The organism is Phycobacter azelaicus (assembly GCF_014884385.1).
GTDB classification, from domain to species: Bacteria; Pseudomonadota; Alphaproteobacteria; order Rhodobacterales; family Rhodobacteraceae; genus Phycobacter; species Phycobacter azelaicus.
In genome coordinates this window covers 2,457,394-2,512,918 of record NZ_WKFH01000003.1, presented here as the reverse complement: position 1 = coordinate 2,512,918, position 55,525 = coordinate 2,457,394, and the positions used below count along the sequence as shown (strand labels likewise).

At 59.6% G+C, this 55,525-nt stretch carries 58 protein-coding genes, 1 tRNA gene and 1 riboswitch (1 of these 60 cut by a window edge); of the genes, 25 read left to right on the top strand and 34 right to left on the bottom strand.

Going from position 1 to position 55,525, the window contains the following annotated elements; all coding sequences use genetic code 11:
- Positions 1-153: 153 nt before the first annotated feature.
- The 9 genes from INS80_RS13160 (at position 154) to INS80_RS13120 (ending at position 6,039) form a co-directional block, all read left to right on the top strand.
- The gene (locus tag INS80_RS13160; protein ID WP_192966074.1) at positions 154-789 is read left to right on the top strand and encodes a carboxymuconolactone decarboxylase family protein; all 636 of its coding nucleotides are present in this window, start codon (positions 154-156) and stop codon (positions 787-789) included.
- A gap of 63 nt (positions 790-852) precedes the next feature.
- Entirely contained in the window at positions 853-1,383 is a 531-nt protein-coding gene (locus INS80_RS13155; RefSeq protein WP_192966073.1) for a hypothetical protein, read from the top strand.
- Positions 1,384-1,470: 87 nt separating this feature from the next.
- Positions 1,471-1,953: a DUF2798 domain-containing protein gene (locus INS80_RS13150; protein ID WP_192966072.1), complete on the top strand. Its 483-nt coding sequence runs from the start codon at positions 1,471-1,473 to the stop codon at positions 1,951-1,953.
- A gap of 96 nt (positions 1,954-2,049) precedes the next feature.
- Entirely contained in the window at positions 2,050-2,850 is an 801-nt protein-coding gene (locus tag INS80_RS13145) for an SDR family NAD(P)-dependent oxidoreductase (RefSeq protein ID WP_192966071.1), read from the top strand.
- Between the two features lie 20 nt (positions 2,851-2,870).
- Entirely contained in the window at positions 2,871-3,422 is a 552-nt protein-coding gene (locus tag INS80_RS13140) for an NnrU family protein (RefSeq protein ID WP_192966070.1), read from the top strand.
- A 36-nt stretch (positions 3,423-3,458) separates the two neighbouring features.
- Positions 3,459-4,028: a carboxymuconolactone decarboxylase family protein gene (locus tag INS80_RS13135; RefSeq protein WP_192966069.1), complete on the top strand. Its 570-nt coding sequence runs from the start codon at positions 3,459-3,461 to the stop codon at positions 4,026-4,028.
- A gap of 53 nt (positions 4,029-4,081) precedes the next feature.
- Positions 4,082-4,774 carry a hypothetical protein gene (locus INS80_RS13130; protein ID WP_192966068.1) on the top strand — a complete coding sequence of 231 codons (693 nt, stop codon included), beginning with the start codon at positions 4,082-4,084 and terminating at the stop codon, positions 4,772-4,774.
- Positions 4,771-5,433, top strand: a complete 663-nt coding sequence (locus INS80_RS13125; RefSeq protein ID WP_192966067.1) for a DsbA family oxidoreductase — start codon at positions 4,771-4,773, stop codon at positions 5,431-5,433. Before INS80_RS13130 ends, INS80_RS13125 begins: the two co-directional genes overlap by 4 nt.
- A 3-nt stretch (positions 5,434-5,436) precedes the next feature.
- Complete coding sequence (locus INS80_RS13120) at positions 5,437-6,039, top strand: TetR/AcrR family transcriptional regulator (protein ID WP_192966066.1); 603 nt, start codon at positions 5,437-5,439, stop codon at positions 6,037-6,039.
- 217 nt (positions 6,040-6,256) lie between these two features.
- Here INS80_RS13120 and INS80_RS13115 read toward each other — a convergent pair whose 3' ends face one another.
- Positions 6,257-6,457, bottom strand: coding sequence for a hypothetical protein (locus tag INS80_RS13115; RefSeq protein WP_058260737.1), 201 nt, complete (start codon positions 6,455-6,457; stop codon positions 6,257-6,259).
- A gap of 2 nt (positions 6,458-6,459) precedes the next feature.
- Positions 6,460-6,672 carry a helix-turn-helix domain-containing protein gene (locus INS80_RS13110; protein WP_192966065.1) on the bottom strand — a complete coding sequence of 71 codons (213 nt, stop codon included), beginning with the start codon at positions 6,670-6,672 and terminating at the stop codon, positions 6,460-6,462.
- 383 nt (positions 6,673-7,055) lie between these two features.
- On the opposite strand from INS80_RS13110, the gene INS80_RS19340 reads away from it, so the two are divergent.
- Positions 7,056-7,472 carry a hypothetical protein gene (locus tag INS80_RS19340; RefSeq protein ID WP_226892620.1) on the top strand — a complete coding sequence of 139 codons (417 nt, stop codon included), beginning with the start codon at positions 7,056-7,058 and terminating at the stop codon, positions 7,470-7,472.
- Positions 7,473-7,474: 2 nt separating this feature from the next.
- On the opposite strand, the gene INS80_RS13100 is transcribed toward INS80_RS19340, so the two are convergent.
- The gene (locus INS80_RS13100) at positions 7,475-7,780 is read right to left on the bottom strand and encodes a hypothetical protein (RefSeq protein ID WP_050673817.1); all 306 of its coding nucleotides are present in this window, start codon (positions 7,778-7,780) and stop codon (positions 7,475-7,477) included.
- A 642-nt stretch (positions 7,781-8,422) separates the two neighbouring features.
- Here INS80_RS13100 and INS80_RS13095 point away from each other — a divergent pair.
- Complete coding sequence (locus INS80_RS13095; RefSeq protein ID WP_369411406.1) at positions 8,423-9,328, top strand: tyrosine-type recombinase/integrase; 906 nt, start codon at positions 8,423-8,425, stop codon at positions 9,326-9,328.
- Between the two features lie 62 nt (positions 9,329-9,390).
- Here INS80_RS13095 and INS80_RS13090 read toward each other — a convergent pair.
- The 13 genes from INS80_RS13090 to metZ form a co-directional block, all read right to left on the bottom strand.
- Positions 9,391-9,464 (bottom strand) — tRNA-Cys (locus tag INS80_RS13090).
- A gap of 128 nt (positions 9,465-9,592) precedes the next feature.
- The gene (locus INS80_RS13085; RefSeq protein ID WP_192966063.1) at positions 9,593-11,206 is read right to left on the bottom strand and encodes an AMP-binding protein; all 1,614 of its coding nucleotides are present in this window, start codon (positions 11,204-11,206) and stop codon (positions 9,593-9,595) included.
- Positions 11,207-11,208: 2 nt separating this feature from the next.
- On the bottom strand, positions 11,209-12,369 hold the full coding sequence (locus INS80_RS13080) for an acyl-CoA dehydrogenase family protein (protein WP_192966062.1): 1,161 nt from the start codon (positions 12,367-12,369) through the stop codon (positions 11,209-11,211).
- An 82-nt stretch (positions 12,370-12,451) separates the two neighbouring features.
- Positions 12,452-13,255, bottom strand: a complete 804-nt coding sequence (locus INS80_RS13075; protein ID WP_192966061.1) for an enoyl-CoA hydratase family protein — start codon at positions 13,253-13,255, stop codon at positions 12,452-12,454.
- Positions 13,255-13,707 carry a MarR family winged helix-turn-helix transcriptional regulator gene (locus tag INS80_RS13070; protein WP_192966060.1) on the bottom strand — a complete coding sequence of 151 codons (453 nt, stop codon included), beginning with the start codon at positions 13,705-13,707 and terminating at the stop codon, positions 13,255-13,257. The genes INS80_RS13075 and INS80_RS13070 overlap by 1 nt, the downstream gene beginning before the upstream one ends.
- A 3-nt stretch (positions 13,708-13,710) precedes the next feature.
- A complete protein-coding gene (locus INS80_RS13065) occupies positions 13,711-14,466 on the bottom strand; it encodes an SDR family NAD(P)-dependent oxidoreductase (protein ID WP_192966059.1) in 756 nt (251 codons plus the stop codon).
- Positions 14,463-16,757, bottom strand: a complete 2,295-nt coding sequence (locus INS80_RS13060) for a bifunctional salicylyl-CoA 5-hydroxylase/oxidoreductase (protein ID WP_192966058.1) — start codon at positions 16,755-16,757, stop codon at positions 14,463-14,465. Before INS80_RS13060 ends, INS80_RS13065 begins: the two co-directional genes overlap by 4 nt.
- A 707-nt stretch (positions 16,758-17,464) precedes the next feature.
- Positions 17,465-19,705, bottom strand: coding sequence for a phosphoenolpyruvate--protein phosphotransferase (gene ptsP, locus INS80_RS13055; protein WP_192966057.1), 2,241 nt, complete (start codon positions 19,703-19,705; stop codon positions 17,465-17,467).
- A 44-nt stretch (positions 19,706-19,749) separates the two neighbouring features.
- Positions 19,750-20,988 carry an aspartate kinase gene (locus INS80_RS13050; RefSeq protein WP_192966056.1) on the bottom strand — a complete coding sequence of 413 codons (1,239 nt, stop codon included), beginning with the start codon at positions 20,986-20,988 and terminating at the stop codon, positions 19,750-19,752.
- 167 nt (positions 20,989-21,155) lie between these two features.
- Positions 21,156-22,604: a TrkH family potassium uptake protein gene (locus INS80_RS13045; RefSeq protein ID WP_192966055.1), complete on the bottom strand. Its 1,449-nt coding sequence runs from the start codon at positions 22,602-22,604 to the stop codon at positions 21,156-21,158.
- 68 nt (positions 22,605-22,672) lie between these two features.
- Complete coding sequence (locus INS80_RS13040) at positions 22,673-23,335, bottom strand: hypothetical protein (protein WP_192966054.1); 663 nt, start codon at positions 23,333-23,335, stop codon at positions 22,673-22,675.
- Positions 23,336-23,547: 212 nt separating this feature from the next.
- Entirely contained in the window at positions 23,548-24,651 is a 1,104-nt protein-coding gene (folE2, locus tag INS80_RS13035) for a GTP cyclohydrolase FolE2 (RefSeq protein WP_192966053.1), read from the bottom strand.
- Between the two features lie 176 nt (positions 24,652-24,827).
- Entirely contained in the window at positions 24,828-26,024 is a 1,197-nt protein-coding gene (gene metZ / locus INS80_RS13030) for an O-succinylhomoserine sulfhydrylase (protein ID WP_192966052.1), read from the bottom strand.
- Between the two features lie 58 nt (positions 26,025-26,082).
- Positions 26,083-26,161: riboswitch (SAM riboswitch) on the bottom strand.
- Between the two features lie 192 nt (positions 26,162-26,353).
- On the opposite strand from metZ, the gene INS80_RS13025 reads away from it, so the two are divergent.
- Complete coding sequence (locus INS80_RS13025) at positions 26,354-27,043, top strand: glutathione S-transferase N-terminal domain-containing protein (RefSeq protein ID WP_192966051.1); 690 nt, start codon at positions 26,354-26,356, stop codon at positions 27,041-27,043.
- Between the two features lie 93 nt (positions 27,044-27,136).
- Here the strand turns inward: INS80_RS13025 and INS80_RS13020 are convergent, their stop codons facing one another.
- The 4 genes from INS80_RS13020 to INS80_RS13005 all read right to left on the bottom strand — a co-directional run bounded on the left by INS80_RS13020 (position 27,137) and on the right by INS80_RS13005 (position 30,579).
- Positions 27,137-27,748: an inner membrane-spanning protein YciB gene (locus INS80_RS13020; protein WP_192966050.1), complete on the bottom strand. Its 612-nt coding sequence runs from the start codon at positions 27,746-27,748 to the stop codon at positions 27,137-27,139.
- A 32-nt stretch (positions 27,749-27,780) separates the two neighbouring features.
- On the bottom strand, positions 27,781-28,683 hold the full coding sequence (locus INS80_RS13015) for an EamA family transporter (protein WP_192966049.1): 903 nt from the start codon (positions 28,681-28,683) through the stop codon (positions 27,781-27,783).
- A gap of 40 nt (positions 28,684-28,723) precedes the next feature.
- Positions 28,724-29,857, bottom strand: a complete 1,134-nt coding sequence (gene ftsY / locus INS80_RS13010; RefSeq protein WP_192966048.1) for a signal recognition particle-docking protein FtsY — start codon at positions 29,855-29,857, stop codon at positions 28,724-28,726.
- A 77-nt stretch (positions 29,858-29,934) separates the two neighbouring features.
- A complete protein-coding gene (locus tag INS80_RS13005; RefSeq protein ID WP_192966047.1) occupies positions 29,935-30,579 on the bottom strand; it encodes a lysoplasmalogenase in 645 nt (214 codons plus the stop codon).
- Between the two features lie 181 nt (positions 30,580-30,760).
- On the opposite strand from INS80_RS13005, the gene INS80_RS13000 reads away from it, so the two are divergent.
- Positions 30,761-31,165, top strand: a complete 405-nt coding sequence (locus tag INS80_RS13000) for a hypothetical protein (RefSeq protein WP_192966046.1) — start codon at positions 30,761-30,763, stop codon at positions 31,163-31,165.
- Between the two features lie 25 nt (positions 31,166-31,190).
- Here INS80_RS13000 and xseA read toward each other — a convergent pair whose 3' ends face one another.
- Positions 31,191-32,714, bottom strand: a complete 1,524-nt coding sequence (gene xseA, locus INS80_RS12995; protein WP_192966045.1) for an exodeoxyribonuclease VII large subunit — start codon at positions 32,712-32,714, stop codon at positions 31,191-31,193.
- 164 nt (positions 32,715-32,878) lie between these two features.
- Here xseA and purD point away from each other — a divergent pair, with 164 nt between their 5' ends.
- The 3 genes from purD to INS80_RS12980 all read left to right on the top strand — a co-directional run bounded on the left by purD (position 32,879) and on the right by INS80_RS12980 (position 35,332).
- Positions 32,879-34,144 carry a phosphoribosylamine--glycine ligase gene (gene purD, locus INS80_RS12990; RefSeq protein ID WP_192966044.1) on the top strand — a complete coding sequence of 422 codons (1,266 nt, stop codon included), beginning with the start codon at positions 32,879-32,881 and terminating at the stop codon, positions 34,142-34,144.
- Between the two features lie 112 nt (positions 34,145-34,256).
- Positions 34,257-34,874, top strand: a complete 618-nt coding sequence (locus INS80_RS12985; RefSeq protein WP_192966043.1) for a LuxR C-terminal-related transcriptional regulator — start codon at positions 34,257-34,259, stop codon at positions 34,872-34,874.
- Positions 34,871-35,332: a GNAT family N-acetyltransferase gene (locus INS80_RS12980; protein ID WP_192966042.1), complete on the top strand. Its 462-nt coding sequence runs from the start codon at positions 34,871-34,873 to the stop codon at positions 35,330-35,332. Before INS80_RS12985 ends, INS80_RS12980 begins: the two co-directional genes overlap by 4 nt.
- Before the next feature lie 113 nt (positions 35,333-35,445).
- Here INS80_RS12980 and INS80_RS12975 read toward each other — a convergent pair whose 3' ends face one another.
- Complete coding sequence (locus INS80_RS12975; protein WP_192966041.1) at positions 35,446-36,279, bottom strand: VCBS repeat-containing protein; 834 nt, start codon at positions 36,277-36,279, stop codon at positions 35,446-35,448.
- The gene (locus INS80_RS12970) at positions 36,279-36,602 is read right to left on the bottom strand and encodes a 2Fe-2S iron-sulfur cluster-binding protein (protein ID WP_192966040.1); all 324 of its coding nucleotides are present in this window, start codon (positions 36,600-36,602) and stop codon (positions 36,279-36,281) included. The genes INS80_RS12975 and INS80_RS12970 overlap by 1 nt, the downstream gene beginning before the upstream one ends.
- Before the next feature lie 150 nt (positions 36,603-36,752).
- Between INS80_RS12970 and INS80_RS12965 the strand changes: the two genes are divergently transcribed.
- The 3 genes from INS80_RS12965 (at position 36,753) to INS80_RS12955 (ending at position 38,544) form a co-directional block, all read left to right on the top strand.
- Positions 36,753-37,145: an OB-fold nucleic acid binding domain-containing protein gene (locus INS80_RS12965; protein ID WP_439650942.1), complete on the top strand. Its 393-nt coding sequence runs from the start codon at positions 36,753-36,755 to the stop codon at positions 37,143-37,145.
- Positions 37,146-37,196: 51 nt separating this feature from the next.
- Positions 37,197-37,718: a peptidoglycan-binding domain-containing protein gene (locus INS80_RS12960; RefSeq protein WP_192966038.1), complete on the top strand. Its 522-nt coding sequence runs from the start codon at positions 37,197-37,199 to the stop codon at positions 37,716-37,718.
- A gap of 157 nt (positions 37,719-37,875) precedes the next feature.
- On the top strand, positions 37,876-38,544 hold the full coding sequence (locus INS80_RS12955) for a Crp/Fnr family transcriptional regulator (protein WP_192966037.1): 669 nt from the start codon (positions 37,876-37,878) through the stop codon (positions 38,542-38,544).
- Positions 38,545-38,802: 258 nt separating this feature from the next.
- Here INS80_RS12955 and INS80_RS12950 read toward each other — a convergent pair whose 3' ends face one another.
- The 5 genes from INS80_RS12950 to rpiA all read right to left on the bottom strand — a co-directional run bounded on the left by INS80_RS12950 (position 38,803) and on the right by rpiA (position 44,847).
- On the bottom strand, positions 38,803-40,233 hold the full coding sequence (locus INS80_RS12950; RefSeq protein WP_226892619.1) for a Do family serine endopeptidase: 1,431 nt from the start codon (positions 40,231-40,233) through the stop codon (positions 38,803-38,805).
- A gap of 346 nt (positions 40,234-40,579) precedes the next feature.
- Positions 40,580-41,461 carry a protease modulator HflC gene (gene hflC, locus INS80_RS12945; RefSeq protein WP_192966035.1) on the bottom strand — a complete coding sequence of 294 codons (882 nt, stop codon included), beginning with the start codon at positions 41,459-41,461 and terminating at the stop codon, positions 40,580-40,582.
- Positions 41,461-42,609: an FtsH protease activity modulator HflK gene (gene hflK, locus INS80_RS12940; RefSeq protein WP_192966034.1), complete on the bottom strand. Its 1,149-nt coding sequence runs from the start codon at positions 42,607-42,609 to the stop codon at positions 41,461-41,463. Before hflK ends, hflC begins: the two co-directional genes overlap by 1 nt.
- Positions 42,610-42,687: 78 nt before the next feature.
- Positions 42,688-44,043, bottom strand: a complete 1,356-nt coding sequence (gor, locus tag INS80_RS12935; protein ID WP_192966033.1) for a glutathione-disulfide reductase — start codon at positions 44,041-44,043, stop codon at positions 42,688-42,690.
- Between the two features lie 15 nt (positions 44,044-44,058).
- Positions 44,059-44,847, bottom strand: a complete 789-nt coding sequence (gene rpiA / locus INS80_RS12930; RefSeq protein WP_192966032.1) for a ribose-5-phosphate isomerase RpiA — start codon at positions 44,845-44,847, stop codon at positions 44,059-44,061.
- A gap of 222 nt (positions 44,848-45,069) precedes the next feature.
- Between rpiA and INS80_RS12925 the strand changes: the two genes are divergently transcribed.
- The 3 genes from INS80_RS12925 to INS80_RS12915 are packed head-to-tail and all read left to right on the top strand — an operon-like array spanning position 45,070 to position 48,133.
- Entirely contained in the window at positions 45,070-45,777 is a 708-nt protein-coding gene (locus tag INS80_RS12925; RefSeq protein WP_192966031.1) for a glutathione S-transferase family protein, read from the top strand.
- Complete coding sequence (locus INS80_RS12920; RefSeq protein WP_192966030.1) at positions 45,778-47,151, top strand: L-serine ammonia-lyase; 1,374 nt, start codon at positions 45,778-45,780, stop codon at positions 47,149-47,151. It begins immediately after the preceding gene.
- A gap of 55 nt (positions 47,152-47,206) precedes the next feature.
- Positions 47,207-48,133 carry a DMT family transporter gene (locus INS80_RS12915; RefSeq protein ID WP_192966029.1) on the top strand — a complete coding sequence of 309 codons (927 nt, stop codon included), beginning with the start codon at positions 47,207-47,209 and terminating at the stop codon, positions 48,131-48,133.
- Here the strand turns inward: INS80_RS12915 and INS80_RS12910 are convergent.
- The gene (locus tag INS80_RS12910) at positions 48,111-48,770 is read right to left on the bottom strand and encodes a thiamine diphosphokinase (protein WP_192966028.1); all 660 of its coding nucleotides are present in this window, start codon (positions 48,768-48,770) and stop codon (positions 48,111-48,113) included. The two genes, INS80_RS12915 and INS80_RS12910, sit on opposite strands and share 23 nt — an antisense overlap.
- A 140-nt stretch (positions 48,771-48,910) precedes the next feature.
- Between INS80_RS12910 and INS80_RS12905 the strand changes: the two genes are divergently transcribed.
- Positions 48,911-50,986 carry a chemotaxis protein CheA gene (locus tag INS80_RS12905; RefSeq protein ID WP_192966027.1) on the top strand — a complete coding sequence of 692 codons (2,076 nt, stop codon included), beginning with the start codon at positions 48,911-48,913 and terminating at the stop codon, positions 50,984-50,986.
- A gap of 104 nt (positions 50,987-51,090) precedes the next feature.
- Here INS80_RS12905 and INS80_RS12900 read toward each other — a convergent pair whose 3' ends face one another.
- From INS80_RS12900 to nthA, 5 genes are all read right to left on the bottom strand, one after another.
- A complete protein-coding gene (locus INS80_RS12900) occupies positions 51,091-51,336 on the bottom strand; it encodes a DUF2842 domain-containing protein (protein WP_192966026.1) in 246 nt (81 codons plus the stop codon).
- Positions 51,336-52,649: an adenylosuccinate synthase gene (locus tag INS80_RS12895; RefSeq protein ID WP_192966025.1), complete on the bottom strand. Its 1,314-nt coding sequence runs from the start codon at positions 52,647-52,649 to the stop codon at positions 51,336-51,338. The genes INS80_RS12900 and INS80_RS12895 overlap by 1 nt, the downstream gene beginning before the upstream one ends.
- Positions 52,650-52,762: 113 nt before the next feature.
- Positions 52,763-53,098: a nitrile hydratase accessory protein gene (locus INS80_RS12890; RefSeq protein WP_192966024.1), complete on the bottom strand. Its 336-nt coding sequence runs from the start codon at positions 53,096-53,098 to the stop codon at positions 52,763-52,765.
- 8 nt (positions 53,099-53,106) lie between these two features.
- Complete coding sequence (gene nthB, locus INS80_RS12885; RefSeq protein WP_192966023.1) at positions 53,107-53,784, bottom strand: nitrile hydratase subunit beta; 678 nt, start codon at positions 53,782-53,784, stop codon at positions 53,107-53,109.
- Complete coding sequence (gene nthA / locus INS80_RS12880; protein ID WP_192966022.1) at positions 53,781-54,404, bottom strand: nitrile hydratase subunit alpha; 624 nt, start codon at positions 54,402-54,404, stop codon at positions 53,781-53,783. The genes nthB and nthA overlap by 4 nt, the downstream gene beginning before the upstream one ends.
- Positions 54,405-54,634: 230 nt before the next feature.
- Here nthA and secG point away from each other — a divergent pair, with 230 nt between their 5' ends.
- Complete coding sequence (gene secG, locus INS80_RS12875; RefSeq protein ID WP_192966021.1) at positions 54,635-55,003, top strand: preprotein translocase subunit SecG; 369 nt, start codon at positions 54,635-54,637, stop codon at positions 55,001-55,003.
- Between the two features lie 160 nt (positions 55,004-55,163).
- Positions 55,164-55,525, top strand: partial view of a CTP synthase gene (gene pyrG / locus INS80_RS12870; protein ID WP_192966020.1) — the beginning only. Its footprint extends 1,282 nt past the window's final position; the window shows 362 of its 1,644 coding nt (coding positions 1-362); its start codon is at positions 55,164-55,166; the stop codon falls past the right edge of the window.

Here is a 55,525-nt window from a genome sequence, read left to right as displayed (position 1 = left end):
GTTTGCATCTCTCGACCTTAAATCAAGTGAAATCAAAGGCTAACGCGATTCAGAACGTTCTCCGCAAAAACAGTCTTGAACGGTCGGTATAAACTACCATATAAGATTAAACCGAACGGTACAAACCCAAGCGCCGATGTTAGGAGCCACCCCATGACCAACTTCACCACCCACACCGTTGAAACTGCCCCCGAAGGCTCGAAGCCGATCCTTGAAATGGCGACCCAGAAATACGGCTACACGCCCAACCTGCTGGCCAACATGGCCGAGGCGCCGGCGATGATTGAGGCCTATGTGACCCTCAGCCAGATTTTCCAGAAAACGAAACTGTCCGAGACCGAGCGCCAGGTCATCCTGCTGACCATCAGCCGCCTGAACGAATGCACCTATTGCATGGCCGCCCACACGACCATCGCCCAGATGGCCAAGGTCGATATCGACGTGATCGAGGCCCTGCGCACCGGCAAGCCGCTGAAAGACCCCAAGCTCGAGGCGCTGCGCAGCTTTGCCACCGTCGTCAATGACACCCGCGGCTATCCGTCTGAGGCGCAGATCGAGGGCTTCCTGGCGGCGGGCTACACGCGCCAGACCATGCTGGAAGTAATCGTCGGGATCAGCCTCAAGGTTCTGTCGAACTACACCAATCACCTGGCGGGGACGGAACCCGATGAGGGATTCAAACCCAACGCCTGGTCGCCCGACATGAGCGACGAAGAGCACGATGCGCACCGCCAATACGCCATCCAGCACTACCTGTCCGTCGACTTCTGGCGCGGCCGGGCGGCGTAACGCACAGATTTCTGGCGTCCAATCCGAATTGGACGCCTCCCCCTTCATCACAGGAACCGTACAATGGAACAGATCATCCGCGAACTTGTCCTCATTGGCATCGTATTGGCCGTCACCCTGGGAGCATGGCTTGTCATCCGCCGTTCGGGGGGCACACCAACGCAAAACGCCGAGCGCGTGCTGTCGGGCGTGATGGGATCCTTCCTGCTACTGGGCGGTGTGGCCAAATTCTTCATGCCGTTCTCCAACATGTTCGCCCAGCAGATCGCGCTGAGCGAACTGCCCTTCCCGAAACTGTCAGCTTTTGCCGGGCAAGCCGGTGAAATCTCTGTCGGCCTTATCCTGTTGGGTTTCTTTATCCTGGGCCGCCGACTGCACGGACCGGTTGCAGATGCGGTTTTCTACCTGACCAACCTTGTGATCGTCGTGATCATGCTGGTGGCGGTCTATGTCCACCTGCGCCCGAATGTCCCGGCTGAGGTGCTGCCGTTCCAGTCCAAGCCGCCGGTTGTCACCCTGATCGTTATGGGACTGGCCATGTTGAACGCCTGGCTGCGCCGCCGCAACACCACATCGATCGCGGCCTGGGCCTGAAGCGCCAATCGCAGTCCGAAACCCGACACCTCCCAAACTGGCCGGGCTTTTGCCCGGCCTTCGTTTCCCAAACATGCGAGAACCAAAATGACCGACAGCACGTACACCACCGCACCCGGAACCAAACGTTCCACCCCGACCAAGATCGCCATCGCCCTTTCCGTCATGGCTCCGGTCGCGTCGATCCTGACCGGGGTCATGACATGGGCCAACACCGGGTTTGGCAACGCATTCCTTGCCGATTGGGGCATCTCGTTCCTGAAAGCCCTCTTTGTTCTGATGCCCTTTGCCCTGATCGTAATGGGCCTTCTGGCCCGGGTAATCGAGGCAGCCCTGCCGAAACTCTCGCCTCTGGGTCAAAACATTGTGCTTGGCGTCATCATGGCCTTTGTCATGCAATCCCTGATGGCGGTGATCACCGCCGGAACCACCGCCGGGTTTGGCGACACCCAAATCTTCGCGGGCCTCTGGTGGAACGCACTTGTGACATCCTTCCCTGTTGGCCTCGTTATGGCGCTGGTCATGACCACTCTGATCCGGCCACGTCTGATCGCCATTTTGCGCAGCTGATCTCACATTTGAGTGATTGCTCAATAATCATGTTGAGCAATCACTCAAGAAAATTTATTCATCCTCCAACGCCACACGAATAAAGGATTCGAAACGATGGCCACACCGTTCAAAGAAAAATACGGAGACTGGGCTCTGATCACCGGGGGAACCTCGGGCATTGGAGCCGAACTGGCCGACCAGGTCGCAGCCAAGGGGCTGAACGTGGTCGTCGTGGCCCGCAAGGAGGCCGAGTTGAAAGCCAAGGTTGCTGACCTGCAGTCCAGGCACGGTATTCAGGCCAAGTACATCGTGGCAGACTTGGCCACCGATGAAGGCATTGCAGCCGTCAAATCCGTGGACAAGGAAATCGGCCTGCTGATCCCTGGCGCGGGCATGGAGGTCAATGGCGCCTTCGAAAAGACAGATGCCGCGAAAGAGGCACAGTCCCTGCGTATCAATGTGCTGTCCACATTTGAACTGACCCACCACTTCAGCCGAAACATGGTCGCGCGCGGCAAAGGCGGCATCCTGTTGGTCTCGTCGATGGCGGGGCACGCAGCATTCCCTTATTTCGCCAACTACTCTGGCGCCAAGGGTTATGTCCTGAACCTGGGCGCAGCACTGCACGGTGAACTGGGGCCAAAGGGTGTTGACGTGTCCGTCCTTTCGCCCGGCCTGACGAATACGCCCATGGTTGCCGACAATGGCGTGGACTGGTCGAAAATGCCGCTCAAGGGCATGGAACCGGCTGACGTTGCGGCCGCAGGTCTGAACGCGCTTGGACGTCGTTTTGCCGTTGTGCCCGGCCGCCGAAACAGTCTGATGATCCGCATGATGGGTCTGACCCCGGCCAAACTCGCCATCCGCATGAGCGAGAAGATGGTCCGCATGGGCATCAATCCCGCCAAAATCTAACCCTCACTCGGAACATACCAATGAGCTGGATCCTTCTTATCTTTGGCATCGCCCTCTGGTGGGCCGCGCATCTGTTCAAACGCATCGCCCCCAACACCCGGGCCGCCCTGGGCACAACCGGGTGGCGGCTGGTGGCCGTCGCGGTACTGATCTCGGTCGCGCTGATGACCCTCGGCTTTCGCGCAACGCCATTCGTCCATGTCTGGAGCCCACCTGCCTACCTGACCCATGCAAACAACCTGCTGGTTCTGGTCGCGATCTTCTTCTTCACTCCGGCGGCCAAGCGCGGCGTGATTCTGAATGGGGTGCGTCATCCCATGCTGACCGGCTTCGCGCTCTGGGCTGTCGCCCATTTGCTGGTCAATGGCGACCTGGCTTCGATCCTGCTGTTCGGTGGCCTGCTGCTTTGGGTGCCGGTTTCCAAACTTGCAACCAATCGGGCCGAAGGCCCCTGGGTTGCCCGCCCTCGCGGCACCATCATCTGGGACGGCGCCTTCTTGCTGGCCAGCGTGATCGCCCTGTGGGTGGTCGGCCAGATCCACACCTGGCTGGGCTACAGCCCGTTCGGCTGACCCTGTCTCAACTCTCCATGAACGAAAGGAAATCCCATGGCTGACTTTACCATCCACACCATCGAAACCGCGCCCGAGGCTGGCAAGCCGCTGCTGGAAACCTCGCTGAAGAACAACGGCCGCATTCCCGGCCTGCACGGCACGATGGCCGACGCTCCGCCGCTTCTGGCTGCCTATAATTTTGCCCATCAGCAGTTCCTGGCCACCAGCCTGACGGATGAGGAAAAGACCGTGGTCTGGCAGGCCGTCAACGTCGAGCAGAACTGCCATTATTGCGTGCCCGCCCACACCGGCATCGCCAAGATGATGAAGGTCGACGACGCCATCACCGAAGCCCTGCGCAACGAAACTCCGCTGCCCACAGCCAAACTTGAAGCGCTGCGTGATTTCACCCTGCTGGTCGTCCGCAATCGCGGTTTCGTGGATGATGCCGACACCCAAGCCTTCCTCGACGCGGGCTTCGAGCCCCGCAACATCCTGGAAGTGATCCTGGGCGTGTCTCAGAAGGTGATGTCGAACTACACCAACCACTTTGCGCATACCCCGATCGATCAAGTGTTCCAGAAATTCGCTTGGGAAAAGAAAACCGCAGCCTCGGCTGAGTAACCACAATGTTGGGGCGGTGCATGCTGCCCCAACCGCTCACAGGAGACTTATGAATGTACACTGTTAATAAAGTGGGCGGAATTGCACTTGTACTCGGTGGGTTGCTGAACATTCTTCGTATGGCGCCGATTTACCTAAGCGAAGGCGTTACGATCTGGAACTTCCCGCCGCATGATCTTGCCGGGACTCTGATGGTGGCCGGCGGATCTGGTTGGATTCTGTCCCACATTATGGCGATTATCTCTGTACCACTCATGCTGGTTGGTGGTTTTGCTTTGCTGGAAGACTTGTCCGCCAAAGGGTATCGCGGTCTCGGATTTGCAACGCTTTCATTCCTTTCAGCCGGGTCTGTTCTATATCTCGTTGCCGCAGTAGCGGATGGGCTTGTGCTTCCGTATGCATCAGAGGCGTTCACCGAACAGCTTTCACAAGGTTCCGAAGCAGCTGCGCTAATAATTGAACTAATCCACTTGGCCGCGACCAACTATGGGGGCACAATGGCGATGTTTTTCATTTTGACTTCCGGGCTCATGGGCTTGACCCTTCTGCGGGCCTATGACCAAAGATTTATCGGGTACCTCGGGGTTGCGTTAGCTACTCTAGGGGTTGCCGGGTATATTTCCGGCACGTTGACTTTCAGTGTGTCAAAGAGCTTTTGGACTGTCGGCCCCTTGTTATTCTCGAGTTTTGCCTACCTGGCCGCAACTGGCTGGGTGCTTCATCTACAAAAACAGAAAGCGACATGAACAAGGCTGCAAAAAAACCAGATGTCCTCCGTATCGACATCGTCTCGGACGTCATGTGCCCTTGGTGCGTGATCGGATATCGTCAGTTAGCGCGGGCCTTGGAAGACACCGGTACAGCCCATGAGCTTCACTGGCACCCGTTTGAGCTGAACCCGCAGATGCCGCCCGAGGGGCAGAACCTGCGCGAACATATCATCGAAAAATACGGCTCCACGCCTGAGCAGTCAGAACAGTCGCGCCACCAGATGACTGCGATTGGCGAGGATCTGGGCTTCCCGTTCCGTTTTGCCGATGACATGCGGATGCACAACACGTTCAACGCGCATCAGTTGCTGCACTGGGCCCGCCAACAGGGGCGGGTGCATGACGTGAAACAGGCGCTGTTCGCGGCTCATTTCACCGACCAGCGCAACCTGTCCGAGATCTCTGTTCTGGCCGATGTCGCGAACGAGATCGGCCTGGATCGGGCTGAGGCCTTGGCCGTTCTGCAAGATCAGCGCCACGCGGAAGAGGTCCGCGCCCATGAAGCGTTCTGGCTCAAACAGGGTATTCAAGGTGTCCCCGCCGTGGTCTTTGACAGCCAACACCTTGTCACCGGCGCACAAGGGGTGGAAAACTACACCAACATCCTGAGCCAACTTGCCAAAATGAAGGACTGATCCATGGCCCGCACCGCCAGCTATGACCGGGACGCCGCCCTTGAGGCCGCCATGACCCTATTCTGGCGCAAGGGCTATCACGCGACGTCGCTGAAGGATCTTGAGGCTGCCCTGAAGCTGAAGCCGGGCAGCATCTATGCCGCCTTTGACAGCAAAGAGAACCTCTACCTGCTGTCGCTACAGCGGTATTTCGAACGTTCCCGCCAGGGGTTCCGCGATCACATGGCAAGGGCTGCATCCCCGCTTGCTGGGCTGGCCAGGCATTTTCGATCATACGCCGACCTCGCCCCGGAAGACGCCTCGCGTCAGGCATGCATGCTCACCAAGACGCTTGTGGATACAAAGACGACGGACCCGAAGATCGCTGAGGCGACTCAGATCTACCTCGACCAGATGCGGGAAGAATTTGCGACTGCCTTCACAGAGGCCCGTGAGGCGGGAGAGCTGCCATCAAATGCCGACCCGGATCGTCTTGCTCGGCGCTTTCAAGCAAACGTCACCGCCCTGCGGGTTGAACTGCACCGGGGATCGTTAAATAGCGCTATCCATGAACTGACGGAAGACATGGCTCAAGAGATCGAAAGTCTGCGCTCCAAGGGGCAGTGATCTACGTTTGACCATCGAGCTAGCCTGCTATAGCCGCTGAAACTAAGCAACTGGAAAGCTCGGTTACGTTTGTGGGAGGCATATACCGGACATTCATGAAGGGATTGCCCAATGATCGTTCCGGGCCGTCCGCGCGACTTTGCAAAGTCCGTTCTCTGCGCATTGTTGTCATTGGGGCATCTCGCAGCATCGATCAAAATTGGGCTCTTTCCGGCCGTTAGCTGCGTTTTCCACCAATGTCTGGTTCAGTGGTAAGCTCTGAGTTGTGTTGCGCTATAGGCTCGCCGTCATTGTGCAACGCAGCCTGCGTCTCGCCGTTGTCCCAGCGATACAGAAGGCCGATTTCTTCACCTGTTTTGATGCATGAAATACGGCCGATGGCTTCGGCCGTTGTGCGAACACTCGTAATTTCGGGCAATATCAGCCCCTCTTGTTTAATAACTCTTGTGGGTCGATTTCGAGAGCAAGTGCGATCCGCTCCAGAACATCGATTGATGCTGAATTTTTGGCGAGTTCGATCTCGCTGATATAGCTGCGATCTACATCCGCAGCCAAAGCTAGCTGTTCTTGGCTCAATCCTCTGGAATTTCTTAGATTCCGGACATTTAACCCTACTCGTTCCCGTACTTTCATGGCCTCTATTCGGCCAGATCACAAGAACCGCTCTACGGAATATATTCCACAAAACGCGCGCGAGCATCACAAACACTATGCTCGCATATGGTGTAAAGGTCGGGATTTCAGGTAGCTTAACAATAATGCAGTAATGTAGTCGAAAGGCATTTATTGATATGTGGTCCAGACTTATCAGAAATTGGAGCGCTGGAGCTGTCGTGGCTCTGCTCTCAGCTGTGGCTCCGCAGGCGGCTAAGGCCTATCAGGTTGACTGCGCCATTCTGCTTTGCCTGGCTGGTGGGTGGCCCGCGTCAGCAGAATGTGCCCATGCCCGTGCCGTGTTTATCCGTCGGATCACGCCCTGGCCGATTGAGCCGCCGTTGCAAATCTGGCGTTGTCCGATGGGTGTTTCTGAGCGTGTGCCTTTGCAAAGCACGGCCCCGAAAATCTGGGAGGCCAGCAACCAATCAGGTCAGCAGCTCGCACAAGTCATTCTGGCACAGGTAGTCGAAGGTGGTGCCGATATCGACATCAGTGGTCTGGAATTCGATTTCGTACGCTCGATTCGTGTCTGGGATGTTCGGCACTACAGCCATCGCGAACGCGGTCGCGACGATGATTGTTCTGAGAGTTACAACATGCGCCTCGGGACCTATGGCACGCAGGGCGAATTCGGCTGGCAAAGCACGACACCAGCGGCCGCCCCGCAATGGGTTCTGCCGTCACGGCGCTGTTCATCATCGAATTGGCGACGAGGAGTTGGCGTGGAATGGGAAGATCACGAGGGCAACCACGGATATGAGTGGGTGGCCTACTAGGGTTATTCGCCGATGTCTTTCATGCGTTCCGCGATATCGCCCGCAATGCGTTCATATAGCGCGGCTTGTTTGTCCCTTGGCGTCCCAGGCTTTGGGTTTCTTCGACGGATGCGTTTGGCGAGCCAGAACAGCATACGGGCCGCTGGATCGGATGTCGCATCCGGTTCTGCGGCCGGATACTTCTCCTCTAGGGCGACGACGATTTCCTGAGACAGGCTGCGCCGGTTCAGTGTGGCATGCGTTTCCAGACGCTTCTTGAGCGCGGCAGGAAGCAAGAGTTTGAATTGGACCAAGGCTTCTTCTTTCATGATTGCATGATGGACAATATTTGTCCTCAATGATATGGACATTTTATGTCCTTTTGTTGAGGTGTAAATATGAAGACAACCCAGTTCAAACTTAACCTTCCAGCGGACGTGAAAGCCTGGCTCGAAGAGGAGGCTGTGCGCAACTTACGCTCACAGGGCGCTCAGGTGGTGTCTTGTTTGCGGGCAGCCATGTCGCGGCAAGAAGCCGTGGGTGAGAGGGCTGAAAAATGAGCCCAAGCCATATTCAGCTGATTCCGACCCCAGAGCTTGCGCTTCTCTTCGGCTACAGTGAGCCGAGCGCGTCCTTCTATGACTTCTGCCGTAGGACGGGTATCGCTCCGGTGCCAGGGCGGCGCGGGTGGTATGACCCGAAACTCATTCGCGCGCGATTGGATGCTGTTCAGGGCATCAGCGCGGCAGAACGCGAGGCCACTTCGCAACCGAGCCTCGTTGCACAGCGGAGAGCGCGCCGTGCCCAGAAGTAACCTTCCCAAGGGCGTCCACCGTGTCCGGCGCAAAGTTGTGTCTGGTGTTCGCTACCATTTCTATGCCTGGCGGGGCGGCCCCAAATTTTGGGAGGGGACGGACCCGAACCCCAAAGAGCCCGAATTCTTCCATGCGTTTTCACAGTGCGGTACGCCCGTGAGCCCGGCTGAATATCTGACGACTCACTTGGTCGACGATTTTCTGTCCAGCGCGTCCTTGCCCAAGGCTGAGCGTTCAAAGGCTGATATCCGCAAATGGCTGGAGCTGTTTCGCGAAGAATTCGGTGCAGATCCTGTCGCGATGTTCGAAGAACGCGCCTCGCGGGGCGAGGTCAATAATTGGCGCAAGAAGTGGCTCCATTCGCCCAAGCAGCACGACATGGCGGGCACCCATGCGACACGCGTTCTGAATTGGGCGGTGGAAGAGGGAAAGCTGAAAGAGCATCACTGTCACAAGCTCAAGAAGCTCTACCAATCGAACCGGACTGAGATCATTTGGACGAGTGGCGACATAGCGCAGTTCAATAAGCACGCGCCGAAATGGGTGCAGAGGATCCTGACCGCAGGATGCGAAACCGGCTTGCGAGCGGCCGATCTGGTTCAGGTTAAAATGGACCAATTCGAAGACACGCCGCACGGCAAGCGCCTTCGCTTCAGGACCAGTAAGCGCGGCCAGATCGCATATATCCCGGCCACATCGGCACTTGAGAAACTGATCGCAGAGACGCCGGAGGGCCAAGATGTGCTGCTGGTATCAGAGCTTGGCAGGCCTTTGACGGCCCGTTGGGCATCGAACCAGATCACCAAGTGGCGGCGCGAAGCTCAGATCCCCCCTTGGATCGATGGCAGGGAGAAGACTCTGTCTGATACGCGCGGGACGGCGGCGACAAGATTGCTAAATGCCGATCTGTCTCTGCGCCAGATTGCGGTGCTGATGGGGTGGTCGGTTCGCTACGCGGCGCAGGTTATCGAGCATTATGCGCAGGTTAGCCCGGACGAAAGCGATGCGGTTCTGCGCAAGCTCAATCGAGCGAAATCACTGTCTCAAGACACAAAAATGTAAACGCCCCTGTAAACGCAGGGCCTCAAGCACGGCAAGGAGTGATGTAAGTGATTGTTTTTAAATGGAGGCGAGTACCGGAATCGAACCGGTGTACACGGATTTGCAATCCGCTGCGTCACCACTCCGCCAACTCGCCTTCTACCTTGCAACCAAGGACTTTGTGGTGTGGCGCAGGACGTACCGTGATTCATGACCAAGTACAAGTCCAAACATGCTCGGGTTTGCTTCGGTGCCTGCCCCATGAGAACAGGCACCGCCGATAATCTACGCCTTCAGGCGGAATCGCTGGATCTTGCCGGTTTCCGTCTTCGGCAACGCCTTGGTGAAGACCACGGAGCGCGGATACTTATATGGTGCGATGGCGGATTTCACATGATCCTGCAATAGCTTGACCAGCGCATCTGACGGTACATGGCCGGACGACAGAACCACATGCGCCTCGACGATCTGACCGCGGGCCTCATCCGCAGCGCCGATGACGGCGCATTCGGCCACCGCCTCATGCGCCAGCAGTGCAGCCTCCACCTCGGGGCCCGCAATATTGTAGCCCGATGAGATGATCATATCGTCGTTGCGGGCGGCGAAATGTAGGTAGCCTTCTTCGTCCATGACAAAACTGTCGACCGTTACATTCCAGCCGTCCTGCACGTATGTCGCCTGCCGGTCGTCCGCCATGTAGCGGCAGCCCGTTGGCCCCTTGACTGCAAGGCGGCCGATGTCCCCACGCGGCGCCTCATCGCCATCAGCGTCGAGCACGCGCACCTGATAGCCCGTGACAGGCTTGCCGGTGCAGGCCGGTTTGTGGTCGTCAAAGCGGTTGGAGATAAAGATATGCAACATCTCCGTGGCACCGATCCCATCAAGCATCGGCTTGCCGGTCTTTTCCATCCATTCGTCGTAAACCGGGGCAGGCAGGGTCTCCCCTGCTGATACGGCAGCCCGCAGGGAGGAAAGATCCGCCCCCTCTTCCATGGCGCGCAGCATAACGCGGTACGCCGTTGGTGCGGTAAAACAAACAGTCGCCTTATACTTCTCGATGATCTCGATGAGGTTCGGGGGCGATGCATTCTCCAGCAGGGTTGCCGTGGCGCCAAAGCGCAACGGGAAGATCGCAAGCCCCCCGAGGCCAAAGGTAAAGGCCAGGGGGGGCGAGCCAACAAACGTGTCCTCAGGCTGCACGTCCAGCACCTCGCGGGCGTAGCCATCGGCGATGATCAGAAGGTCCCGGTGAAAATGCATCGTCGCCTTGGGCGATCCCGTGGTGCCCGAGGTGAAGCCCAACAGCGCCACATCGTCGCGTCCGGTCTGCACTGCCTCATAGGTCACCGGTTTTTCAAGGGCCAGCCTATCCAGTTCGGCGTCGTGGTTCGAGGTGCCATCAAAGCCCACCACCGATGTCAGGAATTCAGATGTCTTGGCGCATGAGACCAGCTCATCCATCAGCCTGGTATCGCAGAGGGCATGGGTGATCTCAGCCTTGTCGATGATCGCAGAGAGTTCCCCCGCGCGCAGCATCGGCATGGTGTTGACCACGACCGCGCCTGCCTTGGTCGCAGCCAGCCAGCAGGCCACCATGGCCGGGTTATTGGCCGAGCGGATCAGCACCCGGTTGCCCGGTTTGACGCCCAAATCCTCGGTCAGCACATTTGCAAGGCGGTTTGTCCAGTCCGACAGTTCCTTGTAGGTGCGGCGGCGCCCATTGCCAATCAGCGCCGTGTGATCACCAAAGCCTTTGTCGACCATGGCGTCGGTCAGTTCTACCGCTGCATTCAAGTGCTCCGGGTAGTCAAACCCATCCAGCAGGAATTCGGGCCATTGCTCGATCGGCGGCAGGTTGTCCCGTGTGAAGGTATCGATATGCGCTGTCGGTCCCAGCATGATCAGTTCCCCCCCTGAAAGGCGCCAAGGGTCTGGCGCGCAATGACAACCCGCTGCACGTCTGACGCACCCTCATAGATGCGAAGCGCCCGGATATCGCGGTAGAGTTCCTCCACCTTCTGGCCGTGACGCACACCGTCGCCGCCATGAAGCTGCACCGCCTTGTCGATCACCTGCTGGGCCTGGTCGGTGGAGAACAGCTTGGCCATCGCCGCTTCGCGGGTCACGCGAGCCGCGCCAGAGTCTTTGGCCCAGGCGGCGCGGTAGACAAGCAGCGCGGCTGCATCGATATCCAGAGCCATGTCGGCGATATGCCCCTGCACCATCTGCAAATCGAACAATGGTGCGCCCTGCACATGTCGGCTGGTCACGCGCGCCAAAGCCTCGTCCAGCGCGCGGCGAGCAAAGCCAAGCGCAGCAGCAGCCACGGTCGAGCGAAAGACATCCAGCACCGACATGGCAATACGGAACCCCTGCCCCGGCGCGCCGATTATCGCGCTTTTCGGGATGCGGCAATCGGTGAAGCGCAGCGTGGCAAGCGGGTGCGGTGCGATCACCTGCTGGCGCTCCACCACCTCAAACCCCGGCAGACCTGCGGGAACAATAAAGGCCGACAGCCCCTTGGCGCCCGGCCCCTCTCCGGTGCGGGCAAAAAGCGTGTAAACGTCCGCAATCCCACCGTTAGAGATCCAGGTCTTTTCTCCATTCAGAACATAATCATCGCCATCAAGGGTCGCGGACATGGTAGAATTTGCCACATCCGAACCTGACTGCGGCTCTGTCAGGGCAAATGCGGAGATGGCCTGCCCCGATCGCGTCTGCGGCAGCCATTCTGCCTGCTGTGCAGGACTTCCAAACAAGGAAATCGCTCCAGTTCCAAGGCCTTGCATGGCAAAGGCAAAGTCGGCCAGCCCATCGTGGCGCGCCAAGGTCTCACGGATCAGGCAGAGGCTACGAACATCGAGCATTTCGCCTTCTGCCGCTCCGGAATACTGGGCCCAGCCGCCCTGCCCCAGCGCCGCAACCAGCGCCCGGCAGGCCGCATCCGTATCGGAATGATCGATCGCGCCAAGGCTCTCGCTCGCCCAGGCATCCAGATCCACCGCCAGTTGCCGGTGGCGGTCCTCGAAGAAGGGCCAGTTCAGAAATGTCCGGTCGGCCATGATTGCACTCCCTGTTGGCTGCCTTTTGCAGCTCTTTCGTCATGAAAACGCCCGCCAGGAAACCTTGGCGGGCGCCCCTGTCTCAGTCTCCTTCGAAGACCGGTTTTTCCTTGTTTACAAAGGCATGGTAGGCGCGCTCAAAGTCGGCGGTCTGCATGCAGATCGCCTGGGCCTGAGCCTCGGCCTCGATCGCTTGCTCGATCGACATCGACCATTCCTGCGCCAGCATGGTTTTGGTCATCATATGGCCAAAGTTCGGACCAGCCGCGATGCGCGTGGCCCAGGACCGCGCTTCCGCCTCCAGATCATCGGCAGGAACCAGTTTGTTGTGAAAGCCCCAAGCGGCCCCTTCTTCGGCGCTCATGGAGCGTCCCGTGTAGAGCAGCTCAGCCGCACGGCCCTGCCCGATGATGCGGGGCAGGATGGCGCAGGCGCCCATATCACAGCCAGCAAGACCGACACGGGTGAACAGAAAGGCTGTCTTCGCCTCTGGCGTTGCGATCCGAAGGTCCGAGGCCATGGCAATGATCGCACCCGCGCCAACGCAGATCCCGTCGATGGCAGCAATCACCGGCTTGCCACAGTTCACGATCGCCTTGACCAGATCGCCGGTCATGCGGGTGAAGGCGAGCAGTTCCTTCATGTTCATCTTGGTCAATGGGCCAATGATATCATGCACATCGCCGCCCGAACTGAAGTTGCCACCGTTGGATGCAAAGATCACCGCCTTGATGTCATCATCATAGTGAAGCGCCCGGAACCAGTCGCGCAGCTCGGCGTAGCTGTCAAAGGTCAGCGGGTTCTTGCGCTCAGGCCGGTCCAGCGAGACGGTCGCAATCCCATCCGCGACGCTGCACAGGAAATGTTTGGTATCGGTCGAAATCATCAGCTCTTTTCCTTGTTTTCCAGTCGGCGGGCGACAGCATCCAGCGCCTCGGACATTCCTTGGGCGGCATCGGGCGGCACATCCGCAAACATCTGATCGATCCAGCCCTCATGCGCGGCCGCCTGACGGGCGAATTCTTTTCGCCCCTGCTCGGTCATTCGTACGAGGCTTGCGCGGCGATCCCCGGGCACCGGCGCGCGCTGCACGTGCCCATCCTCAACCAGCCGCTCGACGATGCCGGTAACATTTCCGTTTGACACTTTCAGCACGCCCGACAGCTGGCTCATCTTGAGGCCCTCCTCATGCTGCACCAGTGCCGCCATCACATCAAAGCGCGGCAAAGTGGTCGCAAAATCGCGGCGCAGGTTCTCGCGGATCTCACTTTCCACGGCACGGGTTGCCTTCAGCACCCTGAGCCATAGCCGCAATCTGTCTTTTGAAGTCTCAGGCACCTGTCAGATCTCTCCTCCGGAAATTGGCAGGGCAGAGCCATTGACGGACCCAGCCCCCTCGCTTGCCAGCCAAAGCGCGGCATCGGCCACTTCACCGGGCTGAATGAACCTTCCTTGCGGGTTGCCCGCGCGCAGGGACTTGGCCGCCTGCTCTGCCGTCATACCAGTCTTGGCCACGATATTGTCCACCGATCTTTGCAAAAGCGGCGTTTCAATGAAACCCGGACAGATCGCGTTCACCGTGATACCGGTGCGTGCCAGCTCCACAGCCAGCGCGCGGGTGAGGCCCAGAACACCATGTTTGGCGGCGCAGTAACCCGATACATAGGGATAACCCTTGAGACCCGCTGTGGAGGCAATCGCAATCATTCGCCCCCAACCGGCCTGCTTCATCCCCGGCAAGGCCGCCTGCCAGAGGTTGAATACCCCGGCCAGATTGACCGAGAGCGCATCGTCGAAGTCTTCCGCTGTCATGCGGTCAAAGGGTTTCGAAGGTGCTGCCCCCGCATTGGCAAGCGCAATGGCGACAGGCCCATTCTTGGTCGCCGCTTCTTCGATTGCCGCCCCGACCGCCGCCCGGTCCGTCACATCGCAGGCCAGCGGCAAGGCCGAGGTTTGCGCCGCCACCTGCTCCAATGGCTCCATGCGACGCCCCAGGATGGTGACGCGGGCGCCTTCGGAAGCAAAACGCGCTGCCAATTCGGCGCCAACGCCAGAGCCACCGCCACTGATCACAACGTGTTTTCCCGCGACACTCATGCGCGGATCACCTCGGCGTCACGATCCGCAAGGCGCCAGGCCTGATCTCGACCAGCCTCATAGGGCAACGGCCAGTGGCCCAGACGATCTCCGATCTTGGTCGCCTCATGCAGAGTCCAATAGGGATCGGCCAGATGCGGGCGCCCAACACAGATCAGATCTGCACGTCCCGCCATCAAGATGGAATTGGCGTGATCCGCCTCGTAGATATTGCCGACCGCCATGGTGGCAATGCCCGCCTCATTCCGAATCCGATCCGAGAACGGCGTTTGGAACATCCGACCATAGACCGGTTTTGCGTCGATTGAGGTCTGCCCGGCGGACACGTCGACGATATCTGCTCCCGCCTTTGAAAACGCCTTGGCAATCTCAACCGCCTCTTCCGGGGTGACGCCTTCATCCCCCACCCAGTCATTGGCGGAGATGCGCACAGACATGGGTTTATGCGCTGGCCAGACCGTGCGCATCTCCGCAAAGACTTCAAGCGGATAGCGCATCCGGTTCTCGAGCGACCCACCATAGTCATCCTGGCGCGCGTTCGATTTCGGCGAAATGAAAGACGAAATCAGATAGCCGTGCGCAGCGTGTAGCTCGATCATGTCAAAACCGGCACGATCGGCCATTTCTGCGGCGGCGACGAACTCTGCCTTGACCGTATCCATCTCGGCACGCGAGATTTCACGGGGCGTGGCGTTGTTTGGCGACCATGGCAGGGCCGAAGCCGAGACCAGATCCCAGTTTCCGTCGGGCAGCGGGGCGTCCATTTCCTCCCATCCGAGCTGGGTCGAGCCTTTGCGGCCCGAATGGCCGATCTGACAGCAGATCTTGGCCTCGGTTTCACCATGCACAAAGTCTGTCAGTCGCTTCCAGGCGGCCTCGTGCTCGGGCGCGTAAAGGCCGGGACAGCCGGGCGTGATCCGCCCTTCGGCGCTGACGCAGGTCATTTCCGTATAGACCAGGCCCGCGCCGCCCTTGGCACGTTCGCCATAGTGGATCAGGTGCCAATCGGTGGGGCAGCCATCGACAGCCTTGTACTGCGCCATGGGTGAAACAACGATCCGGTTGCTGAGGCTCATATCCCGCAGCTGATACGGGGCAAACATCGGCGCCCGCACCGGGGCATCACTGGGCACCCCAGCACGCTGCTGGAACCACCGTTCCGCCGACTTCAGCCACTCGGGGTCCCGCAGACGTAGGTTTTCATGGGAAATCCGTTGCGAGCGGGTCAGCAGCGAGTAGTTGAACTGGACCGGATCCATATCAAGGTAGCGCTCAACTTCTTCAAACCATTCAAGTGAGTTACGCGCCGCAGATTGAAGGCGCAGCACATCGAGACGCCTCTCTTCCTGATAGCGCTCGAAGGCGCGCTCCATCGAAGGCTCGGTGGTCAACAGTTCGGCCAAGGCAATGGCACTGTCAAAGGCAAGCCGCGAACCAGAGCCAATGGAAAAATGCGCCGTCGCCGAAGCGTCGCCCAAAAGAACGACATTTTCATGATACCATTTCTCGCACAGAACCCGCGGGAAATTGATCCAGACAGCGGAGCCGCGCAGGTGGTCCGCGTTGGACATCAACTCATGGCCACCCAAGTGATCGGCAAAGATCTCTTCGCAGGTGCGAATGATCTCTTCCTTGGACATACTCTCAAACCCCCAGTTCTCCCAGGTTTCGGCCGAGCACTCGACGATCACGGTGGCTGTATCCGCATCGAACTGATAGGCATGGATCCAGACCCAACCGTGCTTGGTCTTTTCAAAGACAAAGGTGAAAGCGTCATCGAACTTCTGGTGTGTTCCGAGCCAGATGAATTTGCAGGGCCGCACATCGATGTTGGGCTTGAAGTGTTCAGCGAACTCATTGCGAACTCGTGAGTTCAGGCCGTCGCAGGCGACCACGAGGTCATAATCCTGCTGATAGTCGGCCGCTGGCCCAACTTCGGTTTCAAACCGAAGGTCAACGCCAAGAGCGCGGGCGCGCTCTTGCAGGATCAGCAGCATCTTCTTTCGACCGATCCCGGCAAACCCATGCCCACCAGAAACGGTGCGCTCTCCTTTATGCACAACCGCGATGTCGTCCCAATAGGCAAAGTTCCGACGGATTTCAGCAGCGCTTTCGGCATCATTTTCCGTCAGGTTTTCAAGAGCATCATCCGAGAGCACGACTCCCCAGCCAAATGTATAATCTGCCTTGTTGCGTTCGAATACAGTGACCTCGGCGTCTGGCTGGCGCAGCTTCATGGAGATCGCAAAATAGAGCCCCGCAGGACCTCCCCCTAAGCAGGCAACTTTCATGATACGATCCTCCGCAACAGTTTGCTTTTGCCAAGGAGGATAAGCGAGACGACAAACACTTCAAGCTTAAAGTTTCATGCTTGAAATTTAAGAGGACGACCTCGGCAACATCTTGGAAACCATTTTGGGCTATTGTGAAGGGGATAACTATCCGGTGCTTGGCCTTTGAAGTCAGCCAATCGATTTCCCACTTTACATTTTATTTCAGATGGCAAGGAGAAATACTTAATGTGAATATCCTGTGGGTAATCATTTGATATCCTCGATAAGACGTTGCCCGTCTCGCGTCGGCTCGACAGCAGTGGACTTATCATGACGCGGTGTACAGCAGTGGCTCATCTTGCCGCAGGCAAAAGCGACCGCGCAGCCCCTCAGAACCTGTGGATAAACCTGTGAGCGAACAGTGGGCAAAATGCCCACATCGTCGGCAATGTATGGTTTGGGCAATTCAGTTAAAAATATCAAAAACTTTTAATTATTTCTGACGATATTGTGCAATCGCATTCTGACCGCAGAGGCTTCTACGCCCTTCGATCCAAGCACTCTCACATCGACCTGTGAGGAGGTTTCGAACCTACGCCTGCTCCTCATGGGCAAAAAACTCAGGGACAGGTCGCCCAGTGCCAAAAATGGCATTGGCACCACACGTCGTCAGCACGCGCGCAAGGCAAAGGTTAAGACGTTGAAGGCTAACCCATTGTAAAGTTTCAAATTTCGCGCAAGTACCGCATGATCGCTGGCCTGACAGACTGATCGCCGCGATGGCGCGAATCCGAAATGATCTTCCGCAATTCAGAAAGGTTTACACGCATTAACAAAGACTTAACTGGCCCAATTGAAGCAGGCCTCATCGAGAGGGTCCTAATGCCCATTGCCGCCAGACAGGCTGCTTCTATTGGGCGCCCGGCATCCTCACCACAAAAGCTGAGCGGCGTGTCAGAGCGGCCGCATCGCTCTACGATCTGCTCAATAAAAGTCAGGAAGCTAACATTCAGCGTATCGTAGCGTTTGCGAACGCGCTCATTTTCCCGATCCGCCGCAAAAAAGAACTGCTTCAAATCGTTGCCACCAATCGAAAGAAAATCGACTTCTTCAAAGAACTTATGGGGTGCAAACGCCAGCGAAGGCGTCTCCAGCATCGCGCCCACGTCCAGCCGCTCAGGCAGCGGATGTCCCAAGATCCGCTCGCGTTCGAGCGTCTTGTCCACCTCTTTGCGTGCGGCTCGGTATTCTTCGAACTGCGCCACAAAGGGGAACATGATCGACAAGGGGCGCCCATTTGCAGCCCGGATCAGGGCCTGCAGCTGCATTCGCATGATTCCCGGCTTGTCCAGCCCGACCCGAATGGCCCGCCATCCCAAGGCTGGATTCGGCTCATCCGTGGGTTTCATATACGGCAGGACCTTGTCCGAGCCGATGTCGAGCGTCCGAAAAACCACCCGTTTTCCGTGCGCGGCATCCAGAACCCGCTGATACAGTGCAACAAGCTCAGATCGTTTAGGCATCTGGTTTCGCACGAGGAATTGTAACTCGGTGCGGAACAAGCCCACGCCTTCGGCGCCCGATCCATCCAAGGACGGCAGATCCGCCATCAGCCCTGCATTCATCAACAGGTTTACCCGTGCCCCGTCACGTGTCACCGCAGGCGTTTCGCGGATCGAGGCATAGCGTTCCTGAGCGTCCGCCTGCATCGCAATCTTGTCGCGAAAGGCGCTGACAACGGTTTCATCGGGGCGCAGGTGCACAACTCCCTGATCGCCATCCACCATGATGTGATCGCCGTTCAGCGCCTCTGTGGTGATGCGTTTTGCGTTTACCACCAAGGGGATAGCAAGCGCGCGTGCCACGATGGCAGCATGGGAGCCGACGGAGCCTTCCTCCAGCACGATCCCACGCAGGGAGCGTCCGTATTCCAACAGCTCACCCGGGCCGATATTCCGCGCAATCAAGATAGGATTCTCGGGCAGCTCGGCCCCTGTTTCGGTGCCCTGCCCTGTCAGAATCCTCAGAAGCCGGTTGGAAAGGTCATCAAGGTCACTCAGCCGCTCGCGCAGATATGCGTCCTGCACCTGAGACATGCGCGCCCGCGCCTGGGACTGTTCTTTCTCGACCGCGGCCTCGGCGCTCAGCCCGCGTGAGATATCCTCTTCCATACGCCGCATCCAGCCCTTGGAATTGGCAAACATCCGATAAGTTTCAAGGACCTGCAATTGGTCCTTGTCACCGTTCTCCGAGATCTTCAGCATCTTGTCGACACCGACACGCAACTCTTCCACGGCCTCGGTCAGGCGTTGCAGTTCTTTATGAGGATCATCCGCAATTGGATTCGTCACGACAACCCGCGGTTCATGAAGCCAGACGTGCCCTTCGGCCGCCCCTTCCTGAGCTGTTGTCGCCGAGATCAGAACAGGCTGCTGATGTAGGGGGGACAAGGCCGCGCCCTCGCCCACAAAGGCACCAAGCTCAGCCATCTCTGCGATGACCATAGCTACCACTTCCAAGGCATAAACCGCATCAGCCGAGAATTCCCGCGCATCCTTGGACTGCACGACCAGAACGCCCATCATCTCGCCGAGGCGCTGGATGGGTATGCCCAGGAAAGAAGAATAACGCTCCTCTCCGGTCTCCGGCATGTAACGGAAGCCCTTGGCATTGGGCGCATCCGCCGTATTGACCACCTTGCCATATCTGGCGACACGGCCAACAAGACCCTCACCGATGCGCATACGGGTCTCATGAACCGATTCGACGTTCAGACCCTCGGTTGCGCAAAGCTCGAGCGTCTCTTCATCACGGAACAGATAGACCGAGCACACCTCGGTCCCCATGCTGTCAGCAATCAGGTGAGTGATTTTGTCCAGACGGGCCTGGCCGGGCGCATCCCCAGCCATCGCCTCGCGCAGGCGGCCAAGTAACCTGCGGCTTTCTGATTCAGTACTGTCGACCATGGGCCCTGTTCACGCAGTTATTGTGGCAGGCAGCCCAAGTGTGATCAGGCTGCTTTATCCAATTCAAAGGCATCATGCAGTGCTTGCACGGCAAGTTCCATGTATTTCCGATCAATGAGAACGGAAATCTTTATCTCTGAGGTTGTAATGACCTTGATGTTAATCCCCTCATCCGAGAGCACCTTGAACATCTTGGCCGCAACGCCTGACTGAGACCGCATTCCGATGCCCACGACCGAAACCTTGGCAACTTCCTTGTCGGCGACCAGTTCGGCAAAGTTCAGATCGCCCTTGTCCTTGATCGCCTGAAGCGCCTGTTCGGCGCGGGCAACCTGATCGATAGGGCAAGAGAAGGTCATGTCCGTGCGCCCTTCTTCCGAGATGTCCTGCACGATCATGTCCACATTGACGCCCGCATCTGACAGCGCGGTGAAAATAGTCGCCGCAATGCCAGGGCGGTCAGCCACCGATTGCACGGTTAGCTTCGCTTCGTCGCGGGAATAGGCCACACCGGCCACAACATTGGATTCCATGATGTCCTCCTCAGCACAGACCAGCGTGCCGGCATTGTCATTTTGTTCTTCAAAACTCGATAGCACCCGCAGGCGTACCCGATAGCGCATCGCCAGCTCGACCGAGCGGGTCTGCAAAACCTTGGCCCCAAGCGACGCCAACTCCAGCATCTCTTCAAAGGCGATCTTGTCCAATTTGCGTGCCTTGCTGCAGATGCGCGGGTCGGTGGTGTAGACTCCATCCACATCGGTGTAGATGTCGCAGCGTTCCGCGTCAAAGGCGGCGGCAAAGGCGACTGCGGTGGTGTCAGATCCGCCCCGCCCCAAGGTGGTGATACGGCCCTCCGGGCTGATCCCCTGAAAGCCGGCCACAACGGCGACCTTCATGCCTTCGGCGAACTTGGCGTTGATATTGTCGGTCGGGATCTCTTCGATCCGCGCCTGGCTGTGCGCGCTCGTGGTCTTGAGCGGCACCTGCCAGCCCTGCCAGCTGCGCGCGGGCACGTCCATTTCCTGCAAGGTGAGTGCCATCAGGCCAGCCGTCACATTCTCGCCCGACGACACAACCGCGTCGTATTCACGGGCGTCAAACAACGGCGAGGTCTCGTTGACCCACCCAACCAGTTCATTGGTCTTGCCGGACATGGCCGAGACGATAACGATCACGTCATAGCCTTTTGCGACTTCAACGCCGACACGTTTGGCCGCGCGGCGGATCCGGTCCAGGTTGGCGACCGAGGTGCCGCCGAATTTCATTACTAGTACGGGCATGAGGCAGTCGTCTCCGTGCGCTCGCAGATTCCGATCACCGCCTCATAGGGGAGCGGCCCCGTCAGGGCAAGACTGCGCATTGTAGCAATACAAGGGCCAAACCGTCGCATACGGCCTTCCCAACACGCCTTAACCACCCAAAAGCTGTCTTTTGGCACCCTATGCGCTCAGTTTCGCCAGAACCGGATCGTGAGAATCGCATAGACGGCCAATAGTTCAAGCCGGCCGATCAGCATGGCCGCACTCAGTATCCATTTGGCCGGATCGTTCAGTGTCGAAAAATTGCCGGCAGGCCCAATGATATCACCAAGACCCGGCCCAACGTTCGCAACCGCCGTTGCCGCTCCTGACAGCGCCGTAATGAAGTCGAGCCCGGTGAGGGCCAGGGCCCAGGCCACGATCCCAAGGGTCACGACAAAGAACATGAAAAACGATATAACCGAACTCAGCACATCCGGCCCCACGGGCCGTCCTTCGAAGCGCGGTATAAAGATCCCGTTCGGGGATCGGATACGCTGGATCTGGACCCGGATCGAGGCAAAGAGGATCTGATAGCGAAAAATCTTGACCGAGCAGGCGGTTGATCCCGCACAGCCCCCAATGAGGCCGATAAAGAAAAACACCATGATCAGGAAGCTGCCCCACTGCATGTAATCCACGCTGGCATAGCCGGTGCCGGAAATGATCGATGTGATGTTGAACAAGGCTTCGCGAAAGGCTTGTTCTGGATGATGAGGAAAGACGTAGACCAGCACGCTGGCGGTTATGATGATCAAGACCAGGATCGTGCCCAAAAAGACGCGGATCTGGCTGTCTCGCAACAGGGGGCGCCCTTGCCCATTGATCAGCTGCACATAGCGGACAAACGGCAGGGCAGCGACAATCATGAAGACGGATGCCGCATATTCAGCCGGGCCAGAAAAGGTTCCGAATGAGGCATCGTAGTTTGAAAACCCGCCCGTTGACATGGTGGTCAAGGCATGGACCAGCGCATCGAACCACCCCATGCCAAGCATCATGTAGACCGTAATGCACAAGAGTGTCAGCACGACGTAGATAAGTGAGATCTGCTTTGCAATCGCTTGGGCACGCGGGAGGATTTTACCCATCGTGTCAAAGGCTTCTGACCGAAAGATCTGCATGCCGCCGACGCGGAGTTCCGGCAGAAAGACCATTGCGACCACGATGATCCCGATACCGCCCAACCATTGCAGGATACCACGCCACAGCAAGATCCCGCGCGGCAGGTCATCAAGACCGGAAATCACCGTGGACCCGGTTGTCGTCAACCCTGACATGGCCTCAAAGAAGGCGTCGGTAAAGCTCAGTTCGGTCGCGCCAAGCATCAGAGGAATAGCCCCGAAGAGAGGCAAAGCCGCCCACACGAGGGTTGTCAGAAGGAAGGTCTGACGGATGCTGAGTCCCTGCTGAACCGAGTTCCCGCAGCTCAGCGCAAGAAGCCCGCCGGCCAAGATGCAGAACAGGCCGCTTTCCAGAAACACCGGCCATTCGCCCTGACCGTCATAAAGATCAATCAGGAACGGAAAGACCATCATGGCGCCAAGAATGACAACCAGTAGTCCAATGACATATGCGACCGGGCGAAGATCCAACATTGCGGGCAGCGTTGGCCCCCTGCGCCCGGACTGTCAAGTCAAACCAACCCGAGCGAGCCTGCCCTTCGCTAAGCCTTTTTACCGCCATCTTTGACTGCGGCGGCCTCGGGAAAGCTCGGCGGCTTGGAGGGAGCACGTTTCGCTTTGGGAGCCGTGTCCTTGGCAGCAGAAGACTGAACCGCTTTCGGCTGGGCAGAGGCTGTCTTGGCCGATCCTGCGGATGTCCCGGTCGCCTTGCTGGCTGGAACAGCCGATGCGGATTTTGCGGGGCCGTGTTTTGATGCGGGTGTTCTCGCGGTCTTGGCTTCAGGGTTTGGAGCGTCGCTTTTTGGGGTTGGCACAGCTTTCCTAGCAGGCGCCTTGCGCGTTGCGGGCTGACGCGTCGGCGCCTTTCTGGCGGTTGGCTTTGCCGCCGCAGCCTTGCCCGCTGTTTTGCGCGTTTTTGCTGCGGGCTTGCGCTTTGCTGTCGCTTTGGGCGCAGGGTCTGCGGGTTTCACCTGCGTCGCCGAGGCAGCAGACGTTGCAACCGCAGCCACAGGCTTTTTGACGGGCGCATCAAATGCCCCCACACCGCTCGCGGCCATGGCACGGGCAAGTCGCATCTGCTCAAAAGGGGCCTGCGCAGCCAATGCAGCCATTGTCCGCCAGTATTTCATCTGCATCCCAGCCGCCTGGCCAACCCATTGTGCAAAGGGTGCAGGCTGGTTGTGGAGGATTGGCAAAAACATCATTGGGAACTCCTTACGTCAAAGAGATCCGGCACCCCTGTCTGGCATGCATATTTGTATTCCGCAGCCACCTGGGGTTCGGACGCACGAAGAGCCTAACATGGAAACGCTGCGTCGCAGCAAGAAAATGCGGCAACGCAGCGCAAGATGAAAAGGGTTCCGTGAAACCTAATGTGGCTGCTCTGCGGCTCTGTGCACCGCAGACCGACCGTGCGTCAGCCCCGGTGGATCAATGTCGCAAAAAGCTGCGGATCCAGGCTCGTGTCAGCAAAAAGCGAGCCTTGGGTGAGCACGCTGACTGCGTCGTGACTATGCAGGCTTTCCTGATGGCTCGCCACGACGCGGAAATCGCCGATACGAGGATCACTTTGCAATGCCTCGCAGAACAGACGCGCCGCATCCTCAACGAAGATGGGGTTGGCGGCATTCAGCTCGGCAAAGGCTTGTTCATCCTCGCGTTTGACCATCACTTGCGTTTCTGTCGGCACAGCGCGGCGGCAGTGATCGATCAGATCCTCGAACCACAGGCAGGGCGCATCCGGTTCCATCTGCACCGAGATTCGCGCAACGGACCGCTGGGAGTGCGGCGTCGCAAGCTGCCCGCGCGCCTGGCGCGCGTGCTCAGACAGCTCCAGCGAACACGGACAGGTGGAGGAGTAGACATAGTCGAGATGCACGATCTTGTTGCGCACCCCTCCCCGGTCCACAAGTTCAAGCGCGATATCGTAATACTGATAGCCCGAAAGGCCTGAACGCAGGCTTTGCACCTTAACCGGGAAAGAAAACCGCATCTGGATGCGCGCATCCATGCTTTCCAGATCGCTCAGGTAATCCTCAAGCGCGGCTTCAATCACCTCAAAGCTGAAAGTTTTCTCGGCGTGTTTATAGAACGACCGCATGATCCGGGACATGTTGATGCCCTTCTTGTCGGCCTCAAGGCTGACGGTGCCGGTCACGCTGGTCTCCAGCGTCAGATCCCCATTGTCACGGGTGTGAAAGCGAATCGGCAGGCGAAAATTCGAAATACCCACATGCTGGATCTGTTCGTTCGCGCCCCGGATCAGACTGGAGGGACCATTTTGAAGATCGGGCAGCGTGGCACGATAGGTATCGTCCGACAGGAAATCCTCGGGATAGTTACGCGACAGCTCCGGATAGTTCTGCACCGCGCGTTCTGGAAGTAGGCGCGCCACCGCAGGATCAAGCTGCGCGATCTCTGTCTCGGTCACGGTTTTCGCCCAATGGCGCAGTGTTTCGAGGGCCGCCTCTGCCTCGGTCCGATTGGGTGCCTCTTCCATGCCGCGCGTGTGGATATTCATGGAAATATTTCCTCCGCTGCTGCCGCACTCGGTGGTGCAACAAGATCCAAGTTAATGCGTTACGCCGGAAAAGACAAAACGGATCAAACAAATGCGGCAGGTTCAGGACAGAAACTGTCACAAGGCGCAGGATCTGCAGCCCCGGCCCGGCTCAAACGGGCCGAGGCAACGCGTATTCAGGCCTCGGCGGCTGCAAGAGCACCTTTGAGATCGCCAATCAGATCCTCAGGGTCTTCCAGTCCAACCGAGAACCGCACGAGACCCGGCGTGATGCCAAGCGCCGCCTTTTGCGCATCGGGCAGCCGCTGGTGGGTGGTGGTCGCCGGATGGGTCGCGATGGATTTGGCGTCCCCGAGGTTGTTCGAGATCACCGGGATCGTTAGCGCATTGAGGAAGGCAAAAGCTGCCTCCTTTCCGCCCTTCAGATCCAGCGACAGAACCGTCCCGCCATTGCCGCCAAGCTGCCGCTGCACCAGCGCGTTTTGCGGATGATCCGCTAGTCCGGGATAGATGGTGCGCGCCAGCGCTGGATGGCCTTTCAGGGCCTCTGCAATGCGCAGCGCACTTTCGACCTGTGCATTGACACGCAGGGAAATCGTCTCAAGCCCCTTCAACAAGGTCCAGGCATTGAACGGGCTGAGCGAGCCGCCAGTATGTTTCATGTAAGGCTCAACCGTGCCGCGAATGAACTCTTTTGTGCCTAGGATCACACCGCCCAGCACCCGGCCCTGCCCGTCGATATGCTTGGTTGCAGAGTAGACGACCACATCGGCGCCCTGTTCGATGGCGTTGGAAAAGACAGGCGTGGAAAAGACATTATCCACGATCACCGTGGCGCCCACTGCATGGGCGATCTCGGAAACCGCCGCCACATCGATCACCTCAAGCGTGGGATTGGACATGCTTTCAAAGAAGACCGCCTTGGTATCGGCCCGCACCGCCGCGCGCCATTGGTCCAGATCGGTGCCATCGACGAAAGTGACCTCAACCCCAAAACGCGCCAGGATGTTTTCGAGAATATAGAGGCAGGATCCAAACAGAGCCCGTGCCGACACAACATGATCCCCGGCTTTCAAGGCAGAGGTCAACGCGCCATTGACCGCGGCCATGCCGGATGCGGTGGCAAAGGCATCCTCGGCGCCTTCCAGCGCTGCGATCCGCTCTTCGAACATGGCCACGGTGGGGTTGCCGTAGCGGGCATAGATGAATTCATCCGGGCCGGTTTCCAGGAACCGCGCCTCGGCCTGTTCGGCGCTGTCATAGACGAACCCTTGAGTGAGGAAGATTGCCTCGCTCACTTCGCCCCACTGGCTGCGCTTGGTCCCGCCATGCACCAGCTGCGTACGGGTGCTCCAGTCTTTTTTTTCGCTCATCTCATTCACTCCTGCGCATCCGCGCACAAAAAAACCCCGTTCGGCCAAGCGAAAGGGGTTCCTTCACATCCTGACCTCTTTAGCGGTGAGTTTTACGTGGTCCGCAATCCGGTAACAAATCGCCCACGTGGCAGGATGTCTCCTGCCGATTCCGATGAAGTCTCTTACCGCTTTGCCTTCCTCCTTGGCAACCACAGACGCACCTGAGCGCTGCAATTTGATGTGGTCTTGCCCACGATCACGGGTTTGTGCGCAACTGCACGCATGACCTTGCCGACCAAAGGCACCATGTGATCAACTCACACCCGACATTTTCCGGAGGACACCGCGTGCAGGACCCACTCGAACTTTACTACTGGCCCACGCCGAACGGCTGGAAGGTCTCCATCGCGCTGGAAGAGATGAGCCTGCCCTACCGCACGATGCTGATTAATATATCAAAGGGCGATCAGTTCGCACCGGAGTTCCTAAAGATCGCGCCCAACAACCGCATGCCCGCGATCATTGATCCCGAGGGGCCCGGCGGTGCGCCCATATCGATCTTCGAAAGCGGCGCAATCCTGCAGTATCTTGCGCGCAAGACAGGGCAGTTCTACGGACGAACCGAGCGCGACCGTGTCGCAGTGGATCAATGGCTGATGTGGCAGATGGGCGGCGTTGGCCCGATGGCGGGGCAGGCGCATCATTTCCTGAAATACGCACCCGAAGATCTGCCCTATGCCAAGGAGCGCTACCGGTCGGAGGTCGCCCGCCTGTACGCGGTTCTGGATCGCCAGCTAGCCAAGAACGAATATGTGACGGGTGCAGACTATACGATTGCCGATATGGCGATCTGGCCCTGGGCGTCGCTGTGGGAGGGCCAGGAACAGACCTTGGATGACAAGCCAAACCTGGCCCGATGGCTCGACATGCTGTGGGAACGCCCCGGTGTCATCGCTGGTCGGAGCCTTCATGCGGACCTGCGCGCAGACCGCTCCGACAGCAAGGCGCAACAGATCATTTTCGGAAACGAAGCCTAGGCACTCAGCCGCAGCGCGCCTGGCGCGCTGCCAGGCCCAAGGCTGTTTGCGGCTCATCTCTGATGGGCCGCTCAGGCATGGGAGTACCTTGATTCAGGCTTCCGGCTCGTCTTCTTCTTCGATCCCGTATTTCTGCAAGACCCCTCCTTGGGTCATGAAGAACAGGAACATCGCCACCGGCAGGCCGAAGGTCTTGAAATAGACCCATGTGTCGGTGGACAGGAACCGCCAGATCACCTCGTTGGCAACCGCGAGCCCGAGGAAAAAGGCACAGATCCGACGGGTGAGGATCATCCAACCCTCCTCTTCCATCGGCATGACCTCTTCCATCACCACCTTGAGCCAGCTCTGCCCGCGCATCAGACCCACCGCCAGCAGACCGCCGAACAACAGATAGATCATCGTCGGTTTCATCTTGAAGAACCGTTCGTCATTGAACCAGACCGACAGCCCGCCGAACAGCACCACCAGAACCAAAGTTGCCAGCTGCATTTTCGACAAATGCCCCGTCAGGCGCCACAGGGCTGCGGTCGACAGCATCATCAAAGGCACAAAAGCCGCCGTCACCAGAATGAAACCCGCATAGTCCTGCCCGCCGATCAGGAAGGTCTCCTCCTTGAGTTTCAGGTAGCCAATGAAAAAGAGGATGATCGGGCCGAACTCCAGGCCCATCTTCAGCATCGGGTTGATCTTCTTGCCAGCCATTGGCGCTCCTGTTGCTTCTTCGCCGCGGCCGTTCAGCCGCCCATTTCCACGATCACCGCGCCCAGCGCGATAAGGGCCATGAGGGCAATCCGCCGAGGCCCCACTGTTTCCTTGAGGACCAGCCAGCCAATCAGCGCCGCAAAGACGGTCGAGGTCTCCCGCAGCACCGCCGCCTCGCCTACCTTGTCGAGCCGGGTCGCCAACATCACCGCCCCGAATGAGGCAAAGGCGACAAGCCCGCCAAAGATGCCCTTGACCAACAGCGGACCCAAGGCCGGTCGATCTGCCATTCTGCGCCAGCGTATATAGGCCACCGGCGGCATGGCGATCCCGTCGATCATGAAGAACCACGCCAGAAAGGTGAACGGATCGGCTGTCGCCCGAATACCATAGGCGTCATATGTGGTGTAAAGCGCCACGAACAACCCCGTTACCACCGCGAGGCCCAGCGCGACCATCAGGGTATCGCGGTTCGTCTCGAGATAACGGTAGTTGTAAGCCGCAAGGCCAAAAATCCCCATCAAGAGAACTCCAACGCCCAGCCACTGCACCACCGTGAAGGTCTCGGAGAACAGATAGTAAGCGCCAATCACCGTGAACAGTGGCCCGGTGCCACGCACCACTGGGTAGACCACCGTATAACTACCCTTGGTATAGGCGAGTGCCTGCAGCACCTTGTATGCCACATGAATAACCCAAACGACGGCAAAGATTGCCCACATATGCGGTTCGGGCCAGGGCACCACAAACAGAGCAAAGGGCGCCGCCATCAAACCATAGGAGGCATCAATCGCCCCGCGCGACAGCCAGGGATCGTGGCGTCCCTTTTGCAGCGCGCCAAAGACCGCGTGCAAAAAGGCCGCCATCAGAGCAAGCCCCAGCGCCACCTGATGGCCCGCCTCGGTCCCTTCCAGCGAGATCAGCCAGTCGCTCACCCCCGGCCCTCCGGCACCAAAGAAGGTGCGAAGACGCAGATCAAGACCGGTCCAGCCCGGTCAGCGCGGCAGCGAATTCCTCGGGATCAAAGGGCGCCAAATCGTCGATCTGCTCTCCCACGCCGATGGCATGGATCGGCAGGCCGAACTTGTCCGCCAGCGCCACCAGAACGCCGCCCTTGGCGGTGCCGTCGAGTTTTGTCATCACCAGGCCCGAAACATCCGCCAGCTTCTGGAAGGTCTCGACCTGGCTCAGCGCGTTCTGGCCGGTGGTGGCATCTAGCACCAATAGAGTGTTATGCGGCGCGCTTTCGTCCTTCTTGCGGATGACGCGGACGATCTTAGCCAATTCCTCCATCAGGTCGGCGCGGTTCTGCAAGCGTCCTGCCGTATCGATCAGCAAAAGATCCGCTCCATCCGCCTCGGCCTTGGTCATGGCGTCAAAGGCAAGGCTGGCCGGGTCCGAGCCTTCCGGCGCGGTCAGCACCGGTACGCCCGCGCGATCGCCCCAGACCTGCAGTTGCTCGACCGCCGCCGCTCGGAAAGTATCGCCAGCCGCGATGACAACGTTCTTGCCAGCCGCCTTGAACTGGCTTGCCAGCTTGCCGATGGTTGTGGTCTTGCCCGAGCCATTGACGCCCACTACCAGCACCACCTGCGGGCGCTTGGCATAGATCGGCAGCGGCTTGGCGACCGGTTCCATCACACGAGCGATTTCGGCAGAGAGCAACTCCTTGATCTCTTGCGTCGACAGTCGTTTCCCGAACCGTCCCTCCGCCATATTGGCGGTGACCCTAAGAGCCGTATCCACCCCCATGTCGGACGCGATAAGCAGCTCTTCCAGCTGCTCCAGCATGTCGTCGTCCAGAGTTCGGCGCGGCTCGGACGTGCCAGAGCGCCCCATGAGACGCCCCAGAAGGCCCGGTGATTTCTGCGCCTTCTCAGCGGGCGCCGGTTCAGGCCGTCCTGCAGGATGTTCAGCCACCGGTGTCTCGGCGATCTCCGGCTCTGCTTCGGTCGCCTCTGGTGCAGCAGTTGGCGGAACCTGCGCCTCGGTGGGCGCTTGATCCGGCGCCCCTTGTTCGCCGCCCTCCGCGACAATTGCATCCAGACCGTCCTCCAGTTTCGAAGAGGACTTGAAAAGCCGGTCCTTGAGCTTTGAGAAAAACGCCATCGGTGTCTCCGCGAGTAGGTCTTCGTCTCACCTAATGCGGATTTGCGCCGGTTGCAAAGCAGATGAAGGCAGCCAGCTCACCAAAACGCAAACAAAAACCCGATCTGTGCCGCCCAGTAAAGCGGCCAGACCACGAAAGGAGCGATCCGGCGCAGCGCGTGCTCCTCTCGCAGAACAAAAGTTTCAAAGGCAAGCACCACGTCTGATGCAATGAAGGCCATCGCCGCAGGCAGCGCCCAGATCAAGGCGCCCTGCGCCGGAAGCGTGGCTGCAGCAACTCCCATGGACAATATGATGGGGATATAGGCCAAAACCGCCCCTTTAAGCGCACCGGCTCGGGGCCCCAGCACGCGCACCATGACAAGGCCAAGGCTGACAAGCCCCAAGGCAACCAGTAGCCCCGGCATCTGGACAAGTCTGGCAAACTCACTCCCCGGCACCGTCAAAAACAGCGCCGTATAGGCCAGATGTCCGGCAGCAAAAGCCCCGACACCGGCCATGAAGGCGCGCTCGCCCTCCCGCGACAGGCAGTAGTCACCCACCGCACACAGCAGCAGCCCACCGCCGAGCAGAATTGAAGCATCGGACAGAAAGGCCAGCACTGCAAGCATGGCCACTGAAGCCGTTTTCAGAACCGAGCGCAGCAGCCCCTCGGGCCGGGACGTGAAGAACAGGTAGGCAGAGGCGCAGCCCGCCGCCAGCAGCAGAAGTGTTACGTCCATTCCATCCCTCTAACTGGCCGTTCCTCGGTTTATGCTGACCGATCACACACAGCGGGTCAAAGGTTACCCAAGGACAACCACGCCATCACGAATTCCTGAACGGCATACAGAATCCGCCTGTTTGACCTGACGCTGTCCGTAAGGCTTGGCCTCAGCCTCATCTGTCTGGCAAAGTTGCGGTATGTGTTGGTTCAAAGTGATTCCCTTATGCGCGGCCCTATCCGCTCCAGAAATCAGCCTTGCCGCTGAACCCTTGGACGCAGAGGCCTTCGATCGCTACACTCGCGGCAAAACACTGTTTTATGGGTTTGACGGCACGGCCTACGGGGTCGAGCGCTATCTCCCAAACCAGCGCGTCATCTGGTCTTTCATGGATGGTCGGTGCCAGGAAGGCTACTGGTATCAGCAGGAAGACCAGATCTGTTTTCTTTATGAAGACCGCACCGATCCGCAATGCTGGCGCTTTTCGATGACACCAAACGGGCTGAGCGCGCGCTTTCAGAACGACCCTGAGGCAACCGAGCTTTATGAAGCCGACGATATCGGCGAAGAGATGATCTGCCACGGCCCCGACGTTGGCGTTTGACTGAACGTAGCGATATCCCGTCGTCTCAGAAAAGCGATCCTTGCCCGCCCTCTTCCGCTTTGGGTTTCGCCTTTGGCTTGTTGGATCGCTTGGCTGGCGCCGCTTCTCCCGGTGCGCGCCCCCCTGCCGAACCGAGATCCACCGTTCCGTCACTGAATTCGATCTGCAACGCGTCAGCCTTTTGCGCTGCTTCGCGCGTGGTCACGACATCCTCGCCAGAGCGTACCACCGCATAGCCCCGCGCAAGTGTGGCCTTGTAGCTGAGGATCTCAAGCTGTCGCCCGGCTGACGACAAAAGCTGGCGCTGACGCTCAAGCCGTTGGCGCTGAACGATCTCGAGCCGCTGAGCGAGCTGGGAGATGCGCTCGTTTCGGCGCTGTATTTCCTGCCGGATCGGCCGTAGGGACAGGCGTGACGAGAGGTTACTGAGGCCGTTGGCTCGTCCAGCAAGCAAGCCACGCAGGGTCGCCGGACGCAGGGCCGCCGAAGCCTCGCTCAACTGCACACGGCGGCGCTGCACCACCGAGGTCAGCGCACGCGGCAAGCCATCGCTGGCCTGATCGAGCCGTTGACGGGGTGTTTCCAACAGGGTCTCCGGGCGGGGCAAGGCGCGGGACAGGTCGCTCAGTCGCTGGCGGCGCTGCTGCACCGACTGCCCGGCCGCCCGCGCAAGACGCGCACCCTGGTTTTCGCTCCAGGCCAGCAGATCCAGGCGGACAGGGACCGCCAGCTCCGCTGCCGCCGTGGGCGTCGGCGCGCGGCGGTCAGACACGAAATCTATCAACGTGGTATCCGTTTCATGCCCGACAGCGGAAATCAGCGGAATATGAGACGCCGCTGCCGCACGAGCTACGATCTCTTCGTTGAAGCCCCAGAGATCTTCGATTGAACCGCCACCACGCGCCACGATGATCAGGTCCGGGCGCGGCAAGGCACCGCCCGGGCTCAGCCTGTTGAAGCCTTCGATGGCGCGTGCCACCTCGGGCGCGCAGTTGCTGCCCTGAACCGCAACCGGCCAGACCAGCACCTTGCGCGGAAAGCGATCACGCAGGCGGTGCAGGATATCGCGGATCACCGCGCCAGAGGGTGAAGTCACAACACCGATGATCCCAGGCAGATAGGGCAGCGGTTTCTTGCGCTCGGGCGCGAACAGCCCCTCGGCCTCCAGCTGTTTCTTGCGCTTTTCCAGAAGGGCCATTAGCGCGCCCTGCCCGGCGACGGCGACCTCTTCAACGTTCATGTTGTACTTGGACTGTGCACCAAAAGCGGTCAGGCGGCCTGTGACGACCACTTCCAGCCCCTCTTCCGGCACCACCGAGAGGCCCGCGATCTGGCCCTTCCAGGTAGTGCAGGCAAGAACGCTACGGTCGTCCTTGACGTCATAGTAGAGATGACCCGAACGGGCCTTGAAGACGCGCCCTACCTCGCCCCGAACCCGAATGCGTCCGAATGTACTTTCAAGCGTGCGCTTCACCTCTCCCGAGATCTCGGAAACGGTGAATTCCGGCGCATTTTGGCCGGGGGCGGGATCGTCGATCAGGTCGGACATAGGCTGCTCTTTGTCGTCTCGGGTCGGATGGCATGCTCGGCGCACAGCCTGCGACCAAGCGGTTCTTGTTTTACAGGCTTGCGCAGCATAGAAGGCGCGACAAGCAAGGCAAGCCCTCGACGCACGGGCATGGGCGCGAGCGCGGACAGATCGGAGACAGTGCGATGAATATCCTTATCCTTGGCAGCGGCGGGCGCGAACATGCACTGGCCTGGGCGGTGATGCAGAACCCCAAGTGCGACAAGCTGATCGTGGCCCCCGGCAATGCGGGCATCGCCCAGATCGCCGATTGCGCCAGCCTTGATATAGAACAGGGCGGCGCTGTGGTGACCTTTGCCGAGGAAAACGCCATCGATTTCGCCATCATTGGCCCCGAAGCCCCGCTGGCTGCCGGCGTCGCCGACCGCCTGCGCGAGGCTGGCATTCTGGTCTTCGGCCCTTCGGAAGCGGCTGCAAAACTGGAAGCCTCCAAAAGCTTCACCAAGGAAATTTGCGATGCGGCCAAGGCGCCCACCGCCGCCTATGGTCATTTCACCGACGCAGAGGCCGCCAAAGCCTATGTCAAACAGCAAGGCGCGCCCATCGTGGTCAAGGCAGATGGTCTGGCGGCCGGCAAGGGCGTTATCGTCGCCATGGACGAAGAGACCGCGCTTGACGCCATCGACGACATGTTCGGCGGCAGTTTTGGCGGCGCAGGCGCCGAGGTGGTGATCGAGGAATTCATGGAGGGCGAGGAAGCATCGCTGTTTGTGCTCGTGGATGGCGAAGACGTTCTGCCCATCGGCACCGCGCAGGATCATAAACGCGTCGGCGAAGGCGACACTGGCCTCAACACCGGCGGCATGGGCGCCTACTCCCCCGCTCCGGTCCTGTCGGCCGAGATCGAGACCCGCGCCATGGAAGAGATTATCAAGCCAACCATGACCGAAATGGCCAAGCGTGGCGCGCCCTATCAAGGCGTTCTTTATGCGGGCCTCATGATCAAGGACGGTCAGCCGCGTCTGGTCGAGTACAACGTGCGCTTTGGCGATCCTGAATGCCAGGTCTTGATGATGCGCCTTGGCGCGCAGGCGCTGGACCTGATGCATGCCGCCGCCGAAGGGCGCCTAGGCGAAGCACAGGTCAACTGGGGCGATGATCATGCCATCACGGTCGTGATCGCCGCAAAGGGCTACCCCGGCTCCTACCAGAAGGGAACCGAGATCGCGGGCCTCGACGCCCTGCCCGAGGACAGCAGCAACATGGTCTTTCATGCGGGCACCAAATCCGAAGGCGGCAAGATCCTGGCCAATGGCGGCCGCGTCCTGAACGTCACGGCCCGTGGAAGCAGCCTCACTGAAGCGCATGCACGTGCTTATGCCATGGTCGACCAGATCGACTGGAAAGATGGCTTCTTCCGCCGCGACATCGGCTGGCGCGCCCTGAAATGATCTTGGGGCGCCACAAGCGGCGGTGGGCAATAGCCGGGCGACAAATGGCTTCAGAGGTATTTGCAGATCTGCTGCGGTAGGCTAGTACAGTTTGCCAAGCCCTGGAGGCAGAATGGACAAATACCCGGATCCCGCCACGCTTGATCGCCTCTATGCCGGTCGCGATCTGGCTCAACTTGCGTTTGAGTTTTCACCGGTTGGCATCGTGGTCACCGAGAACCGCGTGCTGCGCGAATGTAATCAACGCTTTTGCCAGATGTTTGGTTATCAACGCGAAGAGATGCTGGATCGGCTTTTTGCCTTTCTCTACCCGTCGGATGAGGAGTTTCACAACCTGCGCAACCGGGGTGACACCAGCCTCGGCCAGGGCAATCCCTATTGGGATGAACGGGTGATGAAACGCAAGTCCGGGGAATTGTTCTGGGTGCGCGTGCGCGGACATACCTTTACCCCGGACGAACCTTTGGGCCGCGCGGTCTGGAGCTTTGCCGATCTGTCTGGCGTACGCCCCTACCAACCGCTCACGCGGCGTGAGCGGGAGGTATATTCCCTGTTGCGCGAAGGCAAGACCAGCAAGGAAATCGCGCGCATCCTGGATCTGAGTTACCGAACGGTCGAGGTACACCGGGCGCGACTGTTGAAAAAAGTCGGTGCCAACAATACGGCGAGCCTGTTCTCCTCTCTGGGGGATATCGGCGGCGATCATATCGTGCGCAGCAACAGTCCATGACCCCGGAACGTCTGACTGCGGAGGATCCGCGCCTTCCGGAAGCGCTTGCCCTCATTCAGCGCAGCTTTGCCTATATGGAGGAGCGTATCGATCCGCCCTCGTCGATACGGGAGCTGACAGTTCAAAAGATGTCGGAGCAATGCGATATCGGCGAAATCTGGGCTCTTGGCGCGCCCATAGCGGCATGTATGTTCCTGACGCCCAAAGAAGAAGGCCTCTACCTTGGCAAGCTTGCGGTGGACGGGAACAAACGCGGCGCAGGATTGGCCCGCTGCCTCGTGGAGAGGGCTGTACAGCGCGCCCGAGAGCTGCACCTGCCCGCCATTGAGTTGCAAACCCGCGTGGAGCTGGTCGAGAACCACGCCGCGTTTTCCCGTCTGGGTTTTGTGCAAACCGGGGCAACCGCGCATGACGGATACGATCGCCCCACCTCTCTGGTGTTTCGCCGCTTCGTCTAGGGTCTGGCGGCACGCTCCCGCCCGCCGCGCCGCATTCAGGGAATGCAGCCGACCGTTGGGCCGGGCGCCGCGCAGGGCGCGGCGCGGCAGCCCCCTGCCTGGAGCGCGGCAGTTCAGGAGCAGGTCAAAGCCTTTGCAACCGTCTCCGGCCCTGAAAATGGCCCGATGTCCCTGGCCTCGACAGCTGTCTGCTTAAGACGGGACGCCACAACGCGTGACCAGGTCGCATCTACCGTGATGATCTCGGGGCCCTCGCCACAGTCACGTATGCCAGAGGTGATGAAGTCCTCGCCGATCCGGTGGTTGGTCAAGCCCGCCAAGGTTGCAATCTCTGTCAGCTTGCCGCCTTCAAACCGCCAGATACGCAGCGTCTTGGCCAGATGGGGGCGATCGATATAGGAAAGTTCCACCTGCCCATCCCCATCTAGATCCGCCGCGCCGATGGGGGCAAGCCACCGGTTTCTTTGCCCGATGTGGGGGGTTTCGGCAATCTTTCCGCCCGCGCCATAAAGCGCCAGCGCCGCACCTTTCGCCATATCGGCTTCGACCACCATGACGGCATCAATCTGGCCATCCAGTGTCAGATCCACCAGACGGGGCTGAAGGTCCTCAAAGACATGATCCTGCGGCAGCTGGATCTCAACGGACGCAACGGTTCCGTCATCCCGCTCAACTGTCACGGTGAGGCCACCCCACTCAACCGCATCCCCAAGCACAGCATGGGCATAGCGTGTTGTCGGATCGGTAAACTCGGCCGAAAGAATGGTGCCCGCCGCGCTCGAGGACCATTGGCCGCTGTCATCTTCCCCTGTTTGGGCGAAGGCAGGCTCGCTGAGCGCAATAATTCCCCCGAGAAGCAAAGTGCACAGCGTTTGCCCTGCGCGGCGTGCAGAACGGGGCCAGATGCGGCCGGGTCGACGCCGCGCCATCTGCCCCCGAAAGACCATCAGATCTGCTTTTCAGGCATCTGGACAATCAGACCGTCCAGCGCGTCTGTCACCTTCAGCTGGCAGGTCAGGCGCGAGCGAGCCGCGTCAGGTTCAAAGGCGAAATCCAGCATGTCCTCTTCCATGTCATCCTTGGCGGGCAGCTTCTCGACCCAATCTGGATGAATATAGACATGACATGTGGAGCAAGCGCAGGCCCCGCCGCAGTCTGCCTCGATGCCGGGAATATTGTTGTCCCGTGCGCCTTCCATCACGGTCAGCCCATTGGCCACCTCCACAACATGCTCGGTGCCATTGTGTTCGACATAGGTAATCTTTGCCATGCTTGCGTCTTCCCTTTCTCGGTACTTGCCAGACTGTTTAGCCAAGCCCCCGCCGCGACACCAGAGCTATCTGGCAAACGGCCCGGCCCGACTGGACAACCCCGCCACATGTTCTACATATGTTCTTGAGCGCGTATTTGAAGGCACATGATGTTCGAGAAGCCTGTCATCCCGCATGAGCCCCCAAACTGCATCCGGGCCGACCAGATGCAAGCGGTGCGCGAAAATGCACGGATCGCCGTTGCAGGGCTGGTAATCCTGCGCCAGCGCCCCGGCACTGCAAAGGGAGTCATCTTCCTCACGCTGGAAGATGAAACCGGGGTTGTGAACGTCATCGTCTGGCGCAAGATCTACGAGGCGTTCCGACGCGCTGTGATTTCAGGGCGTCTTCTCAAAGTGACTGGCCGCTTGCAGCGCGCCCATTCGGTCACCCATCTTATTGCAGAGCATATCGAAGACGTGTCAGGTCTTCTGGATATGCTGCTGACCCCGCAGGGTCGCGCGCAGGATCCGGCCTTTGCGCCGCCCAAGGAAATGGACTAACCTGCGGCAAAACCCGCCGGTCTGACCACAGGCCACGAGAGGTCCGAGCGCATGATCCGCCCCTTATTGCTATTGCACAGTGCCTGCGCCCTTGGCCTGCTCGCCATGGCGGGCTGCATGCAGCCTGTCGACCCAGACCGCGGCGCGGAACGCCCGCCTCCACGCAGCGCCCCTCCCGGAGCGCCTGATGGCACCTGCTGGGACCGGCATATCAGCCCCGCGATCATCGAAACGGTCACCATGCAGGTCCTGGTTCAGCCAGAGCAACGGGATGCGAGCGGCACTCTCATTCAACCCGCAGTCTTTCGGACCGAAACCCGACAGGACATCGTGCGCCCGCGCAGCGAAAGCTGGCTTGAAATCACCTGTCCCGTGGACATGACACCGGATTTCATTGCCTCGCTGCAACGCGCTCTGACCGTAAGGGGGCACTACACTGGCACTGTAACCGGAAAGATGGATCGGGACACGCGGCTGGCCGTTCTGAGCTATCAACGACGCAACGGATTGGAAAGCCAGAGCCTGTCACTGGACAGCGCCCGTAGTCTGGGTCTGATCTCTGTCATGCGGTGATCAGGCGCGCTAAATTTTGGCGGTAAGGACGTGCCCCCTGTGCAGAACTGGCGCAACAACAGTTTCCCGCGCCGCACGGCTCTGATAGTGTCGCGCGCGAACGACGCACCGGCCCGACCTTCTACACCCAGCGGGCGCCTTCACTGGAGACGAAACCATGCCGCAAGATCGCCTGCCCGACACAGGCTTTCTGTCAGGGGCCTCGGCTCCTTTGAGGGAAATGCTGGACAGTCAGGCCAGCGACATTCGCCTATCGCAAGGCGAAGTGCTGTTCGAGCAGGGCGACACGGGCGATGCCCTTTACGCCATCATCGAAGGGGCACTCGAATTCTCCATCCTCTCTGCTGCAGGGCGTAAACTGACTCTCGACCTGATGCGGCCAGGGGCAGTCTTTGGCGAGATTGCCCTTTTTGATCCCGGCACTCGCACGGCCACCGTCACCGCCACAGAGCCAAGCCGACTACGCCGACTGCGCAACCGCGACATCCTGAATCAGATCCAAAAATATCCCGACCTTGCCGGAGACCTGCTGCGCCTCGCCGGTCAGCGTATGCGCTGGATGAATGCGCAATTGAACGAACAGGTCTTCCTGCCGATGCCCGTGCGTCTCGCCCGCAAGCTGCTTTATCTGACCCCCGAGGCTGGCAACGGTCGCCTCGGCCTGTCGCAAAGCGAGCTGGCAGAATTCGTCGGCGCCACGCGTGAGGCCGTATCCAAGACTTTGTCCAATTGGAAACGCAACGGAATAATAGAAATCAACCGTGGCGCCCTCCAGATCCTGGACCGCAAGGCACTTGGGCTCTTGGCAGAGCCGGAATTGCTGTGATCCCCCCAAAGCCGCCAAGTATTCCTCACGTCAGTGTGAACTGGATCACAGACCGCGCCATTTGCAGATGGCAGGCTTGATGTCAGGTTAGGCATTTAACGTTCCATCCCAATGCCGCCTGTTCCAATCAAGAGCCATGTGCCCGCCAGCGCATGGCTCTTTTTAATTTTTCATTGGCCCTCGGAACACAGAAAAGGCCGGGCAATCACCCGACCTTTTCTGGTTTTTATGCCGACTGGGTCGGGCAAAGCTGTCCAATCACTCAGGGAGGTTGAGCGCCACGAAACGCGGCTCTCCGCTGCGACGCACCAGAAGCAGCAGCGACTTGCGTCCGGCTTCCTGCGCTTCGTCGATACGCGCCTCGAGGTCCGCAATCGCAGCGACCTTCTGCTGCCCTGCTTCGGTGATCACATCCCCGGCCCGCAGGCCCTTTTCCCAGGCTTCGGAGGCTTCATCGACCGACATGATCACCAGACCATCGGTGCCTGCAGGCACGTTCAGCTCCCCACGCAGCTCTTCGGTCAGCACACTGACGGACAGACCAAGCAGTTGCTTTTCGGTCTGCTCGGGCGCGTCCTTGTCGTCACCGGACCTAGACGCCTGACGCTCGGCCTCCTCGCGTCGGCCCAAGGTGACCTTCAGCGTTTCGGTCTTGCCTTCTCGGTACACAACGACCCGCACTGTCTTGCCCACCTCGGTGTTTCCAACGGTGCGCACAAGGCCGCGCGTATCTTCCACCTCGATCCCGTCAAAGCTGAGGATCACATCACCAGACAGCATGCCAGCATCCTTGGCAGGACCATCCGGAACGTCCGTCACCAATGCGCCCTTAGCGGCATCTAAGCCCATCGCCTCGGCCACATCGTCCGTCACGTCCTGAATGCGCACACCCAGCCAGCCACGGCGGGTCTCACCAAAATCCTTGAGCTGCTTCACAACCTTGCTGACAACATTGGAGGCCATCGAGAAACCAATCCCGATCGAACCACCATTGGGCGACAGGATCGCTGTGTTCACACCAACCACATCACCATCCATGTTGAACAGCGGGCCGCCCGAGTTGCCGCGGTTGATAGCGGCATCGGTCTGGATGTAATCGTCATATGACCCGGACAGTTCACGGTTACGCGCCGATACGATACCGGCAGACACCGAGAACCCCTGCCCAAGCGGGTTACCCATCGCAACCACCCAGTCACCAACCCGGGCGGTGTCGCTGTCGGCAAAGGTCACGAATTTCAGCGGCATGGGCGCTTCGACCTTCAAAAGAGCAATATCCGTGGTCGGATCCGTGCCCACAACCTTGGCCGGAAGTGGTTGCACCGGCTGACCTTCACCCGGAAAAAACTCGATCTCGATTTCATCGGCTTCTTCGATCACGTGGTTGTTGGTTACGATGTAACCGTCCTCTGAAATCACGAAACCAGACCCGAGGGCCGACGAGCGGCGCGGACGTGGTGTGTCGCCATTGCCGCGGTTGCGATCCTGAAACTCGCGGAAGAAGTCTTCGAACGGGGACCCTTCGGGCACGATGCCCTGCGGCCCCGTGCGTCCCTCGATCACCGTGGTGGTCGTGATGTTGACCACCGCCGGGCTGACCTGCTCGGCCAGAGGCGCAAGGCTTTCGGGGCGGGCCTGAGCCATCAAAACCTGCGCCAGCACCATCACGCCGCTGATCAACGCCAGCATGAACAAGCGCCACGGGGGGCTGCTCCTGACTTGTGCGTCCGAATAAGAAATTGCCTGTGACTGCACGGCACTACTCCTTGTTGTCGGTATTCCGGTCATCGCCATTCCGGTTTCTCCTCCTGACCTGTCTCTGCGGTTCCGCGGATAGGGCAGAATTACAGAATAGGTCTAATGTAGGGGCTCAACCGCTTGCTGCAACGAATGTTGCACGTCTTCAAAACGATGTGAAAGCCATTGTAGCCCTCTCCGATCGTTTTTACCTCGCGCAAAATGAAAAAGAGGCCGACACCACGGTCGGCCTCTTGATATGTTTCACGTCGAGTGCGGGATCAGCCGCTTGCCGGGATTACTGCGATGCAGGCGCCCCGGTGGAGGACTTCAGGTAGTTGAAGAACTCTGAATCCGGAGAGAGTACGAGGGACGAATTACCGCCCTGCATCGAGCGCGCATAGGCTGTCAGGCTGCGGTAGAAGTCAAAGAATTCCGGATCGCGGCCATAGGCCTCGGCAAAGATGGCATTCCGCTCTGCGTCCGCTTCACCGCGGATGATCTCGGCTTCGCGTTCCGCTTCGGAGACCAGCTCCACCTCGGTACGGTCAGCCTGCGCGCGGACCCGCTGCGCGGCCTCCTCACCACGGGCGATCTCGTCGGCGGCCTCCCGCTCACGCTCGGCGCGCATCCGCGCAAAGGTGGCTTCAAGGTTGGCCTGCGGCAGATCGGTGCGCTTCAGACGCACGTCGATCACCTCAATGCCAAAGCCGCTGGCCTCGCTGATCGCACCATTGCGGATACGCAGCATCAGAGCGGCACGATCCGACGAAAGGATATCGTTGGAACTGACCGAGCCAAGCACCTCACGTGTCTGGGCGCGCATGATCTTGTCGAGGCGGTTTTCCGCACCCGGAACACCTGAGGCACCGACCGCTTCGCGGAACTGCTGTACATCCGTGATCCGGTAGCGGGCAAATGCATCGACCACCAGACGGCGATCATCTTCGGGGGTGACTTCCAACGGGCCGACCTCGAGGCTGAGGATGCGGTCATCATAACGCACAACCTCATCGATCACCGGCATCTTGAAAGCAAGGCCGGGCTGTTCCTGCACCGCGACCACACGGCCAAAGCGCAGCACCAGAGCCTTTTCACGTTCATCCACGATGAAGATCGCAGACAGGCCCGCAAGAACCGCAACAACTAGGATCGGGAGAATAAGGGTCGACTTGTTCATCAGTTGCCCTCCGTCCGGCGCAATTCATTGAGGGGCAGATAGGGCACCACGCCTTGCCCACCTTCGCTAACGGACTGATCGATGATGACCTTGTCCACGTTGCCAAGGACCTCTTCCATGGTTTCAAGATAAAGGCGTTTACGGGTCACATCCGGAGCCTTTTCATATTCTTCCAGAACGGCCGAGAAACGACTCGCCTCACCGCGGGCCTGGTTGACCACCTGGGCGCGATAGGCTTCGGCCTCTTCCAGCGTCTGTGCGGACTGACCACGGGCCGCCGCCAATTTGCGGTTGGCATAAGCGTCAGCCTGTTTTTCCAGACGATCACGTTCCTGACCGGCGGACTGCACTTCGCGGAAGGCGTCCTTCACGGGTTCCGGTGGGTCGGCCTGGTCAAAGTTCACACGGACGATATTCACACCGCTGTCATAGCTGTCGAGCGTGGTTTGAATCAGCTCTTCCAGACGGGCCGTGATGACGCCACGATCACGGTTGAGGATCGGCGCAAGTTCGGACTGGGCGATAATCTCGCGCATGGCCGATTCCGCCACCGCCTGAATGGTGGCGCGCGGATCGCGGAGGTTGAAGAGGAACTGCGCCGGGTCGTTGATGTTCCAGACTACCTGGAAATCAACGTCGATGATGTTTTCGTCACCCGTCAGCATCAGGCCTGCATCGACACCACGCGTACCGGACCCGATATTCTCGGTCTGCTCGACCAGAACAGGGATAACCTCGTAGGTGACAAACGGCCAGGGCGCGAAGTTCAGACCCGGCTGACCTGTCGCAAGATACTCACCGAGGAAAAGCTCGACCGAGCGTTCTTCGGTTTTGACCGAGTAGAAGCTGGCCATGCCCCACAGCACAGCGGCTGCTACCGCGCCAATCGCCAGGGTGCCTTTTGTGAAAAGAGGCGCGCCGCCGCCAGAACCGCCACGGCCACCGCCGCCGGTACCATTGCCGCCACGACCACCCATAAGGACACGGAATTGCTCCTGGCCCTTTTTCAGAAGTTCGTCGATCTCGGGGATTTGGGGATCCTCGGGGCGACGGCCACCGCCACCACCACCGTTGTTGTCACCCCGGTTGCCTCCGCCACCGCCGGAAGAGCCTCCGCCCCCCCAGGGGCCACCGCTATTGCCAGCCATATGTCTCCTATCCCTTTGCTGCCGCAATTTGCGGCAAGAGTTTTACTGTGCTCTAACCTGTATCTTTTGGCCCGATATTCAAGCCGTCCGCACAGGTGTTTTCATGGTTACCAGTTCCTCGGACATGGTCGGGTGTACCGCCACGGTCCGGTCAAAGTCTTCCTTGGTTGCACCCATCTTGACCGCGATGCCCGCCAGTTGGATCATCTCGCCCGCACCCGGTGCGACGATATGGCAACCCAGCACCTTGCGCGTGGCCTGGCTGACGATCAGCTTCATCAGCACCCGCTGGGCGCGCCCGGCAAAGGCCTGCTGCATCGGCTTGAAAGAGGTCGCATAGACCTCGATCGGCTCTTGCTGCGCCGCCTCTTCTTCGCTGAGGCCCACAGTGCCCATTTCCGGTTGCGTGAAGATCGCCGTCGGGATCAGGTCATGATCGGGGCTGGTGGGGTTGCCGTTGAAGACGGTTTCCACAAAGGCCATGCCTTCGCGAATTGCAACGGGTGTCAGGTTCACCCGGTCGGTCACATCGCCAATGGCATAGACAGACGGCACCCCGGTCTGGCTGTATTTATCCACCAGAATTTCGCCCTTGCGACCGCGCTCGATACCGAGGCCTTCAAGCCCCAGATCGTCGGCATTGGGGGCGCGGCCCGTGGCATACATCACCTGATCGAACAGCGCCTCATCGCCATTCGTGGCCTTGACGCGGATCTTGTCGCCCTCGCGGGCCATCTCCAGCACATTGGTGCCAAGATGCAGATCGATGCCGGACTGGCACATTTCCTCGGAGACCAGACCGCGCGCCTCGTCATCAAAACCGCGCAGGATCTGCGCGCCGCGATAGTATTGAGTGGTCTTCACACCAAGACCGTTCATGATCCCGGCGAATTCACATGCGATATAACCGCCGCCGACAATCAGGATACTCTCCGGCAGCTTATCGAGATGGAAGATATCGTTCGAGGTGATCGCAAGGTCACTGCCGGGGAATTCGGGCACGATGGGGCGGCCACCAGTGGCGATCAGGATATGCTTTGCACTTTTGCGGGTGCCGTCCGACAGTTCGACAGTATGAGAGTCTGCCAGCTTGGCCCGAGCATCAAAGCTTTCCACACCGCTGTTTTTCAAGAGGTTCCGATAAATGCCTTCAAGGCGATCCAACTCCGCCTCCAGCTTGCCCTTGAATTCATCCCAGTTAAAGGCGCCTGGTTGGATGTCCCAGCCATAGGCCTGCGCATCTTCGACCATACCGGAATACTCGCTGGCAAAGACCATCAGTTTCTTCGGCACGCAGCCCCGGATCACGCAAGTGCCGCCATAGCGGTCCTCTTCGGCCAGCGCGACCTTGGCCCCGCCAGCCGCGGCAACTCGTGCCGCACGCACGCCGCCCGAGCCGCCGCCAATGACAAAGAGATCGTAATCAAAACTCATGGAATTGCTGCCTTCCTAGTCCGCAAGGTCGGTGAACAGATTGTCGGTTTCGACAAAATCCAGCTTGTCCTGCTCGACCGTGCCCTCGTTTATGTCGCGCGTTTCTACCGTGCCATCGCCATATCCGATGATGACGGTGTCACAGATATCGATAAATAGACCGTTTTCAACCACGCCCGGGATCTGGTTCAGCACCATGGCGAGCTGGCGCACGTTTCCGATCCGCTTGAGGTGCAGGTCCAGAATGTAGTTGCCCTCATCGGTCACAAACGGAGCCTCCCCGTTCATCCGTAGGGTCGCTGAGCGGCCCAGGACATCCATGGAAACAAGGGTTTCCTCGATCAGCGCCTGCGTCGTCTGCCAGCCAAAGGGAATGATCTCAACCGGCAGAGGAAAGGCGCCCAGGGTTTCCACTTCCTTGCCCGCATCGGCGATAACGACCATTTGATCAGAGGCCGTGGCGACGATCTTTTCCTGGAGTAGAGCACCGCCGCCGCCCTTGATCAGGTTCAGATCCTCGTCGAATTCATCCGCACCGTCGATGGTGAGGTCCAGCCACTTCGCCTCGTCCAGCGAAATCACATCGATCCCCATCTCGCGCGCCAGCTCGGCAGTGCGACTCGAGGTGGGAACGGCGGTGAATTTCAAGCCCTGCTCGCGCACCATTTCGCCAAGACAGCGCACCAGCCAAGCCGCCGTCGAGCCAGTGCCAAGACCGACCCGCATACCATCCTCAACCATGTCGGCCGCCCGTTTGGCTGCAACGAACTTGGCCTTGTCGATGGGAGAGAGCTCTCCGGTCATGTCATCTGCTCCGCAGCAAGAGGTTTGAAGGCCTTATAAGGAAAGCGGGCCGCAACTGCGAGGGGCAATTGGGCTTTTGCCTCTATCGCGCCGTTTCACAGGGTTCTTGCGGCACAAGGCCGGGCAAGGCGCGCAAAATGTGACAACATCAAGGCCGTGTTTCCTATTGGAAACGCCGGAAACGGACGTTACCCCTAAGACAAAGCTACCTAAGGTTTCCCCATGACGCCAAGCTATCGCCTGCACTACGCTCCTGATAACGCCTCGCTAATCATCCGCCTGGCGCTCATAGAGCTCGGGCAGCGCTTTGAGACCGTATTGGTCGACCGGCGCGGCGGTGCACTGGACGGCGCCGCCTATCGCCGTCTCAACCCGCACGGTCTGATCCCGGTTCTGGAAACCGAAAACGGCGCCCTTTTCGAGACCGGAGCGATCCTCCTGTGGCTTTCAGATCGGCACGGCGCCTTAGCGCCGGGTGTAGATCACCCGGGCCGGGCTTGGGTGCTGAAATGGCTATTTTTTGTGTCAAACACCCTGCATGCCGATCTGCGTGTCCTGTTCTATCCGCACAAATACATCGGAGCAGACCCGACCCATCAGGACGCCCTTTACGAAGGCATCTCAAGTCGGCTGAAAACGCATCTTGCCAGAATTGAGGCCGCGGCCGCCGAAAGCACGGGCTGGCTTGCAGCGCAAAATCCGTCGATCCTCGATCTCTACCTTGCCTGCCTGATGCGCTGGATGGCGCTTTATCCCGAAGGGCGCAAGCGCAACTGGTTTGAACTTGCCGACACACCACGCCTGGCCGAGATGCTTGCCCGCCTCGAAGAGCGGCCCTCCGTCGTCCAAGCCCAGCAAGCCGAAGGCCTCGGCATGACACCTTTCACCTCCCCCTCTCCCGCTCAACCTCCAGAAGGATCGGCCACCTGAATGTTCCTCTCCGTTTTCGATATGTTCAAAGTAGGCATCGGCCCGTCGTCCTCTCATACCATGGGACCGATGGTAGCCGCAGCACGGTTCCTCGAGTTGATGCGTGCATCGCCCTTTGACTTTCACGGGCTACGCGCCTCATTGCATGGCTCGCTCGCCTTTACCGGTGTGGGCCACGCAACCGACCGGGCAACGATTCTCGGCCTCGCCGGATTTGTCCCCGACACCTATGACGATGAAAAGGCAGAGGCCGCACTGGCGGCCATCCATAACACCAAATCGCTTGCACCCGAAGGCCTGGGAGAGCTGCAATTCGACCCAAAGACCGATCTTATCTTTGACTACGATCATGCTCTACCCGGCCATGCCAATGGCATGATACTGATGGCCACCGATGCGCAAGGGGACGTGATCCTGCGACAGGTCTATTACTCAGTTGGCGGGGGATTTGTCCTGACCGAAGAGGAACTCGCCGCGGGCAAGGCCACCGATGAGGGTGCCCCTGTTCCCTATCCTTTCAAGACCGCTGCCGAGATGCTGGAGATGGCAAAGGCAAGCGGCAAAAGCATCGCTGCCATGAAACGGGCCAACGAAGTATCGCGCTGCAGCGCCATCGATTTTCAGAACGGGACCGCCCGGATCTGGCAGGTGATGAATGACTGCATCGACCGCGGGCTTGAACGGGACGGCATCCTCCCCGGAGGGCTGAGCGTGCGGCGCCGGGCCAAGGGCATTCACGAGGCGCTTTTGGCAGAGCGTGGCATGAACTTGTCCGCCCCCCACACCATCAACGACTGGATCAGCGTCTACGCCATGGCCGTCAACGAGGAAAACGCCGCTGGCGGACAAGTGGTGACTGCCCCCACGAACGGGGCTGCCGGCGTTTTGCCTGCAGTTCTTCGCTATTATCTGGACCATGTCCCCGGCGCCTCCGAACGCAATATCGAGGACTTCCTGCTCACGGCCGCAGCCATCGGTGGCTTGGTGAAGTTCAACGCCTCGATCTCGGGCGCAGAGGCAGGCTGTCAGGCTGAGGTCGGCTCGGCCGCAGCAATGGCTGCCGCCGGCCTTTGCGCTGTTCTGGGCGGCAGCCCGGAGCAAGTGGAAAACGCCGCCGAAATCGCGCTTGAGCATCACCTCGGGATGACCTGCGATCCGGTCAAGGGTCTGGTCCAGGTCCCCTGCATTGAACGCAATGGGCTCGGTGCGATCAAGGCCGTCTCGGCCGCTTCTCTGGCGCTGCGCGGTGACGGCCAGCACTTCGTGCCGCTGGATGCCGCCATCGAAACCATGCGCCAGACTGGCGCCGACATGAACGAGAAATACAAAGAGACCTCGCTTGGCGGGTTGGCCGTGAACGTGCCGAATTGTTGACCAGGCGCCATTCCGTACCTTGCCCTTCCCGAGGCGCGCGCCTAGCGTGCGCCACATGACCCAAGATCGACCTCTCCTTGGCATTTTGCTAATGCTCGGTTTCTGCATCCTCGCCCCCTTGGGGGACGCGGTCGCGAAACTCCTGGGCGAGCATATGCCGCTGGGGCTGCTGATTTTTGCACGTTTTGCGGCACAGGTGATCCTGCTGATGCCACTGGTGTGGATGGGAGGACGAATTTGGCGCATGACGGGGCGTGTCTTGCGCCTGACCTTCCTGCGCACGTTGCTGCATATCGGCGGAATTGGAGCGATGTTCACAGCGCTGAAACACCTCCCGCTGGCGGATGCCATCGCAATCGCTTTTGTCATGCCGTTCATCATGCTCATGATCGGCAAATTCATCCTCAATGAGGAAGTTGGCCTGCGTCGCATTCTTGCTTGCCTGGTTGGCTTTGTCGGCACGCTTCTGGTCATTCAGCCAAGCTTTGCGGCGGTCGGCCTGCATGCGCTCTGGCCGTTGGCAGTTGCGGTTATCTTTGCCCTTTTCATGATGGTAACGCGCCAGATCGCGAAGGAGACCGACCCCATCGGCCTACAGGCCGTCTCAGGCGGCATGGCTTGCGTCTTGCTGGCGCCGATGCTGCTGATCGGGGATGCCTTTGACATCGACGGCCTGCAGCTCGTCATGCCGGATCTGTGGATCAGCTTCCTCATGGTCAGCATCGGCGTGCTGGGCACCGGTGCACACCTGTTGATGACATGGAGCCTGCGCTATGCCCCTGCCGCAACCCTGGCCCCGATGCAGTATCTTGAAATCCCTGTGGCAACGCTGTTTGGATGGGTGATCTTCAGGGAACTGCCCAACACCATGGCAGCGGTTGGAATTGGAATCACTGTTGCGGCGGGGCTTTACGTTATCCTGCGTGAACAGTCAGTGGCCCGGCAGGCCGCAAAGAACCCTATCCCGCAATCGCCCGCATAAGATCGGCTAGATAGCCGCGCGGCACGATGCCCAGCAGGCCCGGCCCATCCGCCTCGACCCACATGTCGCCTTCAGCTCGATTCGACGTTCCGATCCGGCTGGCCGGGCACATCTTCAGCCCCTCGATTGGCCAGACCAAGCCGCCGGACCGCCCCGTTACCTCCTGCATAGGAAAAAGAGATACGACCTCCTCCGCCTGCATCGGCAGGGTAATGCGCCGTGTGACGTGGAACACCAGCTCATGCGCGCCGATCAGGATGCACGGACTGCGACCGGGCTGGATGAGTGTGTGAAAGGCAGCCAGCTGATGGTCTATCCGCGCGCCGAGGAAACCTGCGCCGAGAACAACGGGGGCTCGAATAGCGCGCAAGGCCTTGTCGAAATCCGTCGTATCCTGCTCTGCCACATGATGCAGAACCTTCTGAGGCAAAAGGCTACGTGTATGCCCGGGCAGCGAATCAAAATCCCCGATAACAGCCTGCGGAACATGCCCTTGGGCCAGCGCCGCGACAGCACCGCCATCGGCCGCAACCAGCGTCGGCGCAAGGCTCAGCGCCTCGTTCAGGTCATCAGCGTCCATATAGCCGCCGCCGACCAGTGTAACTGGCCCGGTTTCGTCAACAATCAGCTTCTTCATGCGGGGATTTCTCTCAGATCTGGAAACAGGTCACAATCTAAACACAAAATGATACGATCAATTGCACGGATTCGCGCAGAATTTGTCGTTGCTGCTCCATAGTATGAATAGCGAAGACGTTGGTGAGGACGAGCTGCCCTATGGTACAAAATAACAAAGTTTTGACCGTTTCCTACGGGACCTTCTCCTGCACGCTTGAAGGGTTCGAAGATTCCTTTGGCACAATGAAGGCCATCGCAGAGTATTTTCGCGACCTGGCGTCCGATGATCGCTATTTTGGCGCAGAACCCCCGCAGCCCGATGCCGACATGCTTGCCCGTATCGCACAGCGCGAGATCGCGCGTCAGGTCGAGGCCCGCACCAGCGACGGAGGGATTCACCTGCGCGCCGCAGAAGCGGCAGCGACCGTGACAAGTGCACAGCAGCAACACGCTGCCGTATCGACAGATCCTTCGCCGCAGGACGACAGCACCTCGTCGGCAGAGCCCCATGCTGAGCCTGACATGGCCTCCGAGGATCAACCGACCGCAACTGCGTTGGTCGAGAAGACCGAGGCAGACACCGGAGCAGACACCACCGACAGAGAAGCCGAGGTGACAGCCGCAGCGGCAGAGGCGACAAGCCCGCCCCCGCAGCCTGACGCATCCAGCCCGAGCACCGTGGCTACAGAACAGGACGCCCCTACACCCGACGCAACCAAGATCGCTGCGATCTCTGCAGCTGCCACCAATGCAACGCATGCCGCGGAAACGCCTTCAGACGGTGAAGAAAAAAGCGAAGCAGAAGAAGAAGCGCTCCCTGATGCCGCAGAAATTGCAGTCGAAGATGTCTCTCTGCAGACACCTTCGGACGAACCTCCGTCTTCTGCTGAAAGCATCGCCGCAAAGCTGCGGCGCATCCGGGCCGTGGTGTCAAAATCCTCGGGCGATGACTACTCCGAAGACGAGCACGCAGAGAGCATCCTCCCGGAAGCCGCAAGCAATATCACCGATGCGATTGCCACGGATGCACCGACAGAAGAAAACGCCGAAACCGGCTTTCTTCAGGCAGGTGATACAGCGGCCGAAGAGGATGACGAGATCGACCGCGTCCTGTCTCAACTCAGCGCCGAAGGCAAGGCACAAGACGAGACCTCCACGCCAGAGGATGCTGTGCAAACCGTCGAACCGGCGGCCACCCCCAGGGCCCCGGCGCCGCGACGTGCGCGCGTGATCAAGGTAAAGCGTGCAGAGGTTCCGGAGGCGGTATCTGCAGGTATGCCCACGCCTGCCGCTCCAGCGCCAACGCCCGAGGCACCTGCAGACGAAAATCGCTCCGACAGCAGGGCAGAAAGCTCGCTGTCCGAGGAAGATGAAGAAGATCTGATGCGCGAGCTGGCAGCGGTAGAAGCCGAACTGCTCGCCGCTTCGGAGGATGATACGCCGGGCGAGACCCAAGATGACGCGGCCTCACAGAACGAAGCTGCAGCGAAAGAGGAGCTGCGTGTCACACCTGCGGCCGAGCCAACAACGCCGTCGCGACAGGCGCCGAATGTGGCAGAAAGCGACGTCTCCCGTCTCATGGACGCTGCAGATGCCAAGCTTGACGCTCCGGAGACAACGTCTTCCCGGGAAACCTACAACCATTTGCGCGCCGCAGTCGCTGCCGCAAAGGCGGACCCGGCATCTGGAGGAACCGCTGGATCTGAGGACAGTGAGGGCGCTTATCGCGAAGACCTCGCCAGTGTTGTCACGCCACGGCGCCCAACCGGTGGCGCCGTGCAGCCGCTGCGCAAATCCAACCCGGTGGCGCGCCCTGCCCCCCTCAAGCTGGTGGCCGAGCAGCGGATCGATCCGGCTGAGCAGACCTCAGCCCCAGCCGAGAAGGCAGCAGTCAGACCACGCCGCATATCGGTTCTTGCTGATGACGGGGGCGCCAAGCCAAGCGCAGAGGGAGGCTTTGCCGCCTATGCCCAGAAATACGGCGCGATCGAGCTGCGTGATCTTCTGGAAGCCGCTGCGGCCTACATGAGCTTCGTGGAAGGGCGCGAGCATTTCTCCCGTCCTCAGCTGTTGAACGCTGTGCGCAAGTCCGGAAAGGCAGAGTTCAAGCGCGAAGACGGGCTGCGCACATTTGGACAGCTTTTGCGTGAAGGCAAGATCGAGCGTTCCGAAAACGGGCGTTTCGTCGCCACCGAAGATATCGGCTTTCAGCCGGCCAAACGTGCTGCGGGCTGAGCAGCCTCTATCCTTGCAATGCAAAAAGGCGGACCAAAAGGCCCGCCTTTTTTGATGCTGTGACCTACCCGACACACGAATGCGAAGGACGGGGCAGGCATGGCCTAATTGTCTGAGGACTGATCCTCATCCGGATCTGCTTGCCCTACTCCTCGGAAGATGAATTTGAACGGCAACACCCACAAGATCCCAAGCGCCACATAGACCACAAACTCCAGCCAAATCGGCGGACGATCCATCCAGTTCAGGATCGTCACCGCCACGACAATATAAAGCGGCATGCCGACCAGCAGCAGAACCAGCGACCAGCGGCGGCGCGCCTTGTAGCTAAGGCCCCTTTTGTCCGCCATCAGTCAGCAAACGGGTCGGTCACCAGGATGGTGTCGTCCCGCTCCGGGCTGGTGGACAGAAGTGCGACCGGGCACTGGATCAGCTCTTCTACACGTTTGACATATTTGATGGCATTGGCCGGCAGATCGTTCCAGCTGCGTGCGCCTTCTGTGGACTCGGACCAGCCCGGCATTTCCTCGTAGATCGGCGTGCAGCGCGCCTGCTGATCGGCGGCGGTGGGCAAATAATCCAGACGCTCCCCGTCCAGATCGTAGCCCACACAGATCTTCAGGGTCTCGAACCCATCCAGCACGTCAAGCTTGGTCAGCGAGATCCCGTTGATACCGGAGGTTGCACAGGTCTGGCGCACCAGGCAGGCATCGAACCATCCGCAGCGCCGCTGACGGCCGGTGGTGGTGCCGAACTCATGACCGCGGGTGCCCAGGCGTTCGCCATCCGCATCCGGCTTGCCGTCCGGGCCAAGCAGTTCGGTCGGAAACGGACCTTCGCCAACGCGGGTGGTGTAGGCTTTGACGATGCCCAGAACATAGTCGATCGAGTTGGGGCCGATGCCCACGCCGGTGGCCGCCTGGCCTGCAATCACATTGGAGGAGGTCACAAAGGGATAGGTGCCAAAGTCGATGTCCAGAAGCGCCCCTTGCGCCCCTTCGAACAGGATCCGTTTGCCTGCTTTGCGCTTCTCGTTCATCACCTTCCAGACCGGCGCCGCGTAGGGCAGAATCTGGGGTGCGATCTCTTTCAGCTGTGCGATCAGCGCATCGCGGTCGATGGGTTCGACGCCAAGGCCCTTGCGCAGCGGATCATGATGCTGCAGCGCGCGGTCCACGCGTGCCTCAAGCGTGGCATCATCCGCGAGGTCCGCCACGCGGATGGCGCGGCGACCAACCTTATCCTCGTAGGCCGGACCTATGCCGCGACCGGTGGTGCCGATCTTGGTGCCCTTGCTGGCGGCCTCTTCGCGAGCGCGGTCCAACTCGCCGTGCAGCGGCAGAATCAGCGGCGTGTTCTCGGCGATCATCAGCGTCTCGGGCGTGATATCGACGCCCTGGGCGCGGACCGTCTCGATCTCCTTGACCAGATGCCAGGGGTCCAGGACCACACCATTGCCAATCACCGAGAGCTTGCCGCCGCGCACAACGCCAGACGGCAGTGCGTGCAACTTGTAGACCTTGCTGTCAATCACCAGCGTATGGCCGGCGTTATGGCCGCCCTGGAAGCGCGCGATCACATCGGCGCGCTCGCTCAGCCAGTCCACGATCTTGCCTTTTCCCTCGTCACCCCACTGGGCGCCGACTACGACGACATTGGCCATATCAGGTCCTTCATAACTGTCTCGTTCAAACCCGAGCCGGTATAGCGGTGTGACAAGGACAGGAAAACCGCAAATTCGCCGCAGGCGGCCACCGAGCGCCGCTTTCTTCGCGCTTAGTCCTCAAGCAGACTGACCGGAGCGCCATGTGGCGTTACCAGATAGGCATTTTCCCACTCGCTGCGGGTAGTTTCGATCTCTTCCGGGACGGCTGCGCCGTCTTCAGCCAGAATCGCCTCGAGCGTTTCCAGCCATGCCGCGAAGTAATCATCGCCGCCGTTCAGCTCTTTTGAGAGCCCATGACGGGCCAGCATGGCAGAGAAACGCGCGACCCACTGCCCCCAGGTAAAGCAACCCGTTTCGTTCAGATGCACGGTCAGGGCAAAAGCCTGCGCGTGCCAGGGCTGCTCGAACACCGGATCAGGGGCAGTAGGGGAAATACAGTCGTTCATCGCCCGCCTCAGACCAGTTCCAGGTAACTTTGCCACAGATCCAGAACCACCTCGTCTTCGGGGTTTTCCGGGTGGCTCCAGAGTTCACCCGCCGGGAAGACCACGGCGTAAAGCGGCTCTGGCGCCTCCCCCAACCCATGCGCGGCACTGTCCGGCAGAACATGGGTGCCATGCAGGCGCAGGATGCGTCCGGTTGCGCCAGTGGCATAGGTGGGCAGCCGGGTATGGCCGCCACTGACCCGACGATTGCCACCGGGATGACGGGTGCGCACGGCCTGCCCTTCTACAAACAGCGGCTCCGGCCCGCCCTCACGATCCGCCGGACCGCCCTTGGCAAGAACACCAGCAACCGCATCTGCAGTCAGTCGCTTTTCCGCCAGAGGATGCGGCGCATCGCTGCCCTGCCCGGCAAGATCATCCTCGCTCAACACGCCCTTGTGAACCAGAAGATCCGCGAGAGCCGCGAGCCAGATCTCGTAATAGCTGAAGCGGGTGTAATCGATCGGGGAAAGCTGTTCGCGGGCATGTCGCGAGGTATCGATGTTCCACTGTCCAAGGGCGCCACAGGCAAGGGTCACGGCCAAGGCGCGGGCGTGCCATTCGGTGGCGAAAACGGGCGCATTCGGGGCATCAGGGCGGACCGGGCCATCTCCGAATCGCCCGCCCATGTCATGAACACGGCTCACGTCTTACCCTCGGGCGATCTGGGCAGACCGGTGCCAACCATGCTGTCGCGGGTAACCAGTATTGCCAGTTGATCCTCGGTTAGACCTTCTGTTCCCTTGGGCCGCATCGGAAGCACTAAATAGCGCACCTCCGCCGTCGAATCCCAGACCCGCACTCGGGTTCCCTCGGGGAGCGACACGCCAAAATCGGCCAGCACCGCGCGCGGCTCCCGCACCGCACGAGCCCGGTAAGCGTCAGACTTGTACCAGGCAGGCGGAATGCCCAGCAGCGGCCATGGATAGCAGCTGCACAGGGTGCAGACGACCATGTTGTGCTGTGCAGGCTTGTTTTCGACCACCACCATATGCTCGCCCTGCCGTCCGGAATACCCAAGCCCGGCCAACACCGGATCAGCATCCGCAAGCAGCGCATCTTTGAAAGCCGGATCGCTCCAGGCACGGGCAACAACACGGGCACCGTTCTGCGGACCTATCTTATTCTGATAGGTATCGATGATTTCATCCAGCGCTGCCGGATCAATCAACCCTTTACGAGTCAGAATCGTCTCAAGTGCCTTGACCCGCAGCGCAGGATCTGGAGGGAGCAAGGCATGCGGGTGATCAGAGTGGTCATGTGGCATATTGAAACCCTGCCCCTGCGAATGCCTGTCTGTCCAGCCAGAAATACCGTCAAACCCTGCAAAACACGGGTATTCCTGACCCGGATCGGCACCACAGGTGGCAAAGCTCCGCCTCTGTTGTCCAGATGGTGCCCCGTCAGAATGCTGCACGGACAACTCCACCCTTGCCCCTGCCCGGTTTCTTGCCTATTTACCGCCCGATACTTCTGAGCCAATCGCCGCAGGGACCCATGGAAAACGTTGTACTGATCATCCATCTTCTTCTGGCTCTGGGCCTGATTGCCGTCGTTCTGATGCAGCGCTCCGAGGGCGGCGGTCTTGGCATGGGCGGCGGTGGCGGCGGCGGTGCCATGACAGGCCGGGCTGCGGCAACCGCGCTCAGCAAAGTAACCTGGATCCTCGCAGTCGCCTTTATCGGGACATCGATCACCCTGACAGTGCTTGCCGCACAGAAGTCGGCGGGATCTTCCGTCGCTGATCGCATTACCGCACCTGCAGGTAGCGAGACCGAGGATCTGACACCCGCTGCGCCCCTTGGCAGCGATCTTTTGCCACCGGCAGAAGGTGACAACGCGCCGCTGGTACCAAGCGCCGACTAAAGACTACACCTAGAAAACACAAAAGGGACCGTAACAGCATCTTGCGGTTCCCTTGCGCCTGTTGGCCGAATCCTTTATATGTAAAGTCCCGTGGTGCTGCGGTTTTCACGAGCCGCCGGGCAGCTGAAATCTGACTTCTCACGGGGGCAGCCGAACACTCATGGCGCGATTTATCTTCATCACTGGCGGCGTTGTATCATCGCTTGGAAAAGGGCTGGCATCGGCGGCTCTTGGGGCATTGCTGCAGGCGCGCGGATACTCCGTGCGGCTGCGCAAGCTGGACCCCTACCTCAACGTCGATCCGGGCACGATGAGCCCATTTGAACACGGCGAGGTCTTTGTCACCGACGATGGCGCTGAAACCGATCTGGATCTTGGCCATTATGAACGCTTCACTGGCGTTGCCGCGCGCAAGACCGACTCGGTCTCGTCGGGGCGGATCTATTCCAACGTGCTAGAGAAAGAGCGCCGCGGCGATTACCTTGGCAAGACCATTCAGGTGATCCCGCACGTCACCAACGA

Excerpts from the sequence above, each read along its gene's own strand:
- INS80_RS13160 (WP_192966074.1), top strand. The coding sequence starts at position 154 with ATGACCAACTTCACCACCCACACCGTTGAAACTGCCCCCGAAGGCTCG.
- INS80_RS13155 (WP_192966073.1), top strand. The coding sequence starts at position 853 with ATGGAACAGATCATCCGCGAACTTGTCCTCATTGGCATCGTATTGGCC.
- INS80_RS13150 (WP_192966072.1), top strand. The coding sequence starts at position 1,471 with ATGACCGACAGCACGTACACCACCGCACCCGGAACCAAACGTTCCACC.
- INS80_RS13145 (WP_192966071.1), top strand. The coding sequence starts at position 2,050 with ATGGCCACACCGTTCAAAGAAAAATACGGAGACTGGGCTCTGATCACC.
- INS80_RS13140 (WP_192966070.1), top strand. The coding sequence starts at position 2,871 with ATGAGCTGGATCCTTCTTATCTTTGGCATCGCCCTCTGGTGGGCCGCG.
- INS80_RS13135 (WP_192966069.1), top strand. The coding sequence starts at position 3,459 with ATGGCTGACTTTACCATCCACACCATCGAAACCGCGCCCGAGGCTGGC.
- INS80_RS13130 (WP_192966068.1), top strand. The coding sequence starts at position 4,082 with ATGTACACTGTTAATAAAGTGGGCGGAATTGCACTTGTACTCGGTGGG.
- INS80_RS13125 (WP_192966067.1), top strand. The coding sequence starts at position 4,771 with ATGAACAAGGCTGCAAAAAAACCAGATGTCCTCCGTATCGACATCGTC.
- INS80_RS13120 (WP_192966066.1), top strand. The coding sequence starts at position 5,437 with ATGGCCCGCACCGCCAGCTATGACCGGGACGCCGCCCTTGAGGCCGCC.
- INS80_RS13110 (WP_192966065.1), bottom strand. The coding sequence starts at position 6,672 with ATGAAAGTACGGGAACGAGTAGGGTTAAATGTCCGGAATCTAAGAAAT.
- INS80_RS19340 (WP_226892620.1), top strand. The coding sequence starts at position 7,056 with ATGGGTGTTTCTGAGCGTGTGCCTTTGCAAAGCACGGCCCCGAAAATC.
- INS80_RS13100 (WP_050673817.1), bottom strand. The coding sequence starts at position 7,780 with ATGAAAGAAGAAGCCTTGGTCCAATTCAAACTCTTGCTTCCTGCCGCG.
- INS80_RS13085 (WP_192966063.1), bottom strand. The coding sequence starts at position 11,206 with ATGCTGGGACCGACAGCGCATATCGATACCTTCACACGGGACAACCTG.
- INS80_RS13080 (WP_192966062.1), bottom strand. The coding sequence starts at position 12,369 with ATGGCCGACCGGACATTTCTGAACTGGCCCTTCTTCGAGGACCGCCAC.
- INS80_RS13075 (WP_192966061.1), bottom strand. The coding sequence starts at position 13,255 with ATGATTTCGACCGATACCAAACATTTCCTGTGCAGCGTCGCGGATGGG.
- INS80_RS13065 (WP_192966059.1), bottom strand. The coding sequence starts at position 14,466 with ATGAGTGTCGCGGGAAAACACGTTGTGATCAGTGGCGGTGGCTCTGGC.
- INS80_RS13060 (WP_192966058.1), bottom strand. The coding sequence starts at position 16,757 with ATGAAAGTTGCCTGCTTAGGGGGAGGTCCTGCGGGGCTCTATTTTGCG.
- ptsP (WP_192966057.1), bottom strand. The coding sequence starts at position 19,705 with ATGGTCGACAGTACTGAATCAGAAAGCCGCAGGTTACTTGGCCGCCTG.
- INS80_RS13050 (WP_192966056.1), bottom strand. The coding sequence starts at position 20,988 with ATGCCCGTACTAGTAATGAAATTCGGCGGCACCTCGGTCGCCAACCTG.
- INS80_RS13045 (WP_192966055.1), bottom strand. The coding sequence starts at position 22,604 with ATGTTGGATCTTCGCCCGGTCGCATATGTCATTGGACTACTGGTTGTC.
- INS80_RS13040 (WP_192966054.1), bottom strand. The coding sequence starts at position 23,335 with ATGATGTTTTTGCCAATCCTCCACAACCAGCCTGCACCCTTTGCACAA.
- folE2 (WP_192966053.1), bottom strand. The coding sequence starts at position 24,651 with ATGAATATCCACACGCGCGGCATGGAAGAGGCACCCAATCGGACCGAG.
- metZ (WP_192966052.1), bottom strand. The coding sequence starts at position 26,024 with ATGAGCGAAAAAAAAGACTGGAGCACCCGTACGCAGCTGGTGCATGGC.
- INS80_RS13020 (WP_192966050.1), bottom strand. The coding sequence starts at position 27,748 with ATGGCTGGCAAGAAGATCAACCCGATGCTGAAGATGGGCCTGGAGTTC.
- ftsY (WP_192966048.1), bottom strand. The coding sequence starts at position 29,857 with ATGGCGTTTTTCTCAAAGCTCAAGGACCGGCTTTTCAAGTCCTCTTCG.
- INS80_RS13005 (WP_192966047.1), bottom strand. The coding sequence starts at position 30,579 with ATGGACGTAACACTTCTGCTGCTGGCGGCGGGCTGCGCCTCTGCCTAC.
- INS80_RS13000 (WP_192966046.1), top strand. The coding sequence starts at position 30,761 with ATGTGTTGGTTCAAAGTGATTCCCTTATGCGCGGCCCTATCCGCTCCA.
- xseA (WP_192966045.1), bottom strand. The coding sequence starts at position 32,714 with ATGTCCGACCTGATCGACGATCCCGCCCCCGGCCAAAATGCGCCGGAA.
- purD (WP_192966044.1), top strand. The coding sequence starts at position 32,879 with ATGAATATCCTTATCCTTGGCAGCGGCGGGCGCGAACATGCACTGGCC.
- INS80_RS12985 (WP_192966043.1), top strand. The coding sequence starts at position 34,257 with ATGGACAAATACCCGGATCCCGCCACGCTTGATCGCCTCTATGCCGGT.
- INS80_RS12980 (WP_192966042.1), top strand. The coding sequence starts at position 34,871 with ATGACCCCGGAACGTCTGACTGCGGAGGATCCGCGCCTTCCGGAAGCG.
- INS80_RS12975 (WP_192966041.1), bottom strand. The coding sequence starts at position 36,279 with ATGGTCTTTCGGGGGCAGATGGCGCGGCGTCGACCCGGCCGCATCTGG.
- INS80_RS12970 (WP_192966040.1), bottom strand. The coding sequence starts at position 36,602 with ATGGCAAAGATTACCTATGTCGAACACAATGGCACCGAGCATGTTGTG.
- INS80_RS12965 (WP_439650942.1), top strand. The coding sequence starts at position 36,753 with ATGTTCGAGAAGCCTGTCATCCCGCATGAGCCCCCAAACTGCATCCGG.
- INS80_RS12960 (WP_192966038.1), top strand. The coding sequence starts at position 37,197 with ATGATCCGCCCCTTATTGCTATTGCACAGTGCCTGCGCCCTTGGCCTG.
- INS80_RS12955 (WP_192966037.1), top strand. The coding sequence starts at position 37,876 with ATGCCGCAAGATCGCCTGCCCGACACAGGCTTTCTGTCAGGGGCCTCG.
- INS80_RS12950 (WP_226892619.1), bottom strand. The coding sequence starts at position 40,233 with ATGCTGGCGTTGATCAGCGGCGTGATGGTGCTGGCGCAGGTTTTGATG.
- hflC (WP_192966035.1), bottom strand. The coding sequence starts at position 41,461 with ATGAACAAGTCGACCCTTATTCTCCCGATCCTAGTTGTTGCGGTTCTT.
- hflK (WP_192966034.1), bottom strand. The coding sequence starts at position 42,609 with ATGGCTGGCAATAGCGGTGGCCCCTGGGGGGGCGGAGGCTCTTCCGGC.
- gor (WP_192966033.1), bottom strand. The coding sequence starts at position 44,043 with ATGAGTTTTGATTACGATCTCTTTGTCATTGGCGGCGGCTCGGGCGGC.
- rpiA (WP_192966032.1), bottom strand. The coding sequence starts at position 44,847 with ATGACCGGAGAGCTCTCTCCCATCGACAAGGCCAAGTTCGTTGCAGCC.
- INS80_RS12925 (WP_192966031.1), top strand. The coding sequence starts at position 45,070 with ATGACGCCAAGCTATCGCCTGCACTACGCTCCTGATAACGCCTCGCTA.
- INS80_RS12920 (WP_192966030.1), top strand. The coding sequence starts at position 45,778 with ATGTTCCTCTCCGTTTTCGATATGTTCAAAGTAGGCATCGGCCCGTCG.
- INS80_RS12915 (WP_192966029.1), top strand. The coding sequence starts at position 47,207 with ATGACCCAAGATCGACCTCTCCTTGGCATTTTGCTAATGCTCGGTTTC.
- INS80_RS12910 (WP_192966028.1), bottom strand. The coding sequence starts at position 48,770 with ATGAAGAAGCTGATTGTTGACGAAACCGGGCCAGTTACACTGGTCGGC.
- INS80_RS12905 (WP_192966027.1), top strand. The coding sequence starts at position 48,911 with ATGGTACAAAATAACAAAGTTTTGACCGTTTCCTACGGGACCTTCTCC.
- INS80_RS12900 (WP_192966026.1), bottom strand. The coding sequence starts at position 51,336 with ATGGCGGACAAAAGGGGCCTTAGCTACAAGGCGCGCCGCCGCTGGTCG.
- INS80_RS12895 (WP_192966025.1), bottom strand. The coding sequence starts at position 52,649 with ATGGCCAATGTCGTCGTAGTCGGCGCCCAGTGGGGTGACGAGGGAAAA.
- INS80_RS12890 (WP_192966024.1), bottom strand. The coding sequence starts at position 53,098 with ATGAACGACTGTATTTCCCCTACTGCCCCTGATCCGGTGTTCGAGCAG.
- nthA (WP_192966022.1), bottom strand. The coding sequence starts at position 54,404 with ATGCCACATGACCACTCTGATCACCCGCATGCCTTGCTCCCTCCAGAT.
- secG (WP_192966021.1), top strand. The coding sequence starts at position 54,635 with ATGGAAAACGTTGTACTGATCATCCATCTTCTTCTGGCTCTGGGCCTG.